General features: G+C 50.0%; 30 protein-coding genes and 1 pseudogene (1 of these 31 running past the window's edge). All 31 read right to left on the minus strand.

Translation table 11 applies throughout. The features are described 5' to 3' along the window. Window positions 1-45 precede the first annotated feature (45 nt). Window positions 46-159, minus strand: a pseudogene (locus AC50Y5_RS11050) (zinc-binding dehydrogenase); the annotation flags it as partial. Then, the gene (locus AC50Y5_RS11055) at window positions 140-325 is read right to left on the minus strand and encodes an alcohol dehydrogenase catalytic domain-containing protein (protein WP_081419034.1); all 186 of its coding nucleotides are present in this window, start codon (window positions 323-325) and stop codon (window positions 140-142) included. The pseudogene AC50Y5_RS11050 and the gene AC50Y5_RS11055, both read right to left, overlap by 20 nt. Further along, window positions 301-1,287 carry a cysteine peptidase family C39 domain-containing protein gene (locus tag AC50Y5_RS11060; RefSeq protein WP_056040206.1) on the minus strand — a complete coding sequence of 329 codons (987 nt, stop codon included), beginning with the start codon at window positions 1,285-1,287 and terminating at the stop codon, window positions 301-303. The genes AC50Y5_RS11055 and AC50Y5_RS11060 overlap by 25 nt, the downstream gene beginning before the upstream one ends. Before the next feature lie 45 nt (window positions 1,288-1,332). Further along, entirely contained in the window at window positions 1,333-2,091 is a 759-nt protein-coding gene (gene fabI, locus AC50Y5_RS11065; protein WP_056040204.1) for an enoyl-ACP reductase FabI, read from the minus strand. Window positions 2,092-2,147: 56 nt separating this feature from the next. Continuing rightward, window positions 2,148-2,846: a 4'-phosphopantetheinyl transferase family protein gene (locus tag AC50Y5_RS11070; RefSeq protein WP_494860513.1), complete on the minus strand. Its 699-nt coding sequence runs from the start codon at window positions 2,844-2,846 to the stop codon at window positions 2,148-2,150. 10 nt (window positions 2,847-2,856) lie between these two features. Continuing rightward, on the minus strand, window positions 2,857-4,140 hold the full coding sequence (gene fabD / locus AC50Y5_RS11075) for an ACP S-malonyltransferase (RefSeq protein WP_494860515.1): 1,284 nt from the start codon (window positions 4,138-4,140) through the stop codon (window positions 2,857-2,859). 135 nt (window positions 4,141-4,275) lie between these two features. After that, on the minus strand, window positions 4,276-5,340 hold the full coding sequence (locus AC50Y5_RS11080) for an HAD-IIIC family phosphatase (RefSeq protein WP_494860517.1): 1,065 nt from the start codon (window positions 5,338-5,340) through the stop codon (window positions 4,276-4,278). Window positions 5,341-5,354: 14 nt separating this feature from the next. Beyond that, window positions 5,355-6,527, minus strand: coding sequence for an acyl-CoA dehydrogenase family protein (locus AC50Y5_RS11085; RefSeq protein ID WP_494860519.1), 1,173 nt, complete (start codon window positions 6,525-6,527; stop codon window positions 5,355-5,357). Between the two features lie 2 nt (window positions 6,528-6,529). Continuing rightward, window positions 6,530-6,799, minus strand: a complete 270-nt coding sequence (locus tag AC50Y5_RS11090) for an acyl carrier protein (protein WP_046230893.1) — start codon at window positions 6,797-6,799, stop codon at window positions 6,530-6,532. Window positions 6,800-6,882: 83 nt separating this feature from the next. Then, entirely contained in the window at window positions 6,883-7,749 is an 867-nt protein-coding gene (locus tag AC50Y5_RS11095) for a 3-hydroxyacyl-CoA dehydrogenase family protein (RefSeq protein WP_494860523.1), read from the minus strand. An 85-nt stretch (window positions 7,750-7,834) separates the two neighbouring features. Next, the gene (locus AC50Y5_RS11100) at window positions 7,835-11,458 is read right to left on the minus strand and encodes a non-ribosomal peptide synthetase (RefSeq protein ID WP_494860527.1); all 3,624 of its coding nucleotides are present in this window, start codon (window positions 11,456-11,458) and stop codon (window positions 7,835-7,837) included. Between the two features lie 46 nt (window positions 11,459-11,504). Continuing rightward, window positions 11,505-16,730 carry an SDR family NAD(P)-dependent oxidoreductase gene (locus tag AC50Y5_RS11105; RefSeq protein WP_494860529.1) on the minus strand — a complete coding sequence of 1,742 codons (5,226 nt, stop codon included), beginning with the start codon at window positions 16,728-16,730 and terminating at the stop codon, window positions 11,505-11,507. Between the two features lie 39 nt (window positions 16,731-16,769). Then, on the minus strand, window positions 16,770-24,599 hold the full coding sequence (locus AC50Y5_RS11110) for an SDR family NAD(P)-dependent oxidoreductase (RefSeq protein ID WP_494860531.1): 7,830 nt from the start codon (window positions 24,597-24,599) through the stop codon (window positions 16,770-16,772). 15 nt (window positions 24,600-24,614) lie between these two features. After that, a complete protein-coding gene (locus AC50Y5_RS11115; protein WP_494860533.1) occupies window positions 24,615-28,622 on the minus strand; it encodes an SDR family NAD(P)-dependent oxidoreductase in 4,008 nt (1,335 codons plus the stop codon). A 4-nt stretch (window positions 28,623-28,626) separates the two neighbouring features. Next, complete coding sequence (locus tag AC50Y5_RS11120) at window positions 28,627-36,309, minus strand: SDR family NAD(P)-dependent oxidoreductase (protein ID WP_494860535.1); 7,683 nt, start codon at window positions 36,307-36,309, stop codon at window positions 28,627-28,629. Between the two features lie 28 nt (window positions 36,310-36,337). Beyond that, window positions 36,338-38,905, minus strand: coding sequence for a non-ribosomal peptide synthetase (locus AC50Y5_RS11125; protein ID WP_494860537.1), 2,568 nt, complete (start codon window positions 38,903-38,905; stop codon window positions 36,338-36,340). Window positions 38,906-38,951: 46 nt separating this feature from the next. After that, complete coding sequence (locus tag AC50Y5_RS11130) at window positions 38,952-39,677, minus strand: thioesterase II family protein (protein WP_056040179.1); 726 nt, start codon at window positions 39,675-39,677, stop codon at window positions 38,952-38,954. 9 nt (window positions 39,678-39,686) lie between these two features. Then, a complete protein-coding gene (locus AC50Y5_RS11135) occupies window positions 39,687-41,711 on the minus strand; it encodes a carbamoyltransferase family protein (RefSeq protein WP_056040177.1) in 2,025 nt (674 codons plus the stop codon). 60 nt (window positions 41,712-41,771) lie between these two features. After that, the gene (locus AC50Y5_RS11140; protein ID WP_494860540.1) at window positions 41,772-43,799 is read right to left on the minus strand and encodes a carbamoyltransferase family protein; all 2,028 of its coding nucleotides are present in this window, start codon (window positions 43,797-43,799) and stop codon (window positions 41,772-41,774) included. A 64-nt stretch (window positions 43,800-43,863) separates the two neighbouring features. Next, window positions 43,864-45,651, minus strand: coding sequence for an ABC transporter ATP-binding protein (locus tag AC50Y5_RS11145; RefSeq protein WP_494860542.1), 1,788 nt, complete (start codon window positions 45,649-45,651; stop codon window positions 43,864-43,866). A gap of 4 nt (window positions 45,652-45,655) precedes the next feature. Further along, window positions 45,656-47,440 carry an ABC transporter ATP-binding protein gene (locus AC50Y5_RS11150; RefSeq protein ID WP_056040172.1) on the minus strand — a complete coding sequence of 595 codons (1,785 nt, stop codon included), beginning with the start codon at window positions 47,438-47,440 and terminating at the stop codon, window positions 45,656-45,658. A 56-nt stretch (window positions 47,441-47,496) separates the two neighbouring features. Beyond that, window positions 47,497-47,769: a phosphopantetheine-binding protein gene (locus AC50Y5_RS11155; protein ID WP_056040170.1), complete on the minus strand. Its 273-nt coding sequence runs from the start codon at window positions 47,767-47,769 to the stop codon at window positions 47,497-47,499. A gap of 45 nt (window positions 47,770-47,814) precedes the next feature. After that, window positions 47,815-48,555: a 3-oxoacyl-[acyl-carrier-protein] reductase gene (gene fabG / locus AC50Y5_RS11160; RefSeq protein WP_494860545.1), complete on the minus strand. Its 741-nt coding sequence runs from the start codon at window positions 48,553-48,555 to the stop codon at window positions 47,815-47,817. Window positions 48,556-48,559: 4 nt separating this feature from the next. Next, on the minus strand, window positions 48,560-49,735 hold the full coding sequence (locus AC50Y5_RS11165; RefSeq protein WP_494860550.1) for a beta-ketoacyl-[acyl-carrier-protein] synthase family protein: 1,176 nt from the start codon (window positions 49,733-49,735) through the stop codon (window positions 48,560-48,562). A gap of 55 nt (window positions 49,736-49,790) precedes the next feature. Beyond that, window positions 49,791-50,213 carry a 3-hydroxyacyl-ACP dehydratase FabZ gene (gene fabZ / locus AC50Y5_RS11170; RefSeq protein WP_056040166.1) on the minus strand — a complete coding sequence of 141 codons (423 nt, stop codon included), beginning with the start codon at window positions 50,211-50,213 and terminating at the stop codon, window positions 49,791-49,793. Between the two features lie 55 nt (window positions 50,214-50,268). Then, on the minus strand, window positions 50,269-51,468 hold the full coding sequence (locus AC50Y5_RS11175; protein WP_056040164.1) for a beta-ketoacyl-[acyl-carrier-protein] synthase family protein: 1,200 nt from the start codon (window positions 51,466-51,468) through the stop codon (window positions 50,269-50,271). Between the two features lie 3 nt (window positions 51,469-51,471). Continuing rightward, a complete protein-coding gene (locus AC50Y5_RS11180) occupies window positions 51,472-51,747 on the minus strand; it encodes an acyl carrier protein (RefSeq protein ID WP_056040811.1) in 276 nt (91 codons plus the stop codon). 1,498 nt (window positions 51,748-53,245) lie between these two features. Next, window positions 53,246-54,664, minus strand: a complete 1,419-nt coding sequence (gnd, locus tag AC50Y5_RS11185; RefSeq protein ID WP_494860555.1) for an NADP-dependent phosphogluconate dehydrogenase — start codon at window positions 54,662-54,664, stop codon at window positions 53,246-53,248. Window positions 54,665-54,778: 114 nt separating this feature from the next. Further along, a complete protein-coding gene (fsa, locus tag AC50Y5_RS11190) occupies window positions 54,779-55,444 on the minus strand; it encodes a fructose-6-phosphate aldolase (protein WP_046230868.1) in 666 nt (221 codons plus the stop codon). A gap of 75 nt (window positions 55,445-55,519) precedes the next feature. Then, entirely contained in the window at window positions 55,520-57,508 is a 1,989-nt protein-coding gene (gene tkt / locus AC50Y5_RS11195; RefSeq protein ID WP_494860733.1) for a transketolase, read from the minus strand. Continuing rightward, a protein-coding gene (gene zwf, locus AC50Y5_RS11200) for a glucose-6-phosphate dehydrogenase (RefSeq protein ID WP_494860557.1) crosses the window boundary here: on the minus strand, window positions 57,492-57,671 show its 3' end. It continues 1,347 nt past the right edge of the window; only the last 180 of its 1,527 coding nucleotides appear in the window; its start codon lies off the right edge, out of view; the stop codon is at window positions 57,492-57,494. Before zwf ends, tkt begins: the two co-directional genes overlap by 17 nt.

Genomic DNA, 57,671 nt, shown 5'->3' on the forward strand with positions numbered 1-57,671 from the left:
GACTATGCTCCTCAAAAATAGTATGACCTGAATCTACGAGGTTTGCTAGTCTCCATTATTAATTACAATTTTTCCTCGTACCTTATGAGCTTCAATCAGTATATGAGCATCAGCTATTTGAGCAAGTGGAAAAACATGCTCAATGACAGGTATGACACTCCCCTGCTCGCACCTCGTCTCCTACTTTGAAGTTCTTCACCTGCGATCCGCATTCGGTTATGATACCAGAGAAATCAGCGCCAATAATACGCGGGAAACGCCAAGGTCGATGCCTTGAGCATTTTTTGATAGGGGTATAGCCTAAGCTTTCATCTTCTCCAAACAGCTTAAAATAAAGGCTTCCTCCCGCCCCAGATTGTCCTGCAGCTTAGCGTAGATGCTGCAGGACAGCTTCTCGTCCTCTTTAAATCTGTATTTAATCACTAAATTTCGCATGGACAAGTACCGCTGCTTTAAATCCACGCTAGTGTCTAGCAATCGCTGGTCGTATAGCATATGCCCATGATCCATTAAATAGGCAAGGCGCTTTTCCATTAAAAGTTTGTGCTCATACAGCAGGTGATACGCACGCAGGTCAAATCTTCTATATTCAGCTGATGAGGTATCCATATTCTGTGGATCTGTAAGAAGCCGCTGCAGCGCTTGAAATCCGAATTCGAACGGCTGCTCCACCACCAAATCAAACGTAGGTTTGGAGTATAAATAATTTTGCATGCCAGCAGCAATTTGTTCCATATTAATATGGCATTCAAAGTCCGTGTTGCGCTTCAAAAAGCGAATTTCTGTATAGAAATCGTATTTATCGGACGCACACCAATAACCCTCCTCCAACTCCGAAAAAGGGCATTCCGCCTTTATAAACTGCTCCACAAAGTTGTCTGCGACAAGCGCCATATCCTTGTCCAAATCATATCCGTAAATTAATAGCTCATGCATATGATGACCATTTTTGTACGAATCTGTCAAGGATATATAATACCGGTCTACGAAAATATGTACATAATAGCCAAGATCTATCGACTCGATAATGACATCCTTTAATGATTTTCCCCATTTGGCAATGACTATTTCCTGAGGAAGCTGATTATAGGATAGGCCAGGACAGATTTTGAGCAGGATATGGTGATTGTCAAAAGCGAACATTTCCCATAAATAAGCATATCTGATTTGAATAAAGTTATTGAATACCCACCGCCATAACGGTTCGCTTATGATGGAAAACAAGATTCCGTATGGGGTGTACGTGCTAACTTCCGGTTCCTGAAGGTAAAGCGCTTTTCTTGACATGACCTGCCTCCATCCGCTGTGTAATGGCCCTTTCAGACTGCTGCCCTAAAAAATATGGCAGCCTGCATCGACATGGAGAACTTCACCTGTAACCCCTCTTGATAGGACGCTTAGCAAAAACATCGCCGCATCTCCTATTTCATTCTGGTCAATATTGCGCCGAAGCGGCGCCTGCTGCTCCATGGCCGTCAGCTTATCTTGAAAATCAGCAATCGCTGAAGCTGCCGATGTGAGCACCGGTCCAGCCGAGACGGCATTTACACGAATGCCATGCTTGCCTAAATCCTCAGCCAAGTAGCGCACGCTCGCTTCGAGCGCGGCCTTCGCAACGCCCATGACATTATAATTTTTCACGACACGACCAGATCCTATGTAGGTTTGCGTCACAATGGCGCCTCCCTCTTTCATTAGGCCGCGGGCCTGCTTAGCCATTGCCACTAATGAAAAGCTGCTGGCGTTTTGCGCCAGCAGGTAGCCTTCTCTCGTCGTGTCGATATATTCTCCTTGAAGTTGATCCGCATAGGCGATAGAATGCACGAGACCATGAATCGTCCCGACCTGTTCTCCAATGGTGCTGAATGCCTCTTCAATGCTCGCATCATTCAGTATATCGCATGGAACAACAGCTGCCGCCTCTATTCCGTGCTCCTGAAGCAGCTTCGTCAGTTTACGCAAAGACTTATCCTTTCGGTAAGTAAACACAAGCCTTGCTCCTTCTCGATGAAGCGATTTAGCAACTCCCCACGCTAAACTTTTCTCATTAGCAACGCCTGATACGACAATGGTACGGTCTTTCATCAGCATCAGCTCTATCTCCTCCAAGCAAGGTTATATTCCTTTATGCAGCTAGCTGTTAATGATTATTGGAGCATGGAAAGCAGGCTTTCCAGCTCCTCATAATCCAGTTCTTTAAAGATGGGGTCCGTCTGCTGGAAGGTGCATAGTGCCAGCGCATGATCATCATCTGCAAAGGTTTGCATAAAATAAGCGGCAGACGCCCCTGCTTCAAGGCTTGCCGCCACTTCACCGTCCTCCTTGATTAAGAAAGAGAAGGAGTCAAGCGGAATCGACATTCCTTTGCCTACTGCCTTGATATAGCTTTCCTTTAACGTCCACAACTGGTAAAAATACCTGAGCTGGCGGCTTCCAGCCAAACTCATCAGCATCTCATATTCAACCGGAGCGAAGAACCGCTCTGCAATCGACAAGTCTTGCGGCTTCATGAGCTCAACATCAATTCCGACCGGGCAGTCGCCGAAGGCGCAGACTACCCAGTCTCCGGAATGTGACACATTAAACTCGCAGTCAATGGTAGCGTTATCTAGCAGCGGCTTGCCAAACTCATTTTTGCAGAAAGAAAGCTCATTATTCGACAGCTGCCACCGCTTGCAAATCGCAAGACGGGCCAAAATCTCACCCGTCAGCGACCGATAAGCGTCAATCGGCCGACGAAAGCGGCGGACAGCTTCCCGCTTGCTTTCTGAAACGTATTTCAGCATAACGGGGTAAAGCGCCGCAGCTTTCCTCTCATCCAGCCGCAGCATATAAACCTCAAACATGGATAAACTCCTATCGGGAAATTTTTTCTGCTAGACGTGAAGGAGCAAGATAGTCGTTTAATTCATAATACATGCCCGTCTCGTCAATAATTTGATGGAACCAGCGTGTCTGCTCTTCTACCGAAACCTTCTTCGTATCCAAAATGATTTTCAGCAAATCGAGCGCTGTTCTCATTTGTTCCAAAGATGGCTTCTCCCCTGTCTCCTCAAGACGATCCTGGATCTCCTGAATTTTGCGGTACGACTTCACAACCTTCTCCTGGTACTCCTCATTATCCCAGTTTTGGTTAAGGGTTGCTACTGCGACAGCCAGGCTTCGCGTAATAATCGTCGGGATATGCTTTCTTAGACCCGGATAAGCGGCTAAAATTTGCTCGATTTTTTTGCGATCCTCCTTCGTGCCATAGCAGAGCGCTTCAATTCCATCCACGTTCGCCTTCACCATATTGGTCAATACATTTTTAGGTCCCATTTCAACCGTAAGTGTAACGCCTTTATGTTTAAAATATTGCATCGTACGTTCCCATTGTACCGGGCTAGTTAAATGCAGCGCAAGATTTTGCGCTACTTTCTCCGAATGTGCCATCGGCTCGGCATTGCGGTTCGTAATGACCGGATATTTGAAAAAACCGTACTCCAGCCCGGACAATTTGTCCAATAATTGGTCAGCCATCGGCTGCATGAAGCTGCAGTGGAACGGTGCACTCGCAAGCAGCGGCGTTGCCAGCCCGCCATGATTCGCGAGCCTATCCTCTAGTTCCATAACCGCATCGCTTTCCCCGGAAATCGCGGTTTGATTCGGCGTATTATAGCAGGACACCCAAACCTGACGGCCCTCCTGCTCCATCGCTTTGCACTCATCCACAACCAGCTTTCGCTCAACGCCATCAATAATGGACATGGCTCCAACATCGCTTGACGCAACCTCGTCGGTCATTTTTCCCCGTTCGTGCAGCAGCTTCACCGCATCGGAAAAACGAATCGCTCCCGCGCAAGTAAACGCCGCATATTCGCCAAGGCTGTGCCCGGCAAGAAATTGAGGAACAATACCAATCTCCTGCATATAAACGCGGAAGCTGGCTACGCTTGATACGAGAATGGCAGGCTGGGCATTTTTTGCTTTGGACAGCTCTGCAAGCGAGCCTTCAAAGCAAAGCTTAGCCAAATCATAGCCAAGCACATCGTTAGCTTCCTCGAACGTTTGCTTCACGATCGTATATTGGTCATAAAGACCTTTCGACATGCCGACAAAATGAGAGCCTTGACCCGGGAACAGAAACGCCATTTTTTCCATTATTACTTCCTCCAATATCATATTAGCCGTATTTTTTCCGTAAACAGGCACGCACGACCACTTAACCTGCTATCCTGCTTCAGCTATACCCTCTAGCCGATGTTCATCGTGAACCTGTTTTGTTTATTCATCCATTCATTCAACACGGCTGATTAAGGTGAGATAGTCTGGAGCGCTTTGCAGATGGGCAGCATCGTGCTCGAAAATGAGCAGTCCGTCTCGCTCCTCCACTTCCTTAAATCCAGCAAATTTATACGTAAGCAGCATCATGCGATTACGGTCAGTAGGCACGAACTCAGCGCGCAATACCGCTCCCGCATCATGCGCCATCCTGGCGATGTATTGAAGCATGACGCTGCCTACGCCTCTGGACATGACACGGCATGACATTAACAGCAGCTTCAGCGTCCAAATATTATCCTTGCATTCAAGCAGCGTTAAGCCGATCTTGCCGTACGTGCCGTATTTATCCTCCAATTCGGAAATAAACAGCTTATGGTTCGGTGAATGGCGGAATGCATCCAATTCCTCATAGGAATACGTGTAGCCCGTTGCATTCAGCTGATGAGTTCTTACCGTCAGCTCCTCCGCCCGCTTCAAATCGTCTCCCTCAACCGAGGAAACCGTAAATACCATACTTAGCGAAGCGAGAAACTCCTCCTGTGAGCCATCGAAGCTGGCTTCAACTTCATTGCGTACGATATCGCTCATGTAAAGGCTTCTGCGGTTCCGGGAGTCCTCGGTAACAAAGGTTGGATTAAATTCCGGCCTTTCAAGCAGCCCTTCTGTCTCCGCAGCATCTATGCACAGGACGTCTGGATGGTTGAAGCTGACCTCCTCCCGCTCAAACGGCTGATCATCGATAAACGCAATCGTATCCATCCCGATATTAATCGATTCGACGATCGTCTTAATCGAAGAAGATTTGCGGTTCCAGCTGATTTGAGGGTAGATGAAATAATGATCAATCCCGAGCTCTCTCAATTTCTCCATCGCCACTTCATGCTCATTGCGGCTGGCAATGGACTGCAGGATGCCTCGCTCATCCAGCGTTTTGATGACGTTGACAATATCGCTTCGCAGCTCAACGGTTGTATCCTCCATTAAAATACCGTTCCAAATCGTATGGTCCAAATCCCACACGACACATTTGATTTTACGCTTGGCCGTATCCTTCTTCTCCTCAACATTGTACGCCACAGGCACTCATCTCCTTATGAATTGGCTGTTTGAGCCATTGTCCGCTCTGCTCGGCGGCTGGTCACGAATTGCTGCTCTGCAATCAGCATTTCATGCATCTGCGACGTTCCCTCGATGATTTCATTAATTTTGGCATCGCGGAAATAGCGTTCAACCGGATAGCCGCTATGGCAGCCGTTAGCACCATGAATTTGCACCGTATCGCTGGTGATTTTGCCCAGCATAGTCGAAGCAAAATATTTGGCCGTCCACGTTTCCATAATGCTGTCGGGATCGCCGCTATCGCGTAAATATCCGACTTTATAACAAAGCATTCTAGCCGCCTTCACCTGTACGGCCATTTCTGCAATCATCTTCTGAATCAATTGATTGTCCCGAAGCGGCCGTCCAAATTGGACTCTAGTGCTGCCGTATTCTAGAGAAGCCTCCAGACAGGCCTGAGCCAAACCGACGCAACCGCACGCTATGGTGTACCTGCCGTAATCGAGACAAGGAAGCGCGATATGCGTCAGTCCCATGCCGAGCTTGCCAAGCAAATTTTCTTGCGGAATTCGGCAGTCGGAAAGCACGACTTCGGCAATCATAGATCCCCTTGCACCGAGCAGGCCGGACATGGGCAATACCGATACCCCGATTCGCTCCCGCTCAACGAGGAATGCCGCTGGCTGGCCGCCCACTTTGGCGAAGATGAGAAACAGATCGGCAATTTGCGCGATCGTAATCCATTTTTTGCGGCCATTCAATACGTATTCGTCCCCGTCTAACTCGGCCGATGTCTCAATACTCTTGGCATCGCTGCCGGCGTTTGGCTCCGTTAGGCCAAATGCTGCCAATGCGCTGCCGGTCGCAAGCTTCGGCAGCCAGTTGCTCTGCTGCTGCTCTGTTCCCCAGCGCAATATAGCAAGGGACACCATTCCGTGAACGGTCAATAAGCTTCTTGCTGACGAGCAGCCGCGACCCGCCTCTTCGTTAAGAATGCCTAGCGTGACGTTGTCCAGCTCCATACCGCCGTATTTTTTGGGCAGCATCGATCCCAGATAGCCAGCCTTTGCCATTTTCCTAAGCATATCTGGATGAATACGCTCCTCGCTGTCATTGAGATCAGCTAGCGGCACCATCTCGCTATCAACAAACGCGCTGAACTCATTTTGCCAATTTTCCTGTTCTGGAGTCAGTTCAATTTTCATCCTTAACCTCCCGATACTTGTGAAGACTGCTGATCAACCGCTGCTTTCTCTTGAATCAGACTGACCATCCGGTTAATGGTGCGGAAGTTGTCCAAATCCATGTCACGGCTATCGATAGTAAGCGCAAATTCCTTCTCCAGAAACATAACCAGCTGCATCGCGAACAGGGAATTGACAAATCCTAATGCGAAAATATCCTCATCATCCCCAAGCTCATGCTTGCGGAAAAACCGCGATAAAAACTTCTTGATTTTAACTTTCATTTCTTCCATTATTGGCACTCTCCTCATCCCGATTCGGGTTAATCTAGTACGAAATCCAATCATTAGCAGTCATTAGCATGCATGATTACGCATTAATACGTATAAAACCCTTGACCGCTCTTGCGGCCATGCAGCCCCGCGTCGACCATTTTCCTAAGCAGCGGACAGCAGCGGAACTTCGAGTCCTGATAGCTTTCATAAAGGACATTCAAGGAATGCACGACCGTGTCCAGACCGATCAAGTCAGCCGTTTCGAGCGGCCCCATCGCATGTCCGTAGCATTTTTTAAAAATTTCATCGACTTCCTCTGCCGACGCCACCTGATCCTGCACAACATAAGCAGCTTCATTCATAAACAAATGGGAAATACGATTGGATACAAAGCCCGGATAGTCGTTAACGACGATCATTTCCTTGCCCATGCTGCCCATAAGTCCATCGACCGCACGGATACATTCCTCAGAGGTATGAAAGCCACGAATGACCTCGACCGTTTTTTTGGTTGGCACCGGATTCATAAAATGAGTGCCGATAACCTGCGGCGCACGTGTGGTCACGGCGGCCAGCTTTGTAATGGAGATGCAGGATGTGTTAATCATAAAAATGCAATCTTGCTGGCAGATGCCATCTATCAGCTCGTAAATGCTGCGCTTAACGTCCCAATTTTCCGTAGCGTTCTCGATGACAAAGCTGACGTCGCTGAGATTATGATGCTCCGTCGTAAACACAATGCGGTCCATAATTTGCTCTGAAGGCTCCAAGTTTCCCGAGGAGCCGAACAGCCCACGGAATCGCAGTTGGGTGGCAATTTCCTCCCTGGCCTGTTCAAGCTTCGCTTGCTCAATGTCTACAAGCACCACCGATAAGCCTGATTGGGCGAGCGCTTGGGCAACCCCTCTTCCCATTACACCTGCTCCGATTACCCCGATTTTCACAGCGATCTCCACTTCTTTCTTCATTGGATTTTAATAGGTCTGCTCCCTAGCCAGCTAGCCGGCCAGCAAGATAGCAAGACAGCCTTCCTGCTGGCTAGCAAAATGTTGTCTAGTAAGTCGATTGGGTACCTTCCAGCTCAAACGTCTGGGGATGTATGCCCACAAGCTTTGCCGCATATTCGCGTTCCAGCGCGAGTGCCGAATCCAGCTGCTGGTTCAGCATAACGGCAGATTTGGCGCTTAATTTGGCGGCAAACACCGCTTTTGCCACTAGAGCCCGAATTTGCTTCCAAGCTTCCAGGCTCTCTTCAACCGCGCCTTGCAGCTCCATATACCCACCGGCTAATTTCTCATAGCGATATAGGTCTACGAGCTTGGCATTTACAATTTGATTAAGCGTATCAAGCAAGCTTTCGCCATAATCTTTGATCAGTTGCCCATCCCGCAGCGCTTGTTTAACCTTCTCCAGAAAGCTGTACAGCGACTGCATGCTGCTGTCTAGAAGCTGCTGGCGATGTGCCGCGGCGGAAGCAGTCGTTTCTACTAAGCTAGCTGTTTGAGGCACTACATCATCGGAATGAATAGCTGAAAATTCATAATAAACAGGTATTTCGCTTCCAAAATGGTCCATAAAGCCAAGATGCCCCTGCAGCGCATCCTCGTAGCTCACCCATCTTTTCTCATAGGTCAGCCTTTCAATATGGTCATGCTCTATGACGCCGAACATCTGCCTGCTGTCATCAAAGCCGAATACGAGCCATGAATGCGGCCAATGCTGCTTTTTGTACGTTTCAGCCCGGTTTGAGGCGTAGTAGCAGTCAATTCGTACAATAACCGGCTTATTGCTGAGGACAGCTCGCTTGAGCTCCTCGATTACGGAATGTCCGACCGTTCTCGTTTCCGTCCGAATGCCTAATCCTAGCAAAAGCTGCTCTATTGGCCTTGCCGCTGCGTAATCTACCTGAAAGTGAACCGTATCCTCATCATATCGATAGATAACCGTATCATTGGCGAGAATCGGCAGCAGGCTTTGCTGGTAGTAGGACAGAATGGGAAACAGCGAGTGATAGAAGCACTCCTTGTAAAATAAATCGTTAAACGGTTGGATCCGTTCATCATGCTTGAGCGTCAGCAATGCCGCACTAGCAAATGATTCAGATTCAAATGCCGCTCGGCTTTTTGGAGAAAAGATTGCTGCTCCTGCTCCTTCGCCATTCATCCGCCGCAGAAAGCCCCTAATCGTCGGGTAGCGGTAAATCTCCTCGCTTTCGAAGGAAAATCCCGCTTTCTCCAGCTCTACCTCCAGCTTCAACGCTTTTAGCGAATGGCCGCCGACATTAAAGAAGTCGTCGGTTACGCCAATCGTCTCTACCTCCAGCACAGCCTTCCAAATGCGGAGCAGCTTCTCCTCCTGCTCATCTGCTGGCGGCTCGCCGATGGAAAGTCCGCTGACCTTTTCATAAGGGCTGGGCAGCTGCTTCCGGTCTATTTTCCCGTTTGGTGTATATGGAAGCTCGCTCAGCGGAATATAGAATGAGGGCAGCATATAATCAGGCAGCCGGGAAGCTATTGCGCTTCTTATGCCTTCCGCCAACAGAGCCGCCGTGGAAACATAGTAGGCGCAAAGAATGTGGCTTCCTTCACCATCCTCCTGTGCAATGCACACAGCCGCTTTAATCTGCTCCAGTCTTAATAGGGCAGATTCGATCTCGCCAAGCTCGACTCTAAACCCTCTAATTTTCACTTGATGATCCATGCGTCCCAGAAATTCAATATCCCCGCCGGGCAGCCTTCGTGCCAGATCGCCTGTTCGGTACATCTTCCCACCGTTTCCATAAGGACATAGAACGAATTTGTCAGCCGTCAGCTCCTCCCGCTTCCAGTAGCCCATCGCGACGCCGTCTCCGGCGATACAAAGCTCTCCAGCCACGCCTTCCGGCAGCAGACGCAGAAGCGGGTCGACAATATACATTTGCGTATTGGCGATAGGTGCCCCAAGCGTTATGCCGCTCGCATTCGTCACATCCTGAACGGAGGACCAAACCGTCGTCTCCGTTGGGCCGTACATATTGTAAATGCTTGCCCCGCCGCACCGTTCCCGAAGCTGGTGAAGCAGCTCATCGGGGAAGGCTTCCCCGCCTACCATAAGCGTCGTTATCTGCTCCAAGCCTGCTTCTGCCGAATTATCGTTCAGCAGCAGTTGAATCCGGGAAGGCGTCGCCTGCAGCAGCTCGATCCGATTATGCGCAAGCCACCGCTGGAGCATGGCCGGATTATGCTGCTCCTCCTCGCCCGCAATAACGACAATTAGTCCCTGCGTCAGCGGCAAGAGCGTCTCCAGCACGAATATATCGAAGCAGAGCGTCGTAACGGCAGCAATGGTTTTTCCTTCTGTGAAGGCAGGGATTCGGCCTGTAATGCCCGTTATAAAATTAACGACTGCCCTGTGCGGAACCAGCACCCCTTTCGGCAGGCCAGTAGAGCCGGACGTATAGATTAAATAAGCGGCATCCTCCGGGTCATTCACATTTGAAAGCAGAGGATCGAGCTCTCCATATACCCGATTGTCGTCGAGATTGACGGTTTCCCCCTGAAAATCAACATGGCTGATCAATCCATCCTGTGTAAGCAGGACGCCTGCGCCGCTATCGGCCAGCATATGCCTAATCCGGTCCGGCGGATAAGCCGGATCAATAGGCAAATAGGCGCCCCCAGCCTTCAACACCGCCAAAATCGCGATCATCATTTCCAAAGACCGATTCGTCATGACAGCGGCAACTCGGTGCCTTCCAATGCCCTTGCTGCGAAGCAGGCAAGCGAGCCGGTCCGAACGATCCTTAAGCTCCCCGTAAGTAAGCTCCATCCTGCCAAAACGCAGCGCGGTCCAATCCGCAGTATTCATCGCTTGGCTGTCAAACAGCTCATGTACCGTTTTATCCTTTGGATAACGTATAGCCGCCGGATTTAACCGCTCAAGCGACTCTATTTCCCCCTGTGAAAGCAAGCGTATCTGGTTCAGCGGAATATCCGTTTGCTGAATCACCTCTTCCAGAAAACCGACAAAATGATCAAACATCCGTTCCATATATCGCTGCGAATACATGGAACGTTCATAGAGCAGCTCCAGCTGCAGGCGATCGCCCTCCATAATGAAATAAAAGGTAACCGCAGCTTTCGAGTCCTGCATGTATAAAGGAGCATGCAGCGTATTCAGGGCAACGACCGTTTTGAAGGCAGGGACCGCTGCTTCGGGATTGTGCTTAAGCAGTCTGATAATGGCTTGGAAGGGAATGTGCTTGTACTTCCTTGCCTCCTGCACCGTTTGGCTAACTTGCTGTATATATTCTTTGAACGGCAATGCTTCATCGACATGCACCTGCAGGGCGATCAGCCGGTTGGGGGCAGTGTTTTCTACCGTTTGTTGTCCGGATGGCATGCCAGTGGTCACGATCCGTTCCCCCGTATATCGATGAAGCAAATAGAGTACACCTGAAAGCAAAAACGCATACAAGCCTTGCTGGGAGTACCTGCATAAGGGCAGCAGCCGTTCGGTCAATTCAGGCGGAATCGGGCCTTTGACCAAATCGACCGCTCCCGGGCGCAAGCCAGCATCCTTGAGGTCGCCCTCAAAAGCATTCGGCTCAGCGGAAGGATCAAGCTTGCTAAGCCAATACTCTCTCTCCTCCTGCCATTTGCCGCTCGTCAACAGCATATTTTCCGAATAGGAATCCATATCCATTCCCTCCCTTCTTTTCTACATGGTTGATGGGGATGGCCGCCTAAAAATTAAAGGAGATTTCCTCATCATCCTCATATAACGGCTCCTCGGTTCTACCGCTGGCCAGTTCAATGTTCTGCAGAAGGATATCGGGCTGCTTCGCGATAGCCTCAAGAATGCTCAAGTAATCCTTCAGCATTCGCTCCGCTGTCTGTCGATCATACAGCCGCATGTTGTACTCCAGCCTCAGGCGAAGCATCCCGCCCTGCTCCATAGCCTCCAGCGTCAGTTCATAATCGGTCAGATTATAAACTTCATCGATAGAATGGCCAATCGCCCTTTCATCAACAGGAACATTTTGATAAATAAACACCGTATCGAACAGCGGGTGGCGGTTTGCGCTTCGCTTTACATTCAAATGATGGATCAGCTCGTCAAGCGGGTAATCCTGATTGTCGAAAGCCTGCACTGCGCTTGCTTTTATATGTTCCAAACAGCTTAAGAAGGTCAGTTCCTTACGGGGAGCAAGCCGCATCGCCAGCATATTGATGAACATGCCGAGAATTTTGTCCATTTCCCGCTTTGGCCGTCCCGTAACCGGTGATCCGATGACCAGGTCGTCTTGCGCGGAATACTTGGACAGCAGCACGGCATAAGCGGCAAGCAGCAGCATATACATCGTCGCTCCAGATACGCTTGACTGCTGTTTCAGCTTTTCCGTCAGCTCACGGTCAACCAAGCTCATGACGATACCGCCCTCAAAAACAAAATGCTCGGGCCTTGGCTGATCTGTCGGCAGCCGCAGCACAGGGATTTCGCCCGTAAACGTCTCTTCCCAGAAAAGCTGCTGGCGCTTCATTTGCTCCGTCTGCATGAAGGAGAACTGCCATTCCACATAATCCTTGTATTGGTACGGCAGGGCCGGCGGCGATTCACCTTTGTACAGCTGAACAAGCTCCCGCATGAAAATTTCCATGGATACGCCATCTGTAATAATGTGGTGGGCATCGTAAAGCAGATAATATTTTTCCTCCTCGACCTTCACGAGGCCAAGCCGGAAAAACGGCGGTTCATTCAAATTAAACGGCTGCTTGAACCGATTAATAATGTCTTTCGCCTCAGCTTCATCTGCCTCCCAGTACCCCATCTCGAATGGGACTTGTTCCCTGATTACTTGGACAATTTCCCCATCCATGCTCGTAACAGCTGTTCGCAGCACCTCATGCCTATCAATCATGCGGCGCACAGCCAGCTCCATCCGCTCGGGCTCCACCCGGATGTTCAGCACCGAAACTCTGAACTGATTGGCGCTTGTCAGCTGCGGCTCCCGTTTAAAGCCAAGGAACATGCGTTTCTGGGCATGGGATGCTGGATAGTACGGCTTAATAGCTGCATTCTGCATAGGCGGATACTGGCTCGAGCGGATGGGGTCCCGACTGGCGGATTGCTTTTGCAGATGCTCCGCCAATTGAACGACAGTCGAATATTCGAATAGATCGCTGATCGTCACCATTTCGAACGTATGCGTCTCAATCTCGCCCTGGAGCTTCATTAATACGAGTGAATCTGCACCCATTTCAAAGAAATTGTCATAGATGTCGATCTCCTCATAGCCGAGGACAAGCTTGCAGCATAAGGCAATCTTCTGCTCCAGCTCAGAGTAGCTGCCGGCCTCCCGGCCAAGCATGACAACGCCTTCCGCGCTGCGTTCCTTCTTCTGCACATTGCCGCCGCTTTGCTTCCGCTTGCTGTCTTTCTTCGCCGCAATCCGCTTCCGAATCGAATCGGAGCAAGATACACCGGAGCGTTCAAGCAGCATAGCACCTGCGCCATCGTAGTGGATTTGTCCTATTAGCGCTCTGCTTGCACCGCTTTGCAGCAAAGAAGCGAAGCCTTCAAGCGCTAGCTCAGTCGGCAGCGTCCTGAAAATCGTATCGAATACGTGCCCGCCATCAAAGGCCATCCCAGTCTCTTTCCACGTCGTCCAGTTCACAGTAAGCGTACGCCCGCCTCTTCTTTGCCGATAAAGAGCATAAGCATCCAAATAGGCGTTGGCTGCCGCATAATCCCCTTGCCCGAAGGCACTGAATATGGTCGCGACTGACGAGAACATAATAAAGAAATCAAGTTTCTGGTCTTTCGTAAGCGCATCTAGCACCCAGGTGCCATACACCTTCGGAGCGTAGATGGCATTGAACATATCATCGCCTCTGTCAGCAAGCGGCCCGTCATTCGAGACGCCCGCACCGTGCACGATGCCCCGTATTTGTCCATACTTGCTTTTCAAATCAGCAATAACCTTCTCCATAGCGCTATAGTCGGCTGCATCGGCACTGATGCATTCTACCGTCGCACCAAGCCTCTCCAGCTCCTTCACTATGCGAAGCCGCTTTCTAAGCTTGTCTGAAGCCTCGCTGCCTTCTAGAACAGTTGCCCATTCCGAGCTCGGCGGCAGCGGAGTGCGGCTAATCAAAGCCAAATTGACCTTGCTCTGAGCTGCAAACCACTTTGCCACTTCCAGCCCAATGCCGCCTAAGCCGCCTGTAATCAGGTATATCCCTTGCTCCTGCAATTCCAAGCGGCGGCTGGTTTCTAACTGAACGTCTCGCAGCTCAGCAAATATTTCGGTATATCTGTCACCGTTTCGAAGCGCGACACCATACACGTCATTGGCCTGAAGCTCTCCGATTATCTGTCCGAGCGGAACCGATTCCTCTATATCCATATATTTGCATGACACATTTGAGAGCTCCTTGGCCATAACCTTGCCCATGCCGTAAACAGGAGCATGATCGGGTATAAGCAGCTTCTCTGCGCCGGTAGCTTCTACAGCATTTCTAGTGAGGATATGCAGCGCAAGCGGCTGCTGAATTTCCGCCTGCACCAGCGCTTTTGTCAAATAAAACAGACTGTAGGCACCGCTTGCCTGCCGCTGCTTAAGCGTCTCAAGCGAATCGCTGACGTCATGTGCGTCCAGTGCCAATAGATGAATGATTTGGCCAAACGGCACATCCTTCAATGCTTGCATAAGCTGGAGATAGCTTGCCTTGGAACCGTCTATCTGGTAGCCTTCGTTAGAATTTGCTGTGCAGCCAAAGGGCCCATCATCCTCTGCAAGCTTCACCTCGATAACGAGCCTGCCGCTTTCCCGCAAGGATGCAGCAATGGTCTGTCCGACTCCCGCCCGATCCATAAATACGACGGCTGCTCCGTCAATGCCGGATGGTTCGGGGCTTCTGCTGCACTTGCGCCACTGCATGGCGTAGTGCAGCGTAGCTTCAGCACCATCCTTTTCGCCCCGCTGCGGCATATTAAGATCAAGCCAGCAGCGCTGTTTCTCAAAGGCGTAGGTTGGCGCATACGTTTTGCAGCGGGCTTCGCCTTGATACAGCTCCTCCCAATTGACATCCGCGCCGCGGACATACAGGCTGCCAATGTCATGAAGCAGCTGCTTGTCCTTTTTTCCGGTGCCGATAAATTGCCGGACCTTCTCGGAAGCGGTGCGGGTCAGCTCCGCATGCTCCGGCTTTTTAATTTCATTTTCACCCAGTACCTGCTTATTGCCGGAGACGACCTTATGCCTGCCGTAGCGGATATCATCGTGAATGGTTTCATCAAGAGAATGGTCTGCTAACAGAGCGACTTTGCGCATTAGGTCGGCGGCATCCTCGAAAATGATGGCAATGCGGTGCGCATAATGCCCCCTCCCGGTGTTAGCCGTATAGCATAAATCCCGCAGCGGGATTTGTGCTTCCCGGTTTAAGTACTGCTCGTAGCCAGATATGATTCCAAGCAGCGGCGCGATGCTTTTTGCCGATATCGCAAGGATATGAGGCAGCCCGGCGTATACATCGTCTGCGTGCTCCGACTGCTGCGGTGGAGCATACTCCTCCAGAACGATATGGCAATTGGTCCCACTCAGGCCGAAGGCGCTGATGCCCGCTCTGCGTGGATGCTCCCCAGCCTCCCACTCCCGCAATTGGGTATTGACATAGACTGGCGAATCGCTAAAGCCAATCGTTGCATTAGGGCGGTTGAAATGGGCCGTAGCCGGTATTTTGCGATGCTTTAACGACATAGCGGCTTTGATGACACCGGCAATGCCGGCGCATTCGTACAAGTGGCCCACGTTCGTCTTAACGGTGCTGACTGCGCAAAATTGCTTGCGGTTCGTATGCTTTCGGAACGCCCTGTACAGCCCTTCAATTTCGAGAGGATCGCCAAGCCTTGTTGCTGTTCCATGCACCTCAATGTAAGACAACGTCTCTGGATCAATGCCTGCGTCCTGCCACGCCTTAAGCAGAACCTCAGCCTGGGCAGCCGAATTGGGAGCGGTTATACCGATGGAAGTGCCGTCCTGGTTAATGGCACTCCCTTTTATAACAGCATATATCCGGTCCCCATCCTTAACGGCCTGGCTTAGCGGTTTTAGCAAAACAGCAGCACTGCCCTCTCCCCAGCCAGCACCCTCGGCCTCTGCGTCAAACGTTCGCGTTCGTCCGTCCACCGCTTCAACTCCCAGCTTCAGGCCTGAGTTGTCGATAGGCAGTAGATTAAGCCTGATGCCGCCTGCAATCGCCATTTTGCAATCGCCGTTATGAATAGCTTTGCTGGCTAGATGAATCGCAACCGACGAGGAGGAGCAGGCTGTATCCAAAATGAGCGTCGGCCCCTTCAAATCAAGCATGTAGGAAATTCTCGTCGGAAGCATGGCGGCAATGTTGCCTGTTAATGCCGTTGCTGCTGATTCCGGCTCGGTTTCCAGTATCATGGAATGATAGCTCGAGCTGCTGGAATAGCCGACGTATACGCCTGTATGGCTTCCAACAAGCTTATTCCCGCCATAGCCAGCGTCCTCAATCGCTTCCCAGGCCGTTTGCAAAAAGATGCGCTGGGAAGGATCCATCAGAGCGGCCTCATTGGGCGTAATGCGGAAAAAGCTGTAGTCGAAGGAAGCTATATCGTGCATGTACGCGCCCGGCGAATATTTTAATTCCCAGCCCATTTCATCCAGCATATTGGTCAGGTAGCCGTCAATGTCAGCACTTCTCTCTTTCGGAAAAGCTCCTACTAAATCAACGCCGGAGGCGATTTGCCGCCAGAACTCCTCTGAGGAGTCAGTGCCCGCAATATGGGAGGCCATCCCGATAATGGCGATGTCCTCCTTGCGGCTCTCCTCTTGCACTGCCTGCGCCTGCCTAAGCAGCGTGACCATGCGGATGGCATCTTCTTTTTCGATTTTTCCTTCGGTAGCTCTCTTGAGAATATAGTGGTAAAGCTTATCCATAGCCTTTTACCCTCCGGGCGTCCAAAGTTGCTGCGCCAATTACTTTTTCCTCGTATCGCTGCTGTTCTGGCCGGTTTTCGTCAGCTGGTCAATCGCTTGTTCAATGGATAGTGTGCCATTGCCCAGTTCCTCCATTAGCCGCTTCGTATCTTCCTCCAGGCTTGCTCCTGCACTTACCTGCTGCAATACTTGCGACATCTCGCGGTCGTACGCAAGATGTTCCAGAGCTTCTGTGCCTGCTGCATTCTGCTCCTCTTCATCCTCCCGCATATACTGCTGCAGCTTGCTGACGGAAGTGTATTCAAACAAATCCAGCAATCTGACCTTGCCCGGATAATGCTTTTCCAGAGAAGCGTGAACTCTGCCAAGCAAAATCGAGTCGCCGCCAAGCTCGAAGAAATTATCGTCCATGTCGATTTCATTAAAGCCAAGAACCTGGCAATAGATTTCCGCCAGCTTCGTTTCCAGATCGGTGTAATCGCCGTCTTTTCCAGTAAGCTTGATTTCGCCCTCGAAGCGTCTTTGCGAAGCCAGCTGCCTGGCCTCCCACCGTTTCTGGGACCCCGTTATGGCAGCATCAATCGGCGCATCCAGGAGCTGCGGAACGAGACCAAGCTCCCACAGCAGATCCGAGCCGTAGTTAAGCTCCCCAATTAAAACGTTCGATACGCTCCGGTTCAAAGCTTCGTCCAAACCGCGCATAGCCACTGCTGTAGGAAGTGCCTTGAAGGCGCCGTCTGCATTGACGCCGAACTCCACCGCCATACCGGTTTCCTTCCACGCAACCCAGTTGATGGACAGCGCTTTTTGCTGGTTCAACGTTTTGTATTTGGCAAATGCATCCAAAAACGTATTAGCTGCACAGTAATCCCCTTGCCCCGGCACTGCGAAACGCGAGCTCATGGAGGAGAACATGAGGAAGAAATCAGGCCGATCCTGCTCGGTCAGCTTGTCGAGAATCCACGTTCCGAACACCTTCGGATGGACGACCTCGTTGAACACCTGCTCTTCCTTCAAATAAAGGAAGCCATCACCGCCTACACCGGCGCCATGGACAATGCCATTAATGCGTCCATAACGTGCGCGTAGCCCGCCGACCAACTCTTCCATTTGCTGCATATTAGCGATATCGAGACTGTAGCATTCGACATGTGCACCCATTGCTTCAATCTCACGTACCGCTTTTATTCTCTGGATAGCCTTGCGGTCGGTTCTGCTGTTGCGGTCGATCATATCATCCCATGTTGCTTTGTCTGGCAAAGGCGTACGGTTAATGAGCGCAATATTGACTTTCTTTCTCGCCGCCAAATATTTGGCTGTCTCAATGCCCATGCCGCCTGTCCCGCCTGTAATGAGATAGATCCCTTCTTCCTTGACCTCGATCGGCTGCTCATTTGCCTCTTGCACGCGGTATTCCTTGAAAATTTCGGCATAGCGCTCATTGTCGCGAAAAGCGACCATATAATACGACGGTGCTGCCCCTATTTCGCGTATAATCGTATCCAAACTCGTTGCTTCATCGATATCAATAGCGCGGCACAGCATGCTCGGCAGCTCTTGCCTTGCGGATTTTCCGAGTGCCAGGAGCGGTGCATTCCACGGATTGACCCGGGGTTCACGTCCGCTTACAACATCGACATAATCAGAAATGATAACCGTATCGGTTACAGCGCTTAATCCTACTTGGGCTACCGCTTTGGACAAATAAAACAGGCTGTAGACGCCTCTATACTGCGTTTCATTAAAGCTGTTCCAGTCAACCGCCATGCCTTCCGGCACGATGCTGAACAGATGGATGATTTTGCTCCAAGTTGTGCCCTTGTTATCTTTCAGCAGCAACACATAATCGTCCACTGTACCGCTTACGTGATAGCTGCCGTCATCGAGCTTGGCATATTGCTTTCGCAAATAAACTTGAACGGTCTTGGTTCCTCTCCGGTTCCACTCAGCAGCAAGCGATTGTCCCAAGCCCTTCTCATCCATAAAGATAAGAACTGGTCCGGCCTGGCTTGTCTGCTCTGCCATCAGCTGCTCCTGTCTTACCCACTGCCCCCCGTAATACAAGCCGCCAGCCGTTACTTCTGTCACGGCCTGCTCATATTCGGGAATCTCAACCCAGCAGCGCTCTCTTTCGAACGGATAGGTCGGGAGGCTGATTCGATGCAGCTCTTCACCGAAGTAGAAAGGTTCCCAATCGGTTTCCACCCCTTGTACGTAAAGCTCGCAAATGTTCGGCAGGCTGCTGGCATCAGTGCGTTCCCCATCTACATAACCGTCGACCAATTGTCCGAACTGCTTCGTCATGCTTATTCGCTGGCTTTCTGTAATTTCGCCGTCGGATTTTTTCGCTTTCGTTTCCGAGACGATTTTATGGAAGCCGTAGAACAACCAAGGCTGTTGTACGTTTTCGAAACCGTATTCGTCCACTTCCGCAAGCTTCCGGTTGAAATCCTCCGCATCGTTTACGATAAGAACCAGCCTGTGCGCGTAGTGGCCGCGTCCCGTGTTTGCGGTATAGCAGGCGTTGCGGAAGGCAGCCGCTGAACCGTCGCCAAAACGCTGCGATCTGTACTGGCTGACGAGGCGCCGAAGAGCGGTATCCGTCAGTGCGGAGAGCGTGAACAGCTGCGGACGTTGACTAAGCTCCTCTTCGCCTTGCAGATGCGAGGTTTCAGCGCCCAAATACTCTTCCATAACGACATGGCAGTTCGTTCCGCTCATGCCAAAGCCGCTTACACCGCATCTTCGCGGATGGCCTTCCGGCTCCCACAATTTGCGGGTTGCATTGACATACACAGGCGAGTTCATAAAGTCGATTTTTCGGTTCGGACGGTTAAAATACAGATTTGGCGGCAGCTCTTTGTTTTTCAGCGTCAAAACCGCTTTAATGACGCCCGCGATGCCCGCAGCCTCTGATAAATGCGTTAAATTCGTTTTTGAAGATCCGACCGCGCAAAATTGTTTCTTCTGGGTATACCGTTTAAAAGCGCGCTGGATACCCTGAATTTCGATCGGGTCTCCCAACTGGGTGCCCGTTCCGTGCGTTTCAATGTACGTAACCGTTTCAGGATCAATCGCGGCATCTTCCCATGCCTGAATAATAACTTCCTCCTGAGCAGCCGGGTTCGGCGCAGTCAAGCCAGCGGAGCTTCCATCTTGGTTCGATGCGCTTCCCTTGATGACAGCGTAAATATTATCCCTGTCCTGTATCGCCTTCTGCAGCGGCTTGAGCAGTATCGCCCCAACCCCTTCGCCTGTTCCCGTCCCTTCGGAGAGCTCATCAAACGCCCTTGTTTTGCCGTCTGTCGACTCCATGCCGATGCCTCTTGGCGAGCCCTTGCGGAAAATAGGCATCATGTTCAGCCGTACCCCGCCGGCAATCGCCATTTCGCAGTCGCCCATGCGTATTGATTTGCAAGCCAAATGCACGGAGGTCAAGGAGGAAGAACAAGCCGTATCAACAACGACGCTCGGGCCCTTCAAATCGAACAGATATGAAACTCTGCCTGTCGCTACCGAAGCCGTATTGCCAACTAGCGAAGCGCCTTCCGACTGCGGCTCGACCTCGCTAATAATGCGGTGGAAATAGACCATATTGGACGCAAATCCGAGGTAAACCCCCGTTTTCGTGCCATAAATCTTTTTGCCTCCGTAGCCGGCATCTTCGATGGCATGCCATGCTGTCTGCAAAAATAAGCGATGGTTCGGATCGGTCGTGCTCGCTTCCTTCGGAGACATTCGGAAAAAGCGATAGTCGAACTTGTCGATTTCGTCCAAATAACTGCCCATCTCGTAATCGACCGCATTGAGCGGCCAACCTTTGAAGGCAACGTATTTTTCCATATCCTTTCTTCTAACATCCGGATAGCCGCTGCCGTTATCAACGCCAGCCTGCAGCGCTCCCCAAAATTCCTCGTTCGTGCTCGCCTTCGGGAACTGGAATGACATGCCGATTACTGCAATATCGCTGTCCGTTGATAAAGCTTCACGCGCGGCGATCGTCTGCTGAGGCATGGTGCTCTCCGTATCCTGCTCTACGATATATTCCGCCAGCTTGGAAATCGTCGAATGCTCGAACATGTCTGCAACCGATAACAAGCCGGTATAGCGTTTATCCAGCTCCGCATGGATGCGCATCAGCAATATGGAGTCGGCTCCAAGCTCAAAGAAATTGTCGTTAATGTCGATCTCGGCATAGCCGAGCGCATTTTGGCAAACCGCAGCAATCGTTTTTTCGGTTTCGTTGTATGCCTCCCCGTCACGGCCGGTCAGTTGTACTTCACCGCTCTTTGCCGCTCCCTTCGGCTTCGCAGCCTTATTGGAAGTGGAGCCAGCGCTGGCAAGCTGCTGCTTATGATAGTCGAGTCTGCGCTGCAGCGGCTCTGACAGCCTGACCGTAGCTTTTTCCAGCAATAAAATGCCCAACCGGTCATAGTTGAAGCTGCCGATTAACGCTCGGCGGCTTTGCTTGTTCAGCAATGCGGTAAACCCTTCAATGCCGCTGGCCGTTGGCAGCGTCTGGAAGATGGTGCTCACCGCCACTCCGCTATTTTTCGCCATGCCGGTTTCCTTCCACGTCGTCCAGTTAATCGTCAGCGTCTTCTTGCCCTGCTTGCTCCGATAATGAGTGAATGAGTCCATATAAGCGTTAGCTGCCACATAATCGCTTTGGGTCGAACCGTAATATATGGTAGCGACGGATGAGAACATGGCGAAGAAATCAAGCTGATCATCCTCCGTACATTTGTTCAGAAGCCACGTTCCGTTTACTTTAGGCAGCAGTACGTCGCGTATAACGTTTTCCTGCTTGTCCTTCAGCAGCTGGTCGATAGCCACGCCCGCGCTGTGAACGATACCGTCAATTTTTCCATACACGCTGCGAACATCCGAAAGCATGGCTCTAAGCTCCGGCTCATCAGAAATGTTTGCCTGATACAGCTTGACCTGTGCTCCAACTGCTTCCAACTCGCGAATGGCGTTAATTTTGCTGATTAAAAGCAGATCCGTCCCGGTCTGGACAATCGCATCCCAGCGTTCCCGCTCAGGCATCGCCGACCGGTTCACGAGGATCAGATTAATGGAAGAGGCACTTGCAGCTAGCGACTTTGCCACCTCAAGACCGATTCCTCCTGTTCCTCCCGTTATGATGTAAACGCCCTGCTCCTTAATCGTTACAGGCTCATCCGCGATGCGATCGAGCTCCATTTGGGCAAATTGCTCCACGTAACGGCCATTTGCGCGGAAAGCGACCCCATACGGCGATGATCCTGCGCCATACATAATCTCCTCATTAAGCTGCACCGCATCCGTATCCTGATCCATATCAATGCTTCGGACATTGAACGGCGGATGCTCCTTCGTCACAACCTTGCCGAAGCCAATCGCGGTTGCGTGTTCCGGGCGAATGAGCGTTTCCACACCGCTCACCTCTTGGGCATTGTCTGTTAGAAGAACAACGTCAAGCGGCTGCTTTCCGTTCGTATGCAGCCAAGCCTTATATAGATAGAAAAGACTGTATAATCCGCGTTTTTGGCTCTCATCCAGCTGCTCTACGCGGTCGATTGGAGCGATAGTATCCAAACTGAGCATATGGACGATTTGCGTGAGCGTTTCGGCACCAATATTTTCAAAAAGTCTAATATAATCGTCCTGCGTGTTGCGAATTGTATAAGAACCGGAATGGTGCTGGATGTATTCCTCGCCTAGCGAGACATTAATAATGGCCCTTTGCTCCCGCGCACATGCTGCCTCCAAGCCTTCCGCGATTTGCTTATGGCTATCGCTTCTTCCGCCAAGGAGCAGGACAGCGCCAGCCAAATCTGCTCCGGTTTGGGACGAACGCTCCTCTGGCGTCCATACAGGCGCGAAGTAGAAGCCATCCTCCTGTGCTTCTGCTGACGTCTCCAGCTCGGGAAACTCCAGCCAGCATCGCGAATTTTGCAGGGCATAAGTCGGCAGGCTGACGCGCTGCCTCCGTTCTCCTTCATAGAGCCCGCTCCAGCTCACATCGCCGCCGCTTGCATAAGCGGAGCAAAGCAAATGCAGCGTCTGCTCATCGGATTTTCCAGATTCAATCCAGCTCTCTAAATGCTGATCTGCCTCGCTGCCAAGTCGGCGCTTCTCCTGCTCATCGATTTCGCCTAGTTTCGGCGTGGCGTTGGCACGTCCTACCCGGTGAACTCCATAGCAGGCCCAAGGGGCCGTGAAAGACTCCAGATCGGCTTCCAGACAAGCACGGATTTTGACATGCAAATCGTCCAAATCCGCAGCCATTAGCGCCAGGCGGTAAGCGTACGTACTGCGGCCCGTATTAGCCGTGTAGCATATATTGGAAAGCGAAGAGTTCCCTCCACTTTGCTGCAAATATTCGTCGTAAAGCTGCAGCAGCTCCCGCAGCGCTTTACTGCTTCTTGCCGAAAGCGTAAACACCTCTGGCCCCGCAGATGCAAGCTCTGTAGCCACTTGCTCCGGCGCTTCCTCCAACACGAGATGGCAGTTGGTGCCGCTCATGCCAAAGCCGCTCACTCCGCCCCTTCTTGGGTGCCCGTCCGTTTCCCAATCACGAAGCTTCGTATTGACATACAAAGGCGAATCTGTGAAGGCGATTGAAGAATGGGGCTTTTGAAAATAAATCGTTGGCGGCAGCTTCTTGTATTTCAGCGACAGCGCCATTTTGACAATGCTCGCGATGCCTGCCGCCTCGCTTAAATGTCCGATATTCGTCTTGACAGAGCTGATTGCGCAAAACTGCTTCTTGTTCGTATATTTTTTAAAGGCGCCTTCAATGCCCCTAATTTCAATCGGATCACCGAGAATCGTGCCAGTTCCATGTGCTTCAATATAGTCAAGCGACTCCGGGTCGATGTTCGCCTCCTCCCACGCCTGCTGGATGACCGAGGTTTGCGATGCCGGATTCGGCACAGTAATGCCTGCGGTCTGGCCGTCATGATTGGCTGCATTGCCTTTAATGACGGCATAAATATGATCGCCGTCTTTAAGCGCCTTCTTCAAAGGCTTGAGCAGCAACGCTCCTGCCCCTTCGCCGACGCCGGAGCCGTCGGCCGTATCGTCGAACGCCCGGGTTCTCCAATCGCCCGACTCAATGCCAATGCGAATGTTCTCGTCATCGACTGGAATAATATTCAGCTTAATTCCGCCAGCGATAGCCTGGTCGCATTGTCCTTGCTTAATCGCTTGGCAAGCAAGCTCTATGGCTACTAAAGCAGACGAGCAGGCTGTATCTACAACAAGCGCAGGCCCTTTCAAATTTAACAAATAGGAAATGCGGGTTGCCGCCATCGCCTGCATATTGCCCACCGTTGCAATCGGTATCAGCGTCGGGTCGATATCCATAATCATTTTGCAATACAGATCCTTCGGGCTTTGCGTATAGCCGAGATAAACGCCGGTTTTGCTGCCTGTCAGTTTATCGCCACCGTAGCCGGCATCCTCAATCGCCTTCCACGCCTGCTCCAGAAAAATACGCTGATGCGGGTCGGTCAAGCTCGCTTCCCTTGGCGACATGCGGAAAAACTCATAGTCAAAGCCGTCAATATCCTCCAAATAGCCATATTCGGGATAAATGATTTTATCCTTGTCAAGCTGCTTAAATTTGATATAATCGTCGGTGTCATTTCTCCGGTTTTGCGGGATTTGCTTGACCGTGTCTATCCCATTCTCAATATTGCTCCAGTATTCATGGATATCCCGGGCTCCTGGAAGTCTCGCAGACATGCCGATTATGGCGATGTCATCCTCTACCTTCGCTCCACCCTGCTTCAGCATGGCAATCATCTCGACAGCCGTTTCCTTGTCGATGTTGCCGCTTGTCGTCTGATTCACGATAAATGTAAAAATATTGTTCTGCACGATTTTCCCCTTTTCCTACAGATCTTCAATCACGTGAATGGCTTCTTCCAGACTCATATTGCCCTCTGCAAGCTTCCCGAATATGTCTCTTGCTTCCTGGCGAACGTCCTTGGCTGCAGCAACCGGCTGCGGCTCCTGCTCCTCTTTGTTAATATGCTGCGCTAGCCGCTGGACGGAAGGAAACTCAAACATGTCGGTAATCGTCACCTTGCCCGGATACTCCGTGTCAATCAATTTATGAATTCTCATCAGCAGCAGCGAGTCCCCGCCGAGCTCGAACAAAGTATCATGAATGTCAATTTCCGGATAGCCAAGAATGGTGCTGAAAATGTTGGCTACCTCCTGCTCGACCGCATTATAGCCATCTCCCTGCTTGCCCCGAAGCGCGGCTTTCGAAGGTTTTGTGCTGTTGCTTACAGGGCTGCTGCCTTTCGGTAAAATAATGAGTCTGCCTTGGTCGAGCATGGCGGCATCATAATTTCCATTGGAGATGATTTTATGCCCTTCCTGCTCGGTATTTCCGTTCAACAACCCGCTGACCCGATCATTCAGCTCTTCGGTTAAGTGAAATGGAAACGCCAAAAGCAAGGACAAATATTCCGGACTTTCGTTCATTTCTCCGATGAGCACCCTCGTCATATTCCGCTGCAGCGCCGTATCCATGCTTTCAATCGCTTGCACGGTAGGCAGCGCCTTATAGAAGGAATCGACGTTGATGCCGAAGCGGACGGACATGCCCGCCTCCTTCCAGGAAACCCAGTTTAACGCCAGCGCATGGCGCTCCTGCTTTCTCCTGTAGGCAGCAAATGCGTCCAAATAAGCGTTTCCAGACACGTAGTCGCCTTGTCCAGCCTCTCCAACCATCGAAACGCCAGAGGAGTGCATAATGAAAAAATCGAGTTGGTCTTGCCGGGTAAGCCTGTCCAATATCCAGGTTCCCGCCACTTTCGGCTCCAGCACGTTTTTGAAAATGTTTAAATCCTTCTTGAACAAATAACCCGCACCAGCTATGCCAGCGCCATGAATGACGCCATTTATTCGTCCAAACTTCTCTCTCAGCCCGCCGATTAGCGCCGCCATTACTGCATAGTCCGCTATGTCCGCACTATGAAGCGTAATACGGCCGCCCATCGCTTCAATTTCTTGAAGCTTTTGTATTTTACGAATCGTATCCTCGTCCTCGCCGCCTGCAACAACGGCTGCCCACTCCTCCTTCGGAGGAAGCTGGGAACGGTTCACAAGGGCCACATTTACATTCGCCTTGGAAGCCAAATACTTGGCGTTTTCAAGCCCAATGCCTCCGGTGCCACCTGTTATGAGGTATACGCCAGTATCGTGAATGGCTGTTTCAGCTTCTTCAAGCTTGAGCGGATCAATCGGGCCGTACTCCTCCGTATGCCGGCAGCCTTCTCGATAAGCCACGTGATATTGCTTCGTAAAATGCTCCAATTCCAGCCATATGGCATCCACTGGCGTGGAATCATCAACATCAATCGCTTTGCATACGATTTGCGCAAACTCCTGTGGAATAACCTTCCCTAACCCAACGAGCGTTGCCCATTCTGGGCTTAATTCAGCTTCCCGCCCCGTTGCGGCATGCAGCAGCTTCGTAAACAGCAGCATATGCCGTTTGGACCTCGGGTCATGCCTCATGATGGACCTTGTTAAATAGAGCAGACTGTATATCCCGTACTGCTGGGTTTGCTCCAGCTCTTCCAGCGTTTCGGGAGCAGCACTTTCGGAAAGTCCGCTCATATGCAAAATATGGGTAACGGGACGCCCAACCAAGTCAACCATGAGCTTGTCATAATCGTCCTCACGGCTCGCAAGCGTATAGCGGCAATCGTCATGCCGCTTGAAGCGATGCCCAAGGGAAGCAACGATGACATTCCGCCCTTGTGCCCGCAGCTTGTCGATCATCGACTGCACGAATGGGGAACGGGCCTCGTCCTCGATAAGGAGCACATCGGCCATTGGTGCGTGGTCCGCATCCTCTGACAGCGCTTCTGCTCTCCAATTAAACCCGTAGAATAGACCACGCTCTGCTTCTTCTGCTAAGGCTTGTACTGGCTGCTGCAGCGGCGCATCCATCCAGCATCTGCTTCGCTCGAAAGGGTAAGCAGGAAGTGAAGTCTTGGAGGGCTTCACTTCTCCAGCTAGCATCTCCCAATCCACATCTGCGCCTTTGACATACAGCTGTGCTACTTGCTCGATTAAGCTGCTGGACGCATCCGGTTCAGCCCAGTAAGCAGATATCAACACCGCCGCTTCTGCGCTTAACCGTTCTTGCTCCTTTGCAGGCAGATCGTTTGCTTCAAGCGCTTCCTTCGCGGAATCGATGAGCCGGTGAACCCCGTAATATACTGCGCCTTCGGCTTCATCAAGACGAGCGCTGACCAGCTTGTCCCGCAAATCCGCTACGCTTGTCGGAAGCAGCGCTAACCGATGCGAGTAATGGCCTCTGCCCGAATTCGCGGTATAGCAAACTTCATCTAAATTCAGCTGGCTATTATGCGCCAAAAATTCCGAGTAAAGATGAATTAATTCAAGCAGTACCTGTTCTGACTTGGCAGATAACGTAAACAGATGAGGTACCCCCGATTCCTGTACAGAAGCTGCTTGAGCTGGAGCCTCCTCCAACACGACATGGCAATTCGTTCCACTAATGCCGAAGGCGCTTACACCGCATCTGCGCGGCGCTACATCCGTTTCCCAAGCACGCAGCTTTGCGCTTACATACACCGGCGAGTCTTCAAACGGTATTGACCGGTTCGGATGATTAAAATGAATCGAAGGCGGCAGCTGCTTCGTCCGCAAAGCCATCACAGCTTTTATGACGCTTACGATGCCAGCAGCCTCGCTTAAATGACCGATATTCGTTTTCACGGAGCTGACCGCGCAAAACTGCTTTTTGCTCGTATGCTTGCGGAAAGCCGAATGTATACCTTGAATTTCAATCGGATCACCCAAATTGGTGCCCGTGCCGTGAGTCTCAATGTAAGCAATCGTTTCAGGGTCAATTCCAGCATTTTCCCACGCCTGCAAAATAACGTCCGTCTGCGCTTGCGGGTTTGGCGCGGTAAGTCCTGCGGACCTGCCATCCTGATTGGTGGCGCTCCCTTTAATGACCGCATAGATGACATCCTTATCTCTTAAGGCATCTTTCAGCGGCTTGAGAACGATTGCGCCAATGCCTTCCCCTACCCCAGAACCGTTCGAATGGTTGTCGAACGTTCTTGACACCCCGTCGGTCGATTCTATGCCCGTTTGCATATAATCTTTGCTGAGCGGCACCGTATTAATGTTGATGCCGCCGGCAATGGCCATTTCGCAAGTGCGGCTGCGCAGCGCCTGGCAGGCCGAATCTATTGCGACAAGCGATGAGGAGCAAGCTGTATCAATGACCATGCTAGTCCCCTTCAAATCGAGCAAATAAGAAATTCTGCCCGAGATGACGGCGTTCAAGTTTCCAACCAAACCTATCGAAAGAGCAGTCGGATCAATGTCCTCAATCATTTTGGCGTACATGTCCCTATAATTGCTGGCATATCCGACAAACACGCCTGTCTTCGAGCCCTCCAGCCTGCTTCCTCCGTAGCCCGCATCCTCAACGGCCTGCCAGCTTGTTTCCAGAAACATTCTCTGGCACGGGTCCATCAAGCTTGCTTCACGTGGGGAAAGCTTAAAAAACTTATAATCAAATTTATCGATTTCTGGCAAATAAGCGCTTTTGTTATAACGGATTTCCTCCTCGGGCACCCCCTTGAATCGAAGGTAGCGGCTAATATCGCCGCTGCGCGTATCTGGAAAGCCGGTAATGCAATCAACACCGCTCTCGACCACGTCCCAAAATTCCTCTATCGTACTCGCAGACGGGAGTTTGGCAGCCATGCCGATAATGGCGATATCACCCGCATCCGTTACGGCTTCTGTTTCCAGCAGCTTAATTAAATCAATGGCTACCTGCCTGTCTATCTTTTTGTCCTGAACACCCTGTACCAAATATTTGTACGCCTTATCCATATTCTCACCTCTCTTTGGAGCCAAGCTTGGAGAGCACCTGTTCAAGATCGAGATCCCCATTATCAAGCTCGTCAAACATCCGGTTTAATTCGTCATCCTGCAGTGCCGTCCGATTGCTTACTGGAGCAGCTGCTGCGACCACCCCTGCTTGTCGCCGTTCGATATGCTTAGCCAGCTTATGAACCGTCGGATACTCAAACATATCAGTAATGACAACCTCCTCGGTGTAAAGCTGTGAAAGCTTCTGATAAATCTGCCGAATCATTAGCGAGTCAGCACCCATTTCGAAAAAGCTTTCGTGGATGTCGATCTCGGAAAATCCGAGCACCCCTTTGCAAGTTTGAGCGACCTGCCGCTCGGTCTCGCTGAACGCATCATGCTCGCTTCCAATCAGCTTAACCGCTGCGTATCCGGCAGATTTGGATGATCTTTCCGGCGTTTGCGCCAAACGTTCGTTCAACGCATCCAGGCTTGCCGTAATGTCATCTGACAATTGAATTGCATAATTATGCAGCCATAACGCCATCCTGCTCTCCAAATTCAGCTCCCCGATCAGTACGTTGCTTTGTCGTGTTTGCCATACAGCATCCAGCAGCTCCATCGCACGGGCAGCCTGTATCGTCTTGAAAATGGTATCCGCCTGAAAATTGTGATCGGAAGCCATCCCCTTGCCTTGCCATGTCGTCCAATTGATCGTCAATCTTCTTCTTCCATCGCTTGATGGCGCCATACTATAGGCATCGAGGTAGGCGTTTGCCGCAAGATAGTCGCTTTGATAGCCAGTCTCGAACATCGTTGCAATAGAGGAATACATAAGGAAAAAATCAAGTTGATCTTGCAAAGTCAGCTGATCCAGCAGCCATGTGCCGTAGATTTTGGCACGAATGACTTGCTCAAATGTATCCAAGCTTTTCTCCATTATGGACTCGGTGCGGGCAATTCCTGCGCCGTGTACAATTCCTTTGATTTCCCCATGCGTTAGCCGGATGTGTTCCAGCATGGCTGCGGTTTCATCGTATTGGGATACATCACATCGGTACAAAATCACTTCTGAGCCGCCAGCTTCGATCTCCCGAATGCTCGCGATTTTCTCACCCAGCTTACGATCCTCATTGTTCAGCAATATGCTATCCCATGTCGGCCGATCAGGCAGTTCAGAACGATTGATTAACACCAGTTTTATGCGGCCTTTGCGGCTTAGCCATTTTGCCGTTTCAAGGCCAATTCCGCCTGTACCGCCCGTTATCAAATAGACGCCTCCGGCTTGAACGGTTAGCTCTTCGCTGCTGGATGCATTCTGGCTGCTGCATGGCTCAAACAACTCGACATAGCGAATGCCGTTTCGAAAAGCTACAAGTCTGGCGTCTGAATTTATCGATAATTCAGATAAAATCTCCTCCAGCTGCACCTCTCCGTCCATGTCGATACTGCGGCAGCGTATATTCGCATGCTCTTTGGAAAGGGCTTTGGCTAGCCCAAGCAGCGGTGCGTTTTCCGGTCGGAGCTGACGTTCTTCCCCCGTAATGCGGCAGGCATTTTCAGTCAGTACAATGACTTCCGTATCGTGCTCGAAGCCGCAGGCTGCCCATGCCTTCATCAGCAGGAACAAGCTCATAGCGCCTCTTTGCTGACTTGCTTTCAGCTCATCTATGCTGGAAATGACGCTCCCCGCCAGGCTGCCGCAATGAATGATTTGAGCAATGCCTTGCTCCGCTTCCTCCTGCAATAGCTGACTATAACGGTCCAGCCATGTTGCTTCAATCGCACCCATCTCTTCTGTAGCGGACAAATCAGGAATCTCCGCTAACAGCACCTGCCTGCCCTGGTCTCTTAACGCGCTGGCCAAACGGTCTGCAAAGCCTTCGCTGTCCTTGACGATCACCGTCACACCAGCAGCAAGCTCTGCCGCAGAAACGGCTAACCGCTCCTGCTGTTTCCAGCTCATCGTAAAGGTGGCTGGCTGTTTTTTCATATCAGCGTCAGCGGAAGCTGCCTTGAGCAAAGTTTGCTTTGCAAACTTAGGGAACTCTGCCCAGCATTTCGTCCTCTCAAACGGATAAACTGGCAGTTGAACTTTGGCGTGGGTCTGTTCCGCATAGAGCTGTTCCCACGGGATATCTGCACCCTGTACATAAAGCTCGCATAGCTGCTGTAACGCTTCGGTATGGTCCAGTGCTGGCGCATTTTCCAATGCCAAGACGGCTTGTTCTCCTTCTCGACTGAGCTCGCTTTTTCTCGCCTCTGTAATGTCGCCTGGGTTCCGAATGCTGCGCTCGTCGCTTACCGCCCGGTATTCGCCGTAATAAACACCCTCCTTCGGAAGCGAGCTAAAGGTTTCCTGCTCGGCCAAAAGCTTCAGCTTTCTAGACAGGTCAGCCGCATCAGCGACGATCAGGGCGAGGCGGTGGGAATAATGTCCTCTTCCCGTATTCGCCGTATAGCAAATATCAGCAAGTGACCCGACGTTGCCATCCACAAAGCGACCGGCATACTGCCCTGCCAACCTTATAAGCGATCCTCTGCTAGCTGCGGACAAGGTCAATAATTGAACCGAAGCTTTCGGCTCATCTGCCTCTTCCGGTGCAGCGGCTTCCGGTCTGTACTCCTCAATAATCATGTGGCAGTTCGTGCCGCTTAGGCCAAAGGAGCTGATCGCGCCTCTCATCGGCTGCTCATCATTTTCCCATTTTCTTGATTGGGCGTTGATGAACAGAGGTGAATCCTGCAGATCGATTTTAGGATTCGGCGTTTGGAAGTACAGGGTCGGCGGTATTTCGCGATGCTTGAGCGCCATGACAGCTTTTATAATGGATGCCATTCCAGCCCCTTCATTCAGATGGCCGATGTTTGATTTAACCGAACCGATTGCACAAAACTGCTTTTTGTCCGTATAAGTCTCGATTGCCTGCTTCAGCCCGCTGAATTCGATTGGATCGCCAAGCGCAGTCCCTGTGCCATGCGCTTCGAAAAAGGCAATCGACTCCGGATGAATGCCCGCCTTCTCCCACGCCCGCGTAATAACGTCCGTCTGTGCAGCTGGATTTGGCGCGGTTATGCCCATCGATGCGCCGTCCTGATTGATGGCGCTCCCTTTAATAACGGCATGGATATGGTCACCATCTGCCTTGGCTTTGCTGAGCGGCTTGAGAATAATGGCCGCTGTCCCTTCGCCGCTGCCTGAGCCATCGGCGTAGGCGTCGAAGGCGCGTGTTTTTCCATCCGTAGATTCAATGCCGATTTTGTTATGCTCATGGTCGAGCGGAATGAGAAACAGCTTGACACCGCCAACTATCGCCATGTCGCAGTCGCCGCCCCGGATCGCATTGCTCGCCAGATGAACAGCAACTAAGGAGGAGGAGCAGGCGGTATCCACGACCATGGTTGGCCCCTTCAAATCCAGCAAATGGGAAATGCGGCTTGGAAGCATCGCTGATACGTTGCCGACAATGGCTTCCGACATCATGACGGGGTCCACATCGGTGAGCATCTTCTGATACGAATCGCGAATAATGTTGGCAAATCCGACATAAATGCCGGTTCGGCTGCCACGCAGCTTATCTCCCCCATACCCCGCATCCTCAATGGCATGCCAGGCCTTCTGCATAAACACCCTCTGGCACGGGTCCGTCAAATTAGCTTCCTTGGGCGATATTCGGAAAAATCGGTAATCAAACTCGTCGATACCTTCCACATAAGCGCAGTCCATATAGCCGGGATGTCCATCTGGAGCTTGCCCTATAGCTGCCAGATAATCGTCTGCGTATGAGCGCCGCTCTTGCGGGATAGGCCCCGTGCAATCTACGGCATTGCTGATGTTCGTCCAATATTGGTCAACCGTATCCGCTCCTGGAAACAGCGCGGACATTCCGATTATCGCGATATCATCATCATGCGCGGCAGGAACATCTGCAGCAGAGGTATTGCGCTTGACTACTTTGTTCACTGCTTTGTTATCTTCCTTAGTCAAAAATGACGCCAGCTTGGCTATTGAAGCGTATGCAAACAAATCAGCTATTGAGGTTTGTCCCGTGTACCGCTGATCTACAAGCTTATGCAGCCGGTGCAGCTGCACGGAATCTCCACCAAGTTCAAAGAAAGTATCGTTGATGCTCAGCTCCTCGTATCCGAGTACTTCGCGGTACAAGCCCGCCAGCGTCTGCTCCACTTCGGAGTAGGAGCCGTTTTTGCTGCCTAACAGCTTCACCTTCACTTCCTGCATGGGCAGCGGCTTGCTTTGAACAGCCTGCTCACTGCTGCTGTCACTAAACATGATAGCTCGCAGCTTTTCTGGCAAATGGAATACATCTTTGCTGAACAGTTCCAAACCGCTCGGGTTAGACGTGTTCACTTCCCCAATTAATACACGGGTGATAGCCTTGCTGATGACTTTATCGAAGCCTTGGAGCGCTAACGTTGCGGGCAGCGTTTTGAAAATGCTGTCGATCGTTTCACTCGTTCCTTCTCCCATTCGCGCCCCATCCCATACGACCCAGTTGATGGAAAGAGCGGGCTTGCCGAGCTTTCTTCTATAATCAGCAAAAGCATCAAGATAGCAGTTTGCAGCTGTATAATCGCCTTGACCCATTTCGCCAACAAGCGCCACGCCTGACGAAAATAATACAAAGAAGTCGAGGTCATCCTGCTCCGTTACTTTATCTAAAACCCAGGTGCCCATCACTTTCGGGTTCAGCACTTCCTCGAATACGGCTGTGTCCTTGCGGATGAGAAAGCCTCTGCCCGCTACGCCCGCCGCATGAATGACGCCGTTTATTTTTCCATAGGTTTGCCGCAGCCTCTCCATGGTGGCGCTCATTTCATCGAAGGAGGTGACGTTAAGCGAGATGCACTCCACCTGTGCTCCAGTGGCAGCTATTTCATGCAGCTTCTTAATGGTGTCATGCAGCCGTGATCCGCCATCCTGCTCCAAATACGTGGGCCAGTCCTCCTGCTTCGGCAGCGGGGAGCGGTTTAACAGCGCCACATTTATTTTTCCTTTGGACGCCAAATGCTTGGCCGTAAGCAGTCCGAGGTTGCCGGCGCCGCCTGTAATGACGTAAACGCCTTCCTCCTTAATGGAAACGGGATCATCAGGCAATTGCTCAACATCGGTCTCTTCCATTATTTCTGCAAAACGCTTGCCATCCCGATAGGCGATTTGATAAGTCGTTTTGTTGCGGCCCAGCTCCGAAATAACATCGCGGGCAGTTGTCAAGGCATCCATATCTATCGCTTTGCAAGTAATATGCGGGTATTCAATGCCAATGACTTTACCCAAGCCGAATAGTGGCGAGTTTTCTGGCTTCAAGCACGTTTCCTCACCGGTAACCCGGTTTACATAGTCGGCTGCGATAATGATTTCATGATTATGCCCAACGCCGGCATTCAGGAGTGCTTTAGTCAAGTGGAACAAGCTGTACACACCTAAGCTTTGTCTTTCACTTAGCTGCTCCGCCGACATCATCCCATCTGGTCCGTTGCAGCAAAGCAGATGCAGTATTTTCGTAAACTTCACATGTTTAAGTGCTTCCGTCAGTTTGTCGTAATCTTCCTCGTTCTCGCTGATCATGTAGGATTGCGGGCTAACCACCTGATAGTGTGTCCCCCGTTTAACCTGTATGCAATGAACGCCTTCCTCCTCTAGCTGCTGGGTAAGCTGCTGCCATTCGCCCAAAATAATGACCGTTTCTCCCCGCATAGCGCGGGTGCGTTGATCCGCCGCCTCCTCCATCCACTTCATCGTGTAATAGAGTGCGTTTGCGCGTTCAGCAGGCGCACGTTCGGGGATTTGCAGCCAGCTGCGCTTCCGCTCAAACGGGTAAACGGGTATATGCGCCCTTTTCGCCCGGCTTCCCCTGTACATCGCGGACCATCCAATGGCTGCCCCAGCCGTATACAGCTCAGCGATTTGATGAAGCAGCTCTGGAAGCTCAAGTTCGGCAGCGGTTTTCAACTGTTTGACAAGCTGCTCGGCTAGCTGTACGAAAGGAGTATGATCACCTGCCGGCTTCGCTGTGCCGTAAGAGAACCAGGAAGCATCCAATCCGGATAAATGCTGCCGCTGTGCGATTAGCTGCTTTAGCTTCCCTTTCAGATCCGCAATATTTGAAGCGACAATAGCTAAACGAATCGAATGGTGATCGCGTCCTGCTGCCAGCGTATAACTAATATCCTTAAGGCTGGCCCGATGTTCCCCATCAAAATATTCGTCCATATGCAGAAGCAGCGTATGCAGCGCTTCCCCGCTTTTTGCCGATAGCGGAATGATATAAGGCTGCTCTGGCGCGCCAGCCACCTGATCAGCGTTCGCGGGCTGAGCGATATATTCTTCCAGCACGACATGGCAATTGGTACCGGACAAGCCGAATGAGCTGACACCGCAGCGCCTTGGCGCCTCTCCTTGAGCCCATGGCTTCTGCGACGTGTTTATGTATACTGGCGAATCAATAAACGGAATTTGTTTATTCGGCGTCTTAAAGTGAATGCTTGGCGGAAGCAGCTGGTGCTTTAGTGCCAGCGCGGCTTTAATGAGCCCCGCAATTCCTGCACAATCATACAGATGGCCGATATTCGTCTTCACGGACCCGATGGCGCAAAACTGTTTTTTGTCCGTATATTTTGCGAATGCTTTGCTTATTCCTTCGATCTCAATCGGGTCACCCAGCTTTGTCCCCGTACCGTGTGTTTCGATATAGGCAAGCGTTGCTGGATCAATGCCCGCTTCCTTCCAAGCCTTATTTAGAACGGCTGTTTGAGCGGACGGATTTGGAGCCGTAATTCCCATGGAAGCGCCATCCTGATTCACCGCGCTGCCCTTAATGACACAATAGATGGAATCGCCGTCCCGCTTAGCTTTGCTAAGGGGCTTAAGCAGAACAACGGCTGCGCCTTCCCCCATTCCCGATCCGTCGGCTCCGTCGTCAAAGGCGCGGGTTTCATCGTCCGTAGACTCGATACCCAGCTTCGCATGATTTTTGTTTTGCGGAAGCAGGTTAATGCGGACTGCGCCAGCAAGCGCCATTTCACAGTCTCCCTTGCGAAGCGCCTGGCAAGCCAGATCGACAGCTATAAGCGAGGAGGAGCACGCTGTGTCCACGGTCATGCTTGGCCCTTTAAGGTTAAGCAAATAGGAAATCCGGCTCGGAATGATGGAAGACAAATTTCCCGGCATCGCTGCCGATATCAGAGAGGGATCAACGGCTTCAATCATCTCCCGGTATACATAGCTTTCAACGTCTCCGATATGTCCGGCATACACCCCGATATTGCTGCCTGCCAGCTGCTGCGGCCCATATCCTGCATCTTCGAACACATTCCATGCTGCTTCCAGAAACACACGCTGGCGAGGATTCATCAATAGCGCTTCTTTGGGCGGAATGTTGAAGAAAGAATAGTCAAATGCGTCGATATCCTCGAGATAGGCGCCGTTGGAGTAGGGGATTTCCGATTTACCCGAAAATCGGACAAACCGATCAGCATCCTCCCGGCGCTTTTCCGGAAATTTCGTTACGCAGCTTACCCCATTTTTAATATTTTGCCAGAACGCCTCTGTATTGCGAGCATTTGGAAAACGCGTATAAATGCCGATGATGGCAATGTCATGGTTGCTCACTTCCTTTATAGCTGCCGTTGGCAGTTCGTCCTGGCTTCTTAGACGCAATTGCGTCAAATCCGGCGATTTCGTCTTCAACTTCATCCCCCTGTTCTTCAGCGGTTCGCTAGACCGAAACCTTATCGCTATTTTCCACGATGTCAGCGAGCAACAGCATGTATTGGGTAAAAAGCTCCTTTATTTTGTGCTCCTTCAGTTTTCGCGAGTTAAAGCCGCACAGCACCTCAACTTGCTCATCGTATTCTGCAAGCTCGATCACAAGATCAAACACTTCGAGCCATTGGCCTTGGGTGGATGAGCCATCAGCATGAATAACGAAGAGCGGCAAAATCCGAAGCTCCTCGCTTGGCTGAATGCGATCCAAATCCTTAGCGGCATAGACGGATTCATCGCCGTCCCCATTGTCATCACCATTGCCGTTGCGGGCTTCCAGCTTCGTTGCAGCGAGCTCAATCAGCCTCTCAAAGGAATCCACCTCTGCAAAATCGATAGTCAGCGAGCGGAACTGATTTTCATCAGCCGCCACTTGAACATGAATAGTTTCCTCACCGGATGCCAGCTTTAGCAAATAGAGAAAACCGGACAACAGGATATGCTTGAGGTCCGTCTTCGCCTCATCGGCTATGGCTTGAAGCACCCTGCATGTTTCGTTATCCAGTTCAGCCTCAAAGGCTGAAACGACCTGGCTGCCCTCTTTGTTAAAGTAGGCTTCATCCATACTGACGGATGGCAGGCTTAGACTGCCGCCGCGGTCGATGAACGCGGTCAGCTTAGCAATCGTCGGATATTTGTACAGGTCAGGAACGGATACGCTGCAGCCATGCCATTTTTCCAGCTCATCGGAAAGCTGGGTGAGAATCAGCGAATTGCCTCCGCTCTCATTAAAATGGTCGTGAATACCGAGCTCCCGCCCGAGCAAGTCCTGGCAGAGCCTCAGCAGCATCTGCTCTGTATTTTCGAAGGCAGCCTGCTTGCTCTTGATGCTCTCCATATCATGAATGATGGAATCGAACTGCCCGCTTGCATATTGCTCGCCCAGCTTATAGCGCTGGATTTTTCCACTCGTTGTTTTAGGTATCGATTTCACAGGGATAACATGGTCGATAAATAGGCCCATCTTCCGGTGAATATGCTGCTTAACTCGGCTCGCAAGCTCGCAGAACGCCTCCAGATTTTTACCTCTGTAGAGTAGGAACAGGCACGCTTCCTCCATATCCCCAGTCGTTCCACCCGTTCCACAGGCTGCCACATTCCAGAGCTCGACCCCGTCAACTTCCTCTGCTACTCTCTCAATGTCGTGGGAGAAAACATTTTGCCCGTTGACGAACAATATGTCCTTTGCCCTTCCGACAACGATTAGCCGCCCATTCTGCATAAATCCAATATCCGCTGTATTCAGCCACTCGTCTGCCTGCCTTTCAGCAGCTTCTGGTTCGTTGTAATACCCTCTGGTGACGCTCGGCCCTTTAATGAAAATGTAACCGACTGTGGACATCGGAAGCGGGCTGCCCTGCTCATCAGCAATCATGATTTCACAGCTTTCAATCGGACCGCCTACGTCCACATAAAGCAGGCTGCCCGGTTCACCTCGCTTAAGCAAACGAACGGTCTCTCCAATCCGGAGAAATCTCCGGTCTACAGCCACATACTTGAACGGCTCATTTTGCGGGGTAAAGCACACGCCAACCGTTCCCTCTGCAAGCCCGTATGCCGGCCTCATGGCCGTCTGCGGGAGATTATATTTGGCCAGCTGCTCCATAAAACGCTCGCTAATTTCCGTTGAAATGGGCTCGGCGCCGTTGCAGAGGCAGGAAAGGCCAGATAAATCCCAGCCGTAGTCATGCTCTTGATCATAAAAGGCCAAAAAATATTTATAGCCGAAATTAGGGCTGTACAGCCGATTAACGCGGTGCTTATTCGCCTTCTCTATCCAGAGCAGCGGGTTAAGAATAAACAGCTTCGTCCGCATAATAAACTGCGAGGATTGTGTATAGGCATGCAATAGATGCATCGCAATTAATCCCATGTCATGTGTAAGCGGCATCCAGCTTAAAACCCGTTCTCCAGCATCTATATGCCATATTTTCTGCATGGCAGCGACGTTGGCCATTACGTTGCTATGGGTCAGCACAACGCCCTTCGGGTCGCCCGTCGATCCAGAAGAGAACTGAATAAATGCGATATCATCCGGCTCAGCCTCCATCAGATCCGCACTGCTCTCTCCTTTTAAGGATGCTATGTCTATAAATCTACCTTTTATGGCGTCCACGCTAGGAGCAAATTTTTGGCTTTCCTCTGCGAATGAAGTCATACCCTTCATCGTCGCTTCACTGCCCATAAAATGCGGGTTGCTTAATTTGCCCCACACCTTACAAACCTTCAGCTTCGTTTCGTCATTGGTCGCTACGGTTACCGGGACGGCGATAATCCGCCCCAGTATGCAAGCCCAGAAAACTTCAAGAAACAGCCGATTATCCTGTATTTGCAATAACAGCTCGTGTCCCGCTTGTACCCCGTAATGACGCAAATCATGAAGGAGACATAATGAACGCTCGTACAGCTGGCGGTAGGAGACAAACTCCTCCTCGTCTGCCTCGTTGATAAATGTGATTCCCCGGTCAACCATTTCACGGTTTGCTGCGAAAATATGATGCATGAGCCGGTGCTTGTCCATAACCGCTGGCTCACCCCCATTCGTTTTATAGGTTCAGCGCAAGGCTTTATGCTCTCGCTTCATGCACACTGCTAAGCAATGTGCGATTAATATGTTGAATGACCGTATCAAAGCTGTCATTAATATAAAAATGTCCGCCCATAAATTTATGAATTGAAAATTCACCCGTCGTGTGCTTGCCCCATTCAGCAAAATCCCGCTTATTGACATCCCAGTCTTTCACGCCTGTCATCGCATCAATAGCTGTGGACAACGGCTCTCTGCTGCTGTCATAAACATAGGACTCCATTGCATAAAAATCGGCTCGCAATATCGGAATAAAAGCATCCGCAAGCAGCGGGTTTTCAAACAGCTCCGGAGATGTTCCTCCAAGCTCCAGCAGACGCTCTTTCAGCTGCTCATCTGGCGTGCTTGGATTGACCAAATCCGGTCTCTGAATATGAGGAGCCCATCTGCCTGATACGAATATCATCGCAGGGTCATGGCGTTGCTGCTCCCTCAGCTTATGCGATAATTCAAAGGCCAGCATGCTTCCCATGCTGTGGCCAAAAAAAGCATAAGGCCCATCGTCAATAATGCTGTCGATTTGCTTATACACGTCTTCAATCGCCTCATCAAAGGTGTTGTACAAAGGATCTCTTGGCCGGGCGCCCCTGCCTGCAAGCTTCACAGGCACGAAATCGATTTGGTCAGAAATATGTTTTTTCCACTTGTAATAGTACATAGATGAGGCACCGGCAAAAGGAAAGGCAAGCAGCTTCAGCTTCTTCATCCTGCTGCCTTACAGCTTAGCCGAGAGGGCTGCTACGCGCTCGGATGGTCTAAGATGAACGAGACGGAGCGACCAAAGCTCAATAAAATGCTCTGCTATTTCCGGTTTCGTCAGCGTGGTGCCGCCCAGCTCATCGGCAAGCTCGTCCAGCGATTTTTGACCGTCTGAATGCTCGAGCATAAGGAATATTTCCTCCGGTATCGCTTTTTTGTACTTATCGCCAAAATGAAGTCGGACTTCATGAAGCGTGCGTTTCGTCCCGTCAGCGGAATAGCCGATCGATTTTTTTAATTCGGAATTGACCAGCCTCGTCGGTACCATATGCAAATAATCGGCCTTATCTACTTCCTTCTTGTCTACCATATAATCGCCGATAGCCAAGTAGTGGATATTCGTCGTCAGGAAGCTTGCGATGGCATCCTCCTCCGAGTCTACGATTGGCTCTACATTGTTATTGAACGACGTGTTCAGCAAAATCGGCACCCCGGTCAGCTTGCGGAATTCATTAATGAGCTCCCAATACCGTTCATTCGTTTCCTTGGAAACGGTTTGAATGCGTGCCGTGCCATCCACATGGGTAACCGCTCCAAGCAGCGGCTGCTTATCCTCTTTCGTCATCAGTACGAAATTCATATATGAATAAGGCGCTTTCGTCTGCGGCATCTCGTAGTAGTCGCCCACATGCTCTTCTAAAATAGATGGCGCAAACGGCCGATATCCCTCACGCTTTTTCACCATCTCGTTAATAATGCTCTTGTTCTCCGCTGGCCTTGGATCAGCAAGAATGCTGCGGTTTCCTAGCGCGCGCGGACCAAATTCGGCACGACCTTGAACCCAGCCGAAGACGGCCCCTTCCGCTATTCGCTTGGCTGTCTCTTCAGCGATATTGTCCACCTTGCGGAAGCTGACGAAACGTTCCCACCGTTTTAAAATGTGCTCCAAGCCCTCATTGCCTTGAATTTCGCTTCCCCAATAGAGATGCTTCAGCTTCTCCAGCGGCTTGTCAGGCGCAAATTTATTGGATACGAACAAGGCGCCGCCCAGCGCATTGCCCGCATCATGTGCAGCAGGCTGTACAAAAACCTCTTCGAAAAGCCCAGCATATAATACTTTTCCATTCATCGAACAGTTATGCGCTACACCGCCTGCCATGGCAAGCTTCGTATGTCCGGTTGCCTGCTGATAATGCGTCAGCATATGCATGACAATCGTTTCGAGCGCCTCCTGCAGGGAGGCGGCCAAATCCATATGCTCCTGAGTGATTGGCCCGCCCTTCTTTCTTGGCGTCATAAAATCGAAAAGCGCAGTAGACCAGGCCAAATTGATTTTGAACTTGCCTTCGGGAAGCAGGACATACGCTTTTCTGAGCATCCGTCTGAATTTGCTTGGATCGCCATACGGCGCGAGTCCCATTACTTTATATTCATCGTGCTGGTGATAGCCCAGCATGCGGATAACCGAAATATAGAAGGAGCCTAAGCTGTTGGCATTGGTGATGCGGTCAAGGATTTTGAAGCTCGTACCTTCGGAGCTTATAATATAGCCGGCATAGCCCTCCTGCGATTCTCCATCAATCGTAACCGTTAGACTTCGATCAAAGCCTGACATGAAATGTGCGCTGGCTGCATGGCAGATGTGGTGGTCAACAAAAACGATATTATTCGAATCGTATTTCGTTCCGTCAATCTGGTAAAAGAAATCTACCAGCAGCTCTCTCGTATTTTTATGCAGAGAATCACGATAGAAAAAATCATCCCGCACAAGCAGGTCGGTTTCCTGCTCTCTCGTCGTAATGACTACTTTGTCAATATCCGCAAACGTAATGCCTAGCCGCTTCAAGCATAAATAGATCGTCTGCAGCGGCGCCTTGCCGGTATGCTTCACTCGATTCAGCCTTTCTTCCTCTGAGGCGGCAATCACCACCCCGTCTTTAATAAGAACAGCAGCCGAGTCGTGTGCAATTCCGCCGTTTCCAAACACCTTCAAATCCTCATGCGGCAATTCTATGCCGCCATTAAGACCTAATACGAGCATATTCATCCTCCTACCTATTCACTTTACTTGGTTTGCCTTCCCCGCTTTTTAATGCAGCCTTTAAACGGTAGCCAGAGCAACGGTTTCAAATGGCCGTAAATAAATCAGCCGCAAAGACCATAATTCGATCACTTCGTCTACGATATCCTCTTCCGACTTCCCGCCGCATCCAGCAAGCTCAATCAGCTCTGCCAGCGTCTTCTCCCCGTCAGATTGCTCTAGCAGATCGTACATCTCTTCCGATAAAGCTGTCTTATATTTATCCCCAAAGTGGAGGCGTATTTCGTAAGCGGTTTCCTTGTTTCCTTCTGCTGTATAGCCGACCGACTGCTTCAGTTCTGAGCTGAATGGACGCTTTGGCACAAACTTCAAAAACTCTTCCTTGCCGACCGTTTTTTTATCGATGACGTAGTCTCCGATAATCAATGTGTTAATGTTGGTTGTCAGGAAGCTGACAATCGCATCCTCTTCCGAATCGACAATCGGTTCCGCATTGTTGTTAAACGATGTATTCAGCAGCACCGGCACACCCGTCAGCTTGCGGAATTCATCAATTAAGTGCCAGTACTTCTCGTTCGTTTCACGAGATACCGTTTGGATGCGCGCCGTGCCGTCAACGTGAGTAACCGCGCCAAGTAGCTTCTGCTTGTCCTCCCTCGTCTTGAGCACGAAATTCATGTAGGAGTAGGGGGCTTTCGTCTGTGGCAGCACATAATAATCGTCTGCATACTCTTCCAATATGGAAGGGGCAAACGGCCGGTAGCCCTCCCGTTTTTTCACCATTGCATTAATAATGCTTTTGTTTTCCGCTGGACGCGGATCAGCCAAGATGCTCCGGTTGCCTAGCGCCCGGGGGCCAAACTCCGAGCGTCCCTGCACCCAACCGATAACCGCTCCCTCCGCAATAAGCTTAGCCGCAACTTCGACAACACGATCCACTTTGCGATATGTAATGAATCGCCCCCACTGCTGCAAAATTTCGAGAACGCTGTCATTGCTCTGAATGGCGCTTCCCCAGTAGAGATGCCGCAGCGTTTCTGTCTGTGTGCTAGGAGCCAGCTTGCGGGACTGCAACAGTGCTCCTCCCAGCGCATTGCCCGCATCATGGGCGGCAGGCTGTACAAACACCTCGTCGAATAAGCCAGAGTACAAAATTTTCCCATTTAACGTACAGTTGTGCGCTACGCCGCCAGCCATGCACAGCTTCTTGCGCCCAGTCGCCTGCTGATAATGGACAAGCATATGCATGACGACGTTTTCGAGCGCTTCCTGTAGAGCAGCCGCGATGTCCTTGTGCTCCTGTGTAAACAACTCCCCCTTCATCCGCGGGCTTGACATTGAATCCATAAGCACATAATAGAAGCTTCTATTAAGCTGGAATTTTCCTTCAGGAAGCAAGGTGAAGGCTTTCTTGAACAGCCTTCTGAATTTGGAAGGATCTCCATATGGAGCGAGTCCCATTACTTTATATTCATCATGAGTCTTATAGCCGAGAAATTCGATAATCTGCGTATAAAAAGAACCTAAGCTGTCATCGTTGGAAATATGGCCGAGCGGTTTGAGCGAATCTCCATCAGCATCAAGCACAATTCCAGCATTTCCTTCCAATGAAGCACCATCTATTGTAACGATGAGCGCTTCTTCAAACCCAGACATATAATAGGCGCTTGCAGCATGGCAGTAGTGGTGATTTTCAAACACCACATTCTCTTTTTTAAAATCCGTATCAAAAAATTGCTTTAGTCGCTCGACCACCCACGCCTGCGGATCGCTGTAAGGAAATTGCCGATACTCATGTCGGTGGGTTGTCATCTCGTATTTAAACTGGGTTTCCGAGTAGAAATAGACGATTTTGTCCACATCGTCCAAACGTATTCCACCCAGCTCCAGACAACGGCGAATTGATAAAATAGGCATCTTCCCTGTGTGCTTAATCCGATTCAGACGCTCTTCCTCATAGGCGGCAACAACTTGCCCATTTTCAATTAATACGGCTGAAGCATCATGAACCTCTGAATTCAATATGGTCGTTATAAACCCGTCCTCATGAGGGAAATCGATCCCCCCGCTAATGCCAAGTATCCTCATTATTTCACCTTCCTTATTTCTTCAACATTTTGTGAGCGGCCACGTTGGCGCCAGCTCCTAGCACTCAAGCTTCTTGCTGAAGTTCCTGTGGAATCCACTCCTGGGTTCGCTTCTGCGTGTGATGCAGGCGGCTGTATGCGCCTCCAGCTGCCAGGAGCTCGTCATGCTTGCCCTGCTCCATAATCCTTCCACGGTCAACGACTACAATCGTGTCCGCTTGCTCAATGGTGGACAGCCGGTGGGCGATGGCAATCGTCGTTTTCCCTTCCATCAGCCGCTCGATTCCTTGCTGGACCGCTAGCTCTGAATCGCTGTCCAGTGCCGATGTTGCCTCGTCAAGCAGCAAAATAGGGGCATTTTTCAATATGGCTCGGGCAATGGCTATTCGCTGCTTTTGACCACCGGACAGCCTCACGCCTCTTTCACCAACCACAGTGTTGTAGCCATCTGCCTGTTCCGTAATAAAATCATGGGCAAATGCTGCACGCGCTGCCTCTATAACCTCGTCAGTCGTGGCGTCCATTTTTCCGTAGCGGATATTTTGCTCAATCGTTCCTTCGAACAGATACGGGTCCTGGGAAACGTAGGCCATCTTATTCCTAAGCTCCTCAAGCGAATAATCTGCAAAGCTTTTGCCCGCAATTTGAATATCGCCTTCCGAGAACGGATAAAAGCCGAGCAGCAGCTTCATTATGGTGCTTTTGCCGCCCCCGCTGGGCCCTACAAGCGCGACAAGCTGTCCTTTGTCCACCTGAAGATTCAAGCGGTTTAGCACATTTTCGTCTTTGTGGTAGGCAAACGATACGTTTTTGAAATTCAGCATTTCGTCTTCGTTTGAGCTTGCGACAGCAGCTTCCTTCGAGACAGCTGCGTATCGCCCAGGTTCTTCTGCCACATCCAGCAGGTCAAATACCCGGTCAGCCCCCGCCAGCGAGGATTGCAAATTGGCCCAGAAAACACCTAAATTGCGGAAGAGATTCGTTACGTTCTCCAGCAGTAAAATAACCCCCAGCAAGCTGCCGATTGTCAGCTGGCCGTTAATCAGCATAAAGGCTCCAATAATAAAGGCACCGCCATTATTGATCCAAAGCAGAAAATAATTGGTGCTTGTTAAATAGGCGCTTTTTTTCGCTCGCATTAAAAACAAGTCGGCAAGCCGAGTCGTCGTCTCCTTGTACTTGCGATTCATCCCATCGACCATCTGAAACGTTCTGCTCACCTGCGTGCCAGCAACGAGATTCGTTAACCGCTCAAGCTGAACACCGGACTGCTCCTGAATTTCGGTGCTGATCGTTCTAAACGGCTTTGCGTATCTTGCATTCACATACGTAGACAGCAGTCCTAAAAAAATCATGGCAACAGCGAATCTCCAGTCCAGATAAAACATAATAACGGCTGATATTGTCCCGGTAGCCATTAAGGAAAGAAGCGTAAGTGCTTCTCCAGAGAAGGCATTTTCCATTGTCTGCAAATCATTTGTAATTCTGGACAGGCTGTCACCGCTATGGCTGTTCTCGTAATAAGTAACAGGAAGCTTCTCCATATGATGAAAGACGCGAAGCCGCATGCTGTTCATGATCGTCTTGACCGTTTTACCGTACCAATATTGGAAAAGTGGCGTTAGGATGCACATAGCAACGACGATGAGCATGAACTGGATGCTAAGCGTCATAACCGCATCCATATTCTTCTCCGTTATCGCATCGAGAAAAGTAGAGACCAGCATGGCTGTAATAATCGATACGCTTGAGCTCATGAGACCGAAACCCAGAAAACTGAGAATAAAAGATAGTTTACGCCGACCAAGCAATCGGGCAAGTCTCGCGATTTGTTGTTTATTGCTTTTTTCCAAGCAACTACGCCCCCTCTTGACCAAGCCCGTACGGCTGGTCTCCACGATTGCTTGCCTGATTGTTGTATAGACGATAATAAGTGCCGTTTTTGGCAAGCAGCTCTTCATGTGTGCCGCTTTCTTCAATTCGCCCCTCGTTCAGTACAAAAATGTGGTCTGCATTCATGACCGTAGACAAGCGATGTGCGACGACCAAAACCGTTTTGTTTCGCATAATCCGGTTAATGGATTGTTGAACAAGCTGTTCAGATTCGGAATCAAGTGCCGAAGTCGCCTCATCCAGCAGCAAAATGGGAGCATCCTTTAATATGGCCCTGGCAATCGCTATCCGCTGCTTTTGTCCGCCTGATAGCTTTACTCCCCGTTCACCGACAAGCGTATCGTACCCTTGTGGAAGTACCCGTATAAATTCATGGATATTAGCAAGCTTAGCTGCGCTTTCTACGTCTTCCATGCTGTAGCCGTCATCCGTGCACGCAATATTTTCAGCGATGGAGCCTGGAAAAAGGAATGTATCCTGCGAAACATGTGAAATGAGCGCCCTTGCGGATGATAGCTTCCAATCAGTGAGCGGCTCGTTGTACAGCTTGATTTGTCCACCCTTATAATCATAAAAGCCGGTGATAAGTTTAAAGATGGTCGATTTGCCTGAACCGCTTGGCCCAACTAGGGCGACCGTTTTACCTTGCGGCAATGTAAAGCTGACCTCGTCAAGCACCTTCGAATGTTCGTCATAGGAAAAAGTAACCTGTTCAAATTCAAGCGCAGGAGCTGACGACGAGAGGTTTTCCGGCTGCTTGCCATCCATCCGTTCTGTTTCAGCATCGAGCAATTCAAACAGATGATCGACAACGCCAGCTGTTATTTTGAATCGGCTAATCTGATTTGGAATTTCTCCCATCCCGGACACGAGATAATTGATGAACTGCACAAACGCGATTAAAGCGCCTATTAAAAGCTGTCCTTGGCTAACCAAATATCCACCGAACAGAAAGAACACAACCAGCGGAGCCGTTCGGACAAATACACTGAGTGCCCCAATAGCAGCAACGCGTTTCTCGATTTTCAAAAAATGTTCAAGCAGCTTGTCAAGCAGCAGCTGGCACTTTTGATACACAACCTGTACCAGATTGTAAGACTTGATCATATAGATCCCGCCAATTGTATCTTGAACAACTGTGCTCATCTGAGCCATGCTTTGCTGCACATCTGCCGCATATTGATTTAACGGGCGGCTGATTTTTTCACTCAAAAAGGTCATAAACAGCAACATGCCGAAGCAAAACAGCGTAAGCTGCCAATTCATATAAAACATAGCCGCTATACAGGCAACGACCCTGACAATATGAAAAATAAGAGCGGCAAAATCATTGTAAATATATCCTTCAATTTGATTGATGCTGTTCGTCATTCTGGAGCTAAAGTCACCCGAGTGGCGAGCTTCCATATACGAAATAGGGAGTTTATTAATATGCTCGCTAACTTTATTTTTCAAATCTCGGGTTACAAAGGCGCTGTAGCGTCCCGATGAATAAACGCTGAAAAAATTCACAATGATGCCTGTCACTATAAAAAGGAGGATTAATTTTACAGCCTGCATCACACCATCCATATCACCCGTCTGGGTGGACGAAAATAAAAGGTTAATAATGTAGATGAGCAAAATATCATTTGCCGCTATGATGATCGTGCTTATCAGCTTGAGCGCTATCCAAAACCGATAGGGCTTAAGAAAAACAAACAACCGGCGCATCGAGACGAAAGCAGAGTTACGACTTGCTATTTGCATAATTGCCCTCCACTATAGGGTAATATCGCCGCACAGAGCCCCGCGAGCGGAGAAAATTAATGATCTTGCCCTTCTACTAGCTTTTGTACGCCGTCCTTAAAGTGGCCCAAGGTAGCAAAATGGTCGATAATTAAAATTTCATTTTCAAACTCGACATCAAATTCATTTTCCAATGCGACGATTAATTTAACAAAGGAAATCGAGTTTAGGCCCACTGTTTCTAAATCTGATTGCAATACACTCTCATCAATAGTCAACAGCTCAATATTTTTTTGCAAAATTTCATTAAACCTCGCATTAAAATCCGCTACTTTTACTTCTCCACTCATCATTTAACCTCCCTAAAATCGTTCATTTTCACTTACAAGGCTGCCTTAAATCATTCCTCCATCGACAATAATCGTCTGTCCATATATGTAGCTTGCATCGTCAGAAGCTAGAAATAAGGCTACCTTTGCAATTTCATCAGCCTCGCCTAACCGGCCGCAGGCAATTTTATCGACAAAATGACGGCGCACGCGATCGGGAACTTTCCCGAGCATATCCGTAACGATGTATCCTGGTGCAATGGCGTTCACACGGATGTTTTTTCCAGAAACTTCTCTTGATAGTGATCGAGTCAAGCCAATAAGGCCCGCCTTGGACGCGCTATAATTCGTCTGACTTGAGGCACCCGCCAATGCGGAAACGGAGGAAATATTCACGATGACTCCGCGCCTCTTGCTGATCATCGAAGGCAGCACTGCTTTGCAGCAATTGTAGGCTCCCTTCAAATTTGTATTAATGACCTTATCCCAAGAGGCTTCCTCCATCAGCATCAGAAAACCATCTTCCGTTACGCCGGCATTGTTGACCAGCACATCAATTTTCCCAAACTCCTGAACAGCCTCCTCGATTACAGCAAGCGTATTCATATGATCGGACACGTCTAGCGCAAACGCCTTCGCCTTGCCCCCATTTTCCTGCAAGGAAGCTTCCAGCTCCGCAGCTTCGTCCTCACTGCTTTTATAGGTAAAGAGAACGGTAGCCCCTTCGCTAGCAAAAGCTTGTACGATGGCGTATCCGATTCCTCTTGCTCCTCCGGTAATAAAGACGACTTTATCGGCAAATTTCAATGGCTCACCTCCGGACCGTTCCAAGGATGACGCTGTGCAAGCATCCGTTGACATCATATCCATTTACTAATAAATATTCGTAATCGCCTATACGCGGCTCATGATGGACGATATCCAGCTCTAAAGCGGCATCCGGCTCGGTGCAGCCTGCGGTTAAAGGCATGCTCCCTTTGGCAATGGCAAGAGCCCCTGCTGCAACATTCAGCATAAACGAGGCGCCGAGCGTTTCACCCGTTGCTCCCTTAATCGAAGAAACCGGTATGGAAGCGGCACGCTGCCCAAAAACTTCATGAATGGCTTTGGCTTCTGCCCTGTCGGTATAACGTCCGCCTCCGGCAGCCAGCAAAATGCCATCAATAACGCTCGGAGAAATCGAGGCATGCTTGAGCGCCATATCCATCACACGAGCGAATTGCTTAAAATCTGCATCGGCACGGTCTTTACCTAGGTATCCGCTGCCGATTAAACTTGCATATCCAATAACCTCGCACACGATGCGTTCTGGACTGCGAACCAAGACGCTCTCGGTCTCAAGCAGCAATGCAGCGGCACCCTCGGTCATTCTCGTACCGCTTCTATTCCTGTCCAGAGGCTGGCACAAATAGTTTTCATCCTTAGTTGTATAATCCTGCTGTTGAAAGGAGTCAAGCAGCTCTTGGCAATATTCCTCTACTCCGCCGCATAATATCGCATCCGCCTTGCCGCTTTTGAGCAGATCAGAGGCATAGGCAATCGCATTGCTGCCCGTTAACACGGTGCTCGCGCCCTTTAGCTTTAAACTCAAGCAAACATGTCCGATTCCCGAGTTGTATACCGTACTAGCGAATACGGTCGGACTAACCATATCGACGCCACCTGACAAAATTTGATTGCTGAGGGCCAGGTTAGATACCAATGGACCGTATCCCGTTGTAAAAACAGTACCAATTCGGTTATGATCCAGTTGCTCCTGCTCGATCAAAGCTTCATCCAGCACTTGTTTCGAAGCGCTCATGGTCAACCGGGAAAACCGATCCATCCGTCTAGCGACCCGGTTTTCAATATTTTGTGGAATATCCACGGGCAGCTTAAGCTCATCCGGCCTGATTCCCGCCTGTGCGTTTATGCCTTCCCAATATTCATCTGCACCGGACCCTGCACAGCTTATCGCTCCTACAGCCGTAACAAATATTTTATGCATATGGATTCTCCCAAATTTATGAAATTATGCTCCAAGCAGCTAAACACCGCTTGTTTTAATCGGAATAGCTTAAGGTCAGCATCCCGGAGGCGACAACTTTATCTCCGACTGAAGCCGTACATTTGATCTGGTGAAAGGTGTGGAACGACTCGACTAACTCTGCTTCTACCGCAAATGTATCGCCTGGCACAACTGGCTGTAGAAACTTGATTTGGTTAACTGCACTTAAATAAAATTTGTGGGCTGCCCCGCTCTCCCCGTTGTAAAAAATAAATCCGCCGACCTGCGCCATCGTCTCAATCATGAGAACGCCTGGATAAATAGGTTCATCCGGGAAATGTCCAACTGTCCAAGGCTCGTTATAGCTTATGTTTTTGTAGCCTTTGGAGCGCTTCATATAAAGGGCCTCGGTAATTCGGTCTACCATCACAAACGGGTAGCGATGAGGCAAGCCTTTTGCAATATCAATGGTTTCCATCCATGACAGCTCCCAGCATGTGGTGTGTATAAGGAAAATTCAAGCCGATAGATGCTTAGACCTTTCCAACAACTATACTTGCAGAATGGCCGAAGAAAGCGTATGAGTTGGACATCGCATATTGGATCGACCGTTCCTCATAGTTCCCTTTAACAATCTGGAGTTCCTGAAAAGGTTCAGGCTGCTCCTTCAGAAATGCAGTTGGAGGCACAATGCCGCGATCTATAGCGAGCAAGGTTGCCGCCAGCTCAACGCTTCCCGCAGCTCCCAAACAATGTCCGGTAACCGCCTTCGTTGAAGATATCATAACCTGGGACTGCTTCTCCTCGGTTCCAAAAACTTTGGACAGCGCTCGCATTTCCATTAAGTCATTCAGCTCCGTCGCTGTTCCATGGGCATTAACATAATCAATGTCACCTGGCTCTAAACCGGCATCCTCCAGAGCCATCAGCATCGTCCGCACAGCCCCTTCCCCTTCGGGATCGGGACTTGTAATATGATAGGCATCATTGCTTAAGCCGTATCCCAGCAGCTCGCCGTAAATATGGGCTCCTCTTGCCTTCGCTCCATCAAGCGTTTCCAAAATAAAGACCGCCGCTCCTTCTCCCAGTGACATGCCATCCCTGTTCTTATCAAACGGCACACAGCCACCCAGGCTCATGGACTGGAGACTGTGAAACCCGGCAATATAGTTGTCCGATAAGGGCTCTGCCCCAACAACGACCATTAAATCCGCTATTCCGTTGCGAATGGCGTCAAGAGCTATTCCTGCTCCTGCAGTTCCAGCGGCGCAGGCCGACATCGTTGTGTAGGCTTGGCCCCTTATATCTATATACGAAACAATATGTGAGAGCAAAGATGGAATTTCGATCAGTCCATCGGGATCATTCCACTTCTGCTCCCGGTTATTTTGAATGTATCTCATCGTTTTAATATGGCCGGGCACAGATTCTGAAAGGGACAAGCCCGCTCTAGTTTCCAGCTTGCTGATGTCCTCCTTCGTCAGCCCACTGTCTGCCAAAGCTTCATCAAGTGCGGCATACGTCATTTGAACGGCCCGCTCATCCTCTTCCATCTCTCGATACAGCTCGTCAACGCTGCCAGCGACCTCGCCACTAACGCCAAGCTTTTTCAGCTTTTCATGAGCCCGAAGCCCGCTGGCACCATTCACAATCGACTGGAAGAAGGCTTCTCTGTTAGAGCCGCCTGGCGCAATGATGCCAATTCCGGTTACTACGGCTTGCGGTCTGCTCATCGATTAATCCCCGATCGTGCTGCGGATAATATTCGCTATGGAACGAACGCTTTTGAAAACGGACATATCGCTGCTTTGCGGCTTAACGCCAAAAAGCTCCTTCAGTCCAACCGCAAGCTCCAAAGCATCAACGGAATCCAGGTCTAGCCCTTCTCCCTGTTCATTAACATCAAAAAGCGGATCATCATCGTTGATTTCTTCCGGGGAGATATCCAGTCCAAACTTAGTAACAATCATGTTTTTAATTTGATTTTCAATCGATAGCTGTACGTTTTCCATTGTTTCAGCTCCTTTATTGGATAAAAGATTGCATGTCATTCCAGAGGCAGCATAAATAGCCGTCAAAATATAAAGCGCTTTCATTGTCTAGGGATAGACATTGCTCGGCACTCACTCCTCAAATGGAAATGACATAGGCAGTGCAGCTTAAAACAGCAGGCTTCAATTGTACAAACTCATCTGGATGAATGTGCGTTAGAAAGGAAAACAATAGGTGTGGGTGGGTTGAGAGAAGATCATTCATAGTTGAATGTGTCGCTAAAGGAGTAGACGACTATATCTCTTGAGGAATGCTGCTTAACGAAGATGCGGTCGTCGATGCAACCAATAGCGCCGTTAATAAAGTTATACCATAATTCTATGTTTTTTTACAATATTTATTTTTATGTACATATTTAGATTTAAGTTACAAATCATGTAACTTTTATTTGTCGCTGATGCTGTCATCACGTTCTAATTTTGGCGAATAAACGCCGATGTTTAAATGAAATCGCTCTAAAAATTGCTGATACTAGTCGTTCCGCACTTAATAAGCGTGCAAAAATTTTGAAACCCATTTCATTTTACAAGAGATACTATCGGACCTTGGAGTGATATGCTTAGCTGCGTGAAGGCAAAAAGACGCTCTAGAGGGGGCGGAATATGCCTAGGGGCATGCCCACTTACGGTGGAAAAAACGGAACTATTCCTAATATACCACAAACACCATCCACATAATACCATAAAAATACGTCATTAAATCACCCAAAAATTGGACATTTCAAGCGCAAAAAAAACCGGTTGCTGATCATTTTCGGCAGCCGGCCTTTTCGAACGGAGTCCATGATTGATTCATTCGGGCTCCGTGTAAATCACAAGCCAGCCTCATGCTCTTCGTTTCAGGGGTTACTCCCTGCACAATGATAGACTTGGTGGACACAGCAGCCGCTATTCCTACCAAATCACGGGTTTGGCACATTCTACGGACTCAGGAGCCGCTAATGCGCTGCCAAAAGCCATTTTGACTAGATTATAGGGCAATAGCGGCTTTCCTGTCCGCCTGCGGCCTGAAAATGGATCAAAAGCTAAAATTGCGGAACCTCAGTCCGCCAAAAAAGGAGCGAGCGTCTCAGGCTGCTCCGCCTCTTATGGAAGATCGCTGGGATGTCTGCGTTTCAGGCTCCTTTATATGCTCGCCTCTCCTCTGTCCGGATCCTCAATCCGCTGAATATACCCCTTTTAAATATCTTTTTGTGTGGAAGGCACCACCTTCTTCAGCCCGTAAGGCAGCATGTGCTTCTCGAGCTAATATTCTAACCGTATGACCTGATCAGTGCACTTTTATAATGATGAACGCCGCCTAGCGGCACAGCAAAAAGGACGACATTTCCCCGTCATCCACTCGCAGCGGGTTATCGCCCTTTTTCGATAAAATCCAACATAAGGCTGACCTCACGGATGTGAGGCCAACCTTCCAGTTGTTTTTCCAATTACTTACTTATTTATGACTACGCATTTCCTATTCGTTGTTTTCCATCCATTGGAAATGGAAGCTGCCTTGTTGATCGAGACGCTCAAACGTATGCGCTCCGAAATAATCACGCTGTGCTTGCAGCAGGTTAGCCGGCAGTCTTTCTGTACGGTAGCTGTCATAATAAGCTAGTGCCGATGCGAAAGCAGGAACTGGAATCCCTCTTGTTACGGCAATGGCAATCACTTTTCTCCAAGCCTCTTGGTAGTTATCTACGATGCCGCCGAAATAATCATCAAGGAACAAGTTTTTCAGTTCCGGATCACGGTCATACGCATCTTTAATGTTTTGCAGGAAGCCGGCACGAATAATGCAGCCGCCACGGAAAATCATTGCAATACTGCCGTAGTTCAGGTTCCAGTTGTACTGGTCAGAAGCAGCGCGCATTTGCGCGAAGCCTTGGGCGTACGAAGCGATTTTGCTCGCGAATAGCGCTTTGCGGACCGCTTCAATAAACTCTTGCGCATCGCCGTCATAGCTCGATACCGCAGGGCCGTTCAGCTTCTTGCTTGCCGCTATGCGCTCCTCTTTCATCGCAGAAATAAAGCGCGAGAATACGGACTCGGTAATGATCGACAATGGAACGCCGAGATCAAGAGCGCTTTGGCTCGTCCATTTGCCAGTTCCTTTTTGGCCTGCGGAATCGAGAATTACATCGACCATCGGCTTGCCTGTAGCCGGGTCTGTTTTCGAGAAAATGTCAGCTGTAATTTCGATCAAATAGCTGTCCAGCTCGCCATTATTCCACTCGGTGAAAATGTTATGCAGCTCGGACGTGTTTACACCGAGTACATCTTTCAACAAATGGTATGCTTCGCCAATCAGCTGCATGTCGCCATACTCGATGCCGTTGTGCACCATTTTCACATAGTGTCCAGCGCCGCCTTCACCAATGTAAGTAGAGCAAGCATCGCCATTCACTTTCGCCGAAATAGCTGTCAAGATCGGCTCAACGAGCTCATAAGCGTCTTTTTGACCGCCTGGCATAATTGCCGGACCTTTAAGCGCGCCCTCTTCGCCGCCGGAAACGCCCGCACCGATAAAGCGGAAGCCTTTAGCTGAAAGCTCTTCATTTCTTCTTTGCGTATCAGGGAAATAAGCGTTGCCGCCGTCAATCAAAATGTCCCCTTGGTCTAGAAAAGGTACAAGCTGATTAATCGTATCGTCAGTTGGCGCGCCTGCTTTGACCATTATTAAAATTCTGCGCGGCGTTTCAAGCGAGTTTACAAATTCTTCGACGCTGTATGCACCTACAAAATTTTTGCCTTTTGCTTCTTCCAGAAGCTCATTTGTTTTTTCTGGGGAACGGTTGTATAGCGCAACCGAGAACCCTCTGCTTTCAATGTTTAAAGCGAGGTTTTTGCCCATAACGGCAAGACCAACGACACCAATTTGCTGTTTGCTCACGGAAATCTGCCTCCCAATCCTATTCAAGCTCTTTTTATATAAGCGTAAATGGCTGTCGCCATTTTCAAAATAAATGCCATATTACATATTACTTATCGCTTCAAACTCCCCTTCTTACAGGGAAGTTTTTTTCCAGTCAGCAGCAAATTTCTCCATGCCTTGATCGGTAAGCGGGTGCTTCGAAATTTGCTCGATAACCGCGAATGGCACAGTTGCAATATGCGCGCCAGCCATCGCTACGCGAGTAACGTGATCCGGGTGGCGAACCGAAGCTGCAATAATTTGCGCATCCAGCTGGTGCGTGCGGAACAATTCAGCAATTTTAGAAACCAATAGAACGCCATCTTCGGAAATATCGTCCAGACGACCAAGGAACGGGGAAACATAGGTTGCGCCAGCACGAGCAGCCAACAGCGCTTGGTTCACTGTGAAAATAAGCGTTACGTTCGTTTTTACGCCTTTTTTCGTCAGGTAACGGCAAGTTTCTAGTCCAGCAAGGTTCATCGGAAGCTTGATTGTAATGTTTTTATCGTTGTTGTTGATTTTGATCAGCTCGTCCGCTTCAGCGATCATTTCTTCAGCTGTAATCGCGTTAGGCGTTACTTCTGCAGAAACGGATTCAACCTCAGGCACGATTTGCAAAATTTCAGCAATACGGTCTTCAAATTTCACGCCTTCTTTAGCAACTAAAGACGGGTTAGTGGTAACACCGGACAAAACGCCAATTTTATAAGCTTTCTTAATATCTTCCACATTAGCCGTATCGATAAAAAATTTCATAGTCAATTACCTCCGTTTTTTGGGTTCATTTTTGATTTACATTTTAATTTTAAATTTGATTGCCCTGCATTTCAATTATTTCAATAATTCTTTTGCCAGGCTAACGACATTTTCCGTTGAGAAGCCAAAGTATTCCATCACCTGGTTGCCCGGGCCTGACGCCCCAAACGTATCAATGGACAACACTTTGCCGCTTGGCCCTGCATAACGCTCCCAGCCGAGCGAAATACCCGCTTCAATGGCGATACGGTTCGATACGGCATCAGGGAGAACGCTTTGCTTGTAAGCTGCTGGCTGACGCTCAAACAGCTCTCTGCTCGGCATAGCCACGACGCGAACGGATACGTTATCGTTCTCCAGCTCGGTTTTAGCACTTACGGCAAGCGATACCTCAGAACCTGTAGCGATCAAAATGACGTCAGGCTTCTCATTCGTTTCTGTCAGCACATAAGCGCCTTTAGCTACTTCTGCAACGTTAGCTTTCGTCGCTTCATAGATCGGCAGATTTTGTCTGCTCAGCACGAGCGCAACCGGACCATCATTTTGCTGCAAAGCATAAGCCCAAGCACTTGCCGTTTCATTGGCATCCGTTGGACGAATGACAGTGAGCCCTGGAATGGTGCGAAGCGCAGCCAAATGCTCAACTGGCTCATGCGTAGGACCATCTTCGCCGACTGCGATGGAATCATGCGTGAATACATACGTAACAGGCAGCTTCTGCAAGGCAGCCAGACGAATCGACGGGCGCAAATAATCGCTGAATACGAAGAAGGTGCTCACGAATGGTTTTACGCCGCCATGCAGCGCCATGCCATTGCCCGCCGCGCCCATTGCATGCTCGCGAACGCCGAAATAAATATTGCGTCCTGCATACGATTTAACCGCGAACGTCTCTTCGCCTTTAATGTCCGTCATCGTGGAATGCGATAGATCTGCACTGCCTCCGAAGATGGAAGGAACGGTCTTCACATAATGATTGATGGCTTCACCGCTCGCTACGCGAGTTGAAAGTGTTTTGGAGGCATCGAAGGTCAAAATGTCAGCCGCATCAATCGTTACGGAACCATCGATGACTTGAGCCAGTTCCTTGCCTTGCGCCGGATATTGTGCAGTGTAGGAAGCAAGCTGTTTGTTCCATTCCGCCTCTTTAGCTGCACCCGCAAGCTTCAACTGCTCGTAATGCGCTTTGACCTCAGCCGGAACGGTGAACTCTTCTTCATACTTCCAGCCATAAGCGGCTTTCGTTGCGATTGCTTCTTCCTTGCCAAGCGGATTGCCATGCGCTTTATTCGTGCCCGCTACTTTGCTTCCGTAACCGATAATCGTCCGGATTTCAATAAGCGTTGGCTGTGAATCGTTGTGCTTGGCAGCTGCAATTGCCTCAGCGATGGCCGAAGTGTCATTGCCATCTTCCACGCGGAGATATTGCCAATTCGCAGATTCCGCTCTTTTTTGAATATTCTCCCCAAAAGAAAGGTTTAATTCTCCGTCGAGGGAAATATCGTTTGAATCATAGAGCACGATCAATTTGTCCAGCTTCATATGGCCAGCCATCGACATAGCCTCGTAGGAAATCCCTTCCATCAAGCAGCCGTCGCCAACGAGCGCATACGTATAATGGTCGATGATTGGGAAACCATCCTGATTGAATTTTGCAGCCAGATGCGCCTCTGCCATTGCCATGCCGACAGCCATTGCAACCCCTTGGCCTAGAGGGCCAGTCGTCGCATCTACGCCATCCGTATGTCCAAACTCAGGATGGCCTGGCGTCTTGCTGTTCAGCTTGCGGAATTGCTTCAAATCGTCGAGCGACACTTCATAGCCGGATAAGTGCAGCAGGCTGTAAAGCAGCGCTGAACCATGGCCCGCCGAAAGCACGAAACGGTCGCGGTTGAACCATTTGGCATGACCGGGATTGTGGCTTAAAAATTTGGACCATAACGTGTACGCCATTGGCGCTGCGCCCATAGGAAGGCCCGGATGACCGGAATTGGCGCTGTTAATGGCGTCAATCGATAAAGTACGAATCGTGTCAATCGATAACTGATCAATGGTTTGTGTGATAGGCATATTGTTGTCCTTTCTCTGTTTCAGATTGTTGTTCCAGTTTGGAATCGAACCACCAGTGGTAGCCATCCTGCGCTAGCAAAGCATCGGATTCCGCTGGCCCATAAGTACCAGCCTCATAATGATGAAGAGGAACCTGATTTTCTGCGAAAGCTTCCAA

Source organism: Paenibacillus sp. JT22N7 (genome assembly GCF_059383875.1).

Bases quoted from the DNA above. Each gene is read 5' to 3' on its own strand.
- AC50Y5_RS11060 (WP_056040206.1), bottom strand. From the start codon at position 1,287: ATGTCAAGAAAAGCGCTTTACCTTCAGGAACCGGAAGTTAGCACGTAC.
- fabI (WP_056040204.1), bottom strand. From the start codon at position 2,091: ATGCTGATGAAAGACCGTACCATTGTCGTATCAGGCGTTGCTAATGAG.
- AC50Y5_RS11070 (WP_494860513.1), bottom strand. From the start codon at position 2,846: ATGTTTGAGGTTTATATGCTGCGGCTGGATGAGAGGAAAGCTGCGGCG.
- fabD (WP_494860515.1), bottom strand. From the start codon at position 4,140: ATGGAAAAAATGGCGTTTCTGTTCCCGGGTCAAGGCTCTCATTTTGTC.
- AC50Y5_RS11085 (WP_494860519.1), bottom strand. From the start codon at position 6,527: ATGAAAATTGAACTGACTCCAGAACAGGAAAATTGGCAAAATGAGTTC.
- AC50Y5_RS11090 (WP_046230893.1), bottom strand. From the start codon at position 6,799: ATGGAAGAAATGAAAGTTAAAATCAAGAAGTTTTTATCGCGGTTTTTC.
- AC50Y5_RS11095 (WP_494860523.1), bottom strand. From the start codon at position 7,749: ATGAAGAAAGAAGTGGAGATCGCTGTGAAAATCGGGGTAATCGGAGCA.
- AC50Y5_RS11100 (WP_494860527.1), bottom strand. From the start codon at position 11,458: ATGGATTCCTATTCGGAAAATATGCTGTTGACGAGCGGCAAATGGCAG.
- AC50Y5_RS11105 (WP_494860529.1), bottom strand. From the start codon at position 16,730: ATGGATAAGCTTTACCACTATATTCTCAAGAGAGCTACCGAAGGAAAA.
- AC50Y5_RS11115 (WP_494860533.1), bottom strand. From the start codon at position 28,622: ATGGATAAGGCGTACAAATATTTGGTACAGGGTGTTCAGGACAAAAAG.
- AC50Y5_RS11125 (WP_494860537.1), bottom strand. From the start codon at position 38,905: ATGGACAAGCACCGGCTCATGCATCATATTTTCGCAGCAAACCGTGAA.
- AC50Y5_RS11130 (WP_056040179.1), bottom strand. From the start codon at position 39,677: ATGAAGAAGCTGAAGCTGCTTGCCTTTCCTTTTGCCGGTGCCTCATCT.
- AC50Y5_RS11135 (WP_056040177.1), bottom strand. From the start codon at position 41,711: ATGCTCGTATTAGGTCTTAATGGCGGCATAGAATTGCCGCATGAGGAT.
- AC50Y5_RS11140 (WP_494860540.1), bottom strand. From the start codon at position 43,799: ATGAGGATACTTGGCATTAGCGGGGGGATCGATTTCCCTCATGAGGAC.
- AC50Y5_RS11150 (WP_056040172.1), bottom strand. From the start codon at position 47,440: ATGCAAATAGCAAGTCGTAACTCTGCTTTCGTCTCGATGCGCCGGTTG.
- AC50Y5_RS11155 (WP_056040170.1), bottom strand. From the start codon at position 47,769: ATGAGTGGAGAAGTAAAAGTAGCGGATTTTAATGCGAGGTTTAATGAA.
- AC50Y5_RS11165 (WP_494860550.1), bottom strand. From the start codon at position 49,735: ATGCATAAAATATTTGTTACGGCTGTAGGAGCGATAAGCTGTGCAGGG.
- fabZ (WP_056040166.1), bottom strand. From the start codon at position 50,213: ATGGAAACCATTGATATTGCAAAAGGCTTGCCTCATCGCTACCCGTTT.
- AC50Y5_RS11175 (WP_056040164.1), bottom strand. From the start codon at position 51,468: ATGAGCAGACCGCAAGCCGTAGTAACCGGAATTGGCATCATTGCGCCA.
- AC50Y5_RS11180 (WP_056040811.1), bottom strand. From the start codon at position 51,747: ATGGAAAACGTACAGCTATCGATTGAAAATCAAATTAAAAACATGATT.
- fsa (WP_046230868.1), bottom strand. From the start codon at position 55,444: ATGAAATTTTTTATCGATACGGCTAATGTGGAAGATATTAAGAAAGCT.